Source organism: Prolixibacteraceae bacterium (genome assembly GCA_019720755.1).
GTDB lineage: Bacteria > Bacteroidota > Bacteroidia > Bacteroidales > Prolixibacteraceae > Halosquirtibacter > Halosquirtibacter laminarini.
In genome coordinates, this window is the sequence record CP081303.1 from 4,306,200 (window position 1) to 4,363,870 (window position 57,671).

Genomic DNA, 57,671 nt, shown 5'->3' on the forward strand with positions numbered 1-57,671 from the left:
TTAGTACTATATAATGAAATACAAAGAAGGCTGTCTAATTTAGGCAGCCTTTCTTTTTGTTTGTATATGAATAAAAAAAAGAGAGAGACCTATTTTATTTAAGTCTCTCTCTTTTTGCTGAGTCTAAAGAGTTTTAGTCTTTAACAATATCTGAATATGCTTTTGCATCTAAGAGTTCTTCAAGTTCAGTAGTATCTGCGATTTCAATTTTGATCATCCAACCTTCTTCAAAAGGGTCATTATTTACAAGTTCTGGAGCATCTTCAAGATTACCATTCACTTCAACTACTTTCCCTGTAATAGGCATAAATAGGTCAGAAACGGTCTTAACAGCTTCTACAGTACCAAAAACTTCTTCTTTATCTAGGTCTTCATCTTCAGTCTCAATTTCGACATATACAATTTCTCCTAGTTCCGATTGAGCAAAGTCCGTGATCCCAACAGTTGCGATATTTCCTTCAACCTTAACCCATTCGTGGTCTTTGGTATACTTTAGATTTTCTGGAATATTCATAGCTTTAATTTTAATCTTTTTGTAACTTCCCCCTAAGTTAGAATATTTTTTTTAATATGAATCTAGCGATCGTCAATGAGTGATAAAAAACATATAAATTTGACAGATGCGAAAATTAATGTTTAGTTGAAACTATTTTTATTGAGAATATGTTTAAAGAAGTAATTCAATCTATTGGAGATATTGATAGAGTGGCAAGAGAATTTTTAGAAGCACACTCTGATGAAACAGTTTTTGCTTTTTATGGAACGATGGGAGTTGGAAAAACTACATTTATAAAAGCACTGTGTGAAGTATTAGAAGTGGAGGACTATGTAACAAGTCCTACCTTTTCTTTAGTGAATGAGTACGCAAGTTCCAAAGGGAATATATTTCACTTTGATTTCTATCGGATAAAAAACATCCAAGAGGTGTATGATTTTGGATATGAAGAGTATTTCTATTCAGGGAAGATATGCCTTATAGAATGGCCTGAACTTATTGATCCTCTTCTTCCGACCAATACTGTAGTTGTTAAATTGGAAGAGCAAGAAGATGGGACCAGAATGATTACGACTCAAAAATTATAATGTATGAATAATCGAGATTTGTTAAGACTGGAATCTCTTACCCAGCAAAAGCTTTTGCCACAAGAGGAGCTTAAGCACCATATTTCAGGGAAGCAACAGTTAACTATTGGGATTATAGGATCTGATCCCAAAGAGGAAAATAGAATTTCTCTTACTCCTCAGGGTTGTGAACTTCTGATCAAAAATGGGAATGTTGTTCGTATGCTTACAAAAGCAGGTAAAGGAGCCAGTTTTGATGATGTCGATTACTCTGAGTATGGAGTGGATATATGTAGTTCTTTAGATGAGGTCTTTGAATGTCAAATACTCGTAAAGATGACCCCTCTAGATATTTCAGAGGTTCAATATCTTAAAAAAGGACAAATAATATTCTCTCCTTTACAATTGTTTCTACAATCGAAAGACCTTATTCAGAAACTTCAAAAGAAACGTGTTACTTGTATCTCATTCGAGTATCTTCAGAATGATTACAACGAGTATCCTATTGCTCAGATATTGTCTGAATTGTCTGGTATGCTTGCAATACAAGTTGCAACAAACTACCTTTCAAATGACTGCAAGGGTAGGGGTGTTTTTTTAGGAGGTATCACAGGTATTTCTCCTGCAGAGGTTGTCATTTTAGGAGCTAGTACTGCATCTGAATATGCTGCTAGAAGTGCTTCAGCAATGGGAGCTACGGTAAAAGTGTTTGATGATAGCGTCAATCGTCTTAGAGACATGAACACAAAGATTGGTGGCTATCTTTCTACCTCTATCTTTTACCCACAAGCTTTGGCTAAGGCTTTTAAAAGTGCAGATGTAGTTATTGGTGCACTTCCCAAGAATAGTCCTTTAGATCTTTTTATTCCTGAAGAGACAATGAGGATATTAAAGCAAGGAGCGGTAGTGATTGATTTAAATATGATGCAAGGAGGCTGTTTTGAGGGGTCAGAACTAAGAAGTATGCACAATCCATCCTATGTTAAGAATGGATTGGTTTACTATTGTGTTCGGGATATTACTACACGTGTTTCACGTTCAGCCTCTATTGCATTGAGTAATGTCTTGACTTCTGTATTACTTGGACTTTCAAATAGTCCGAGCATTGCAAATCACATTCGATACAACATAGGTTTTGCAGAAGGTGTTTATATCTATAATGGGGTGTTGACCAATCAAGATGTTGGCCAACATTTGGGATTAGATTATAAGGGTTTAGACCTTCTTTTTCCTCTCTTATAGACAAACAAATATCGATGTTGAAAGAGGTTTAATATTGATCGAAATATCAGGTCTAATCTCTTTTAACTGTAAGCTTTCAATGTCTAATTGAAAGGAGTGTTCATTAGAGATATTTAGAGGCAATATTTCTGTATGATTCGAAAATACTACGGTTAATTTATGAATATTCCATCTATTTTTTGAAGATATATTCATCGAGAAATTGACGATACCTGGAATGTAGTCTTCTGAAAAAGAGATCACTTCTTCTATGTTTTCTATTTCAGATAGGCGAAATTCAGATATCTCTTTTCTTATTTTTATTAGGTTTCTTAAATATGAAGAGAGGTTTTTTATCTCTCCTTTTTTATCACTCCACTTGATTTGATTGATAAAGTCAGGCGATTTATAACTGTTTTGAATGCCTTCTTTTGATCGAAGAAGTTCCACTCCACTATGCAAGAATGGGATTCCTTGTGAAAATAGGGTGATAGCCAACGCTAGTTTTACGCGAAGGATCTTTGAGCTATTTTGTTCTGATGGTGTTACGAGTGATAATTTATCATAGATGGTATAATCATCATGACATGAGAAATAATTGACTACTTGAGCTGCATTGTTAGCCCAGTTTTGTTGTGGGATCAGAGTGTTATTGATTTGTGTATGTTCTAGTCCTCCAATAATTGCTTTTTTGAGCGACTCTTCTTGATTTTGTAGGCCACTAATAAACCCTAGTGAATTTGAATTAAACTGATTGCCTTTTAGTGTATCACGAAATTCATCGGAAAAGCAAGCAATATTTTGGAGTTTACTTGTGTTTGCTTTTACCGCTCTTTGGTTCTCTTCGAGTACCGATTTATCAGCACTCCATCCTTCTCCATAAAGTAGTATTGAAGGGTTAATAGCCCTCAATTCTTCTTGAATAATATTCATTGTTTCAATGTCATAGATTCCCATTAAGTCAAATCTAAAGCCATCTATATGATAGTTCTCACACCAAAACTTTAATGAGTCAATGATGTATTTTCGAACCATCTCTTTTTCTGTTGCAAGTTCATTTCCACAACCACTTGCATTGGACAAGGTGCCATCGCTGTATTTTCGGAAATAGTATCCAGGATATAATTCTTCAAAATAGTTGTTTTTGATTAATCCTGTGTGATTGTATACGACATCTAAAACGACTCCAATACCTTTTTTGTGTAAGGCCAATACCATCTTCTTGAATTCGATCATACGTTTTAACCCATTTTCAGGTGCTGTACTGTAAGCCCCTTCAAGTGTATTAAAATTTAGTGGATCGTATCCCCAATTATATTTATCCTTTGGAAGTTTCTCATCGATAGAGACGAAATCAGCGACGGGAAGCAAATGAACATGGGTTATTCCTAGCTCTACGAGATGGTCAAGTCCTGTTGATTGTCCGTATGAATTTTGGGTATTTTGTTCCGTAAGACCGAGAAAAAGACCTGAGTTTTCAACCCCTGAATCGGGATGTATAGTGAAGTCTCTAATACTCATCTCGTAGAGAACAGCATCTGTATACCTCTTTAGTTTAACGTATGAATCGTTACCCCATCCATCTGGATATGTTTTATTAGAATCAAAGATATATCCTCTAATTCCATTGATACCCGTTGATTTCGCATAAATATCTGGAACTTGATTAAGCCATCCCTCTTCTCCTTCAACTTGGATTGTATAGTAAAGGTCATCTAAATCTTTATCTATTTCAGCATCCCATATTCCATTGCCTTTTGATTTTAATAATACTTCAAAAAGAAGGCTTCCTCCAGAGCCATTAGAATAAATTCTCCAAATGATCCTCTTCGCGTCGAGAGACCACAATTTAAGAGAGGTTTTCTCTTTTGTGTAGTGTATCCCTAGGTCTAAGTCTTGATTGATTTGCCTAGAGTCTAAATCAACTTTATGTGAGGTGTTATGTGTTGGTGTCATATGCTAAAGATAATAAGAAGAACTTAATGGTTTTGTTCGGGTGCAACAAAGTATATTATCTTTTTTAGTTATGCAATAGACTCTGTTATGTTCTGAAAAACAAAAAAGGTAGAAGAGTGGCTCTTCTACCTTTTGTATCTATTGTTAAATAGACCTATTTTTTAGACCAAGAATCTCTTAAACCAACCGTTTTGTTGAATACCATATTTTCAGCCGTTGAGTCTTTATCAACGTTGAAATATCCAAGGCGTTCAAATTGAAAATGATCTTCAACTTTAGCGTCTTTAACAAATGGTTCGATGTAGCACTTGTTCAAAACTTTTAAAGAATCTGGATTAAGAAAATCTAGATAGTTCTTGTCTTTATGTCCCGATGGTGATGGGTCGTTAAAAAGACGATCGTAGTCACGAACTTCTGCTTCAATATTCTCCGTCGTAGAAACCCAATGAAGTGTTCCTTTGACTTTTCTTCCATCAGGTGATGTTCCACCTTTGGAAGCAGGGTCATATGTACATCTTAGTTCGATTATCTCTCCATTTTCATCTTTGATAACTTCGTTACAAGTGATGAAATATGCATAACGCAGACGAACCTCTTTACCTACTGAAAGTCTGAAGAATTTTCTAGGAGCATTCTCCATAAAGTCTTCTTTTTCAATATAGATTTCACGAGTAAATGGAACTTTACGTTTCCCCATCGAAGGATCTTCTGGGTTATTTACAGCATCTAACTCTTCTACTTGATCTTCCGGGTAGTTCGTAATAACCACTTTTAATGGATTTACTACTCCCATAACACGTTGTGCTGTTTTATTAAGATCTTCCCTAACAGCATGCTCTAAAAGAGCTACGTCTGTAACGCCATTGGTTTTAGTAATACCAATTTTATCACAGAAGTTTCTAATAGATACTGGAGTATATCCGCGTCTCTTAAGCCCTGAAATAGTAGGCATCCTTGGATCATCCCATCCTGTTACATGACCATTCTCCACTAGTGCAAGAAGGTTACGCTTACTCATGATGGTATAACTAAGATTAAGACGAGAGAACTCTATTTGTTGAGGTCTGTATTCCCCTTCTTTTAATTGTTCAATGAACCAATCATAAAGAGGTCTGTGTACTTCGAATTCAAGTGTACAGATAGAATGAGTAATATTCTCCCAATAGTCTCCCTGTCCGTGTGCAAAATCATAAATAGGATAGATACACCATTTATCATCAGTTCTATGGTGGTGAACCTTCATGATTCGGTACAAAAGAGGGTCTCTCATGTGCATGTTTGGAGAGGCCATATCAATTTTTGCACGAAGAACACAGTCTCCTTCATCATACTCTCCTGCCTTCATTTTTTCGAACCCAGCGAGGTTTTCTTCTGGAGTAGTATTTCTGTATGGACTTTCTGTCCCAGGACGTGTTGGTGTACCTCTTTGTGCACTAATTGTTTCTTGGTTTTGGAAATCAACGTAAGCCAAGCCTTTATTAATTAATGCCACTGCGAAGTCATAAAGCTTGTCAAAATAGTCTGAGGTGTAGTACTCTCTATCGCCCCAATCAAAACCAAGCCATTTGATATCGTTCTTTATTGAATCGACATATTCAGTACTCTCTTTGGAAGGGTTTGTATCATCAAATCTTAAATTTGTAATACCTCCATATTTCTGGGCAGTACCAAAATTTAGACATATTGACTTTGCATGCCCAATGTGCAAATATCCGTTAGGCTCAGGAGGGAATCGTGTATGGATATTTAATTCTCCTTTTGCTTTTGCAATTTCTCCCTCTATGATTTGGTGGATGAAGTTAGTCGGAACTTTGGACTCTTCTGTCCCATTCGTTTTCTTCGTGTCTGTCATATTGTATCTCTTTATTTTGCAATGACTTGATATAGTTAATCAAAGTGTGCAAAAAGCTAATTTTAAAATAGAAAAGAGTGGAAAGAGAGGAGTAGTAATACAACATCTCTATCATATTACAAAAGTAAAATAGTTTCTTTAAACTCTTTCGATTTTTATTTATTAATTTGCATCAAAACATAGGTTTTAAGCAGATGTCATTATTTTGTATGGCATTTGAAAAAAAGAATATATAATGCAATACGGTGTAATTGAGATTGAAGATATGTATTTTCATGCATATCATGGACATTTTAAGGAAGAGCAAGTTGTTGGAAACAATTTTATCGTTTATGTCCGAATAGAAACTGATTGTTCTAAAGCTTCTGTTACAGATGACTTAGATGATGCTTTAAACTATCTTAAGGCGTATGAATTAATACAAGAGGAGATGATGATTCCATCTAAGTTATTAGAGCATGTAACGTCTCGTATATTGGATCGATTATATCGTGATTTTGAAGGCCAAGTTCATCATGCAAGAATTAAAGTGTCTAAGCTTAATCCTCCAATGGGTGGGCAGATTGGCTCTGTGAGTGTGACTCAAGAGAGATAATTAATATTTTTTAGTTTGAAGTGTTGTATGTAGTTTCTTTTTTATTACATTTGCAACCGCAAACGCAAATAAAGGTCGGTTGGCCGAGTGGCTAGGCAGTGGTCTGCAAAACCATCCACGGCGGTTCGAATCCGCCACTGACCTCAATTTTTATTAATGCGTTTGGGTCGGTTGGCCGAGTGGCTAGGCAGTGGTCTGCAAAACCATCCACGGCGGTTCGAATCCGCCACTGACCTCTAATCTCATCACTATATCTGTGATGGGATTTTTTTTTGGACATAATAGACGTTCTATATTATTATACATGTATTAGTTTAGTTTAACACATTTGTTTGAAATAAAATGAGTTATGAATTGTCTTATATATGAAAGATGATTCTATTATCCCTTTTTAGGATCATTAGTTTTATTAGAAATGCTTAATTAAAGATTGTACAATGAAAGCAATATTATGCTCAATTGTTGCTCTTTTTATCTGTGTTAATAAAAATGAGCCGACATATAGTCTAAGTGATGTTCAGACTTTAAAACAGATTGTCTTAGATAATGTATCCGTAAATGGAACAGAAGACAATGCTTTGTCCAAATTAGGTTGGACAAGTCCAAATATCATTCATTGGAAGAATATTATTTGGACGAGTACTATCCCTAAGCGGGTGGAAGGACTAAATCTATCTAGCATGCAATTAGAACGGGTTGATCTTCGTGGGTTGTTTGCATTGAAGCAGGTTGACTTGAGCAATAATCATTTGCAGCAGGTTCTTTTGCCTCCATTTCCTACCATGATTGACCTTAGTCACAACAGTCTAAAACAAATTGATATTCATGATCTGTATCTATTAAGCTCTTTAGATATAAGCTATAACCACTTAGACGAAATTATACTTCCTCAAAAGTCCCATCTTCAGTTGCTTGATGTTTCATTCAATTTTCTTTCTTCTTTAAATATGTCTAATCAGTCGAAATTGGAGACTTTTATGTTTGCTTCCAATAGACTTACAGAATTGGATCTAAGCAGTTGTTATGAAATTACAAGTATAAAAGGGAGGAACAACTTATTAAACAAAGTAATCATGCCCAAGATGCTAAAACACTCTTTTCCATCGATAGAATTGATGAATGATATAGATGGATGTGAGAATGAATTTCCATTATTAGAAGTGTCAGAATACCACTCTAAAGAGGTAAATCAGTTAACTTATATAGAGAATGCAAAAGAGACTGTAGAGCAAATAAATAAGATTTTAGGACCTGAATATACTTCTAAATCTCGAAAGGATAAAGTGTTTCATTTCTAAAGCGAAGGAATATTTTATTTAGAATTATCAAGTGGATAAACCTACAGTGTGCCATTCGACTTTAGAGCTCTAAAGAGAGTACTTTGAAATGATATTGGTTCGTCCTTCGCTTACGAATGAGAAACGGATCGCTTACGGTTTGGTTACCCATAGAGTAACCAAAGGGTATCTAAAGGGTAACTAAAGGGTAACGGAAGGGATAATGAAGTCAGTTCATGAACAATTTTAGGTGATGTGGTTAAGCAGGTGAAGTGATATTATTATTCTAATGACTCTATTCAGTGCCGACCTATTGATTTGCAGGACTCGAATATTCCCTAGAGAGGTTTTTTCTATTCTTGGTGCGATGAATATTGTATACGATTCTTCCAATAGCGATGTCTATGTAGATGAAAAAATGAGATCAAATAAAGAGGTATATTTATGCCAAACAAGAACGCCATGGTGATATTAATATCCTTATACATAAGTACTACTTTTTCAAAACATCTTTTTTAACTCACACGCCACCTTAAAATCGTGTAATAATGAAACGGTTCGTAAAATGATAGACGTATATTGGATTTGGTTTACAGTGAGCGTATAAAAAATAAAAAGAGGTTGCTCCTTTTATTTAAAATATGAGGCAATATAAGACGTTTTGATCAACTCAGGAGGAATGTTTCTACTGAAGTGTTTATGTCTAATGAGATCCTTTTAGAGTAGTGTGAACAAGCGTACTGAAGTAGCTCATCTCTATGCTATTTCACAAATATAGACACCTTGCCACTCTCCTTATATTTTGCCTGAACTACTTTGTACACGATTTAGTCTGCTGCTTCATTCAAATGAACAATCTATATCAAAGTTAATCTTTCAGTTTTATGGAGTATCTTTTGAATAGATAGTTTATAACTACTTGATTCATATGTGATATGTATACGATAAATATTATTGATATTAAGCAGAGGTTCCAATGAGACAAGTGCCATTCAATAATATTATCGACTGATTTCGGGAATAGAAAATTGACGAGTGTTGTCAGTGCAACAGCAGTAACGACATAGATACCCACGATTTGAATCCATGATACGAAGAGCTTTTTGTAGCTATGTTTTGTAGCTATTTTAGAGATAACTCTCTTTGTGAAGTTCTCTGGAATCACCATTTTATCTTTCGAACTACTTAAAGACTTTGCAATTAATTGGTCTAATTCATTGTCATAATGTTTCATACCTGTTCCTCCTTCAACTCTTTCCTATATTTTTTACTTACAATCTCTTTAATTCTTGTTCTTGCCCTATTTAGCATTGATTTAACCGACCCCAACGGTTTCTTTGTTATTTCAGATATCTCTTCGTAAGAGAACTCTTCGTTGTAGAATAGGTTTATTAAACATTGCGAATCATAGGGAAGTTTCTTAATAGCATCTTGTACCATCTGTTGTTTCTCTTCTTTGTACAAATTCGCAAGAATCTCTTCATTAGAAGGGGTTAAATTCTCATAAGAACTGAGATCTTCACTAGGGGATACCATAGGTCTCTTTTTTCTCTTATAATCAATACCGTGTCGCCATGTGATGGATGCTACCCAGGTAGAGATCTTTGACTCGTTTCTAAAACTATCTATCTTCTCGTATAGTTTGATAAAGACTTCTTGTGCAAGATCTTCAACCACTTCTTGGGTAAAGCCCATCTTATATAACATATGGAATACAAGTCTCTGGTATTTACGTACCAAAAACTCGAAAGCATGAGTGTTTCCTTTTTTAATCTGTTTTATAAGCGTTTTATCATCCATATGTTCTATAGGACGGCATTTGGTATTGTAAGGTTTCAAAATTAAAATTTATTTTTTTGAAACCTTACAATAAGCTTTGTCGTCAAATGGACAAACGAACATTAAAATTTATTATTATGGGTGTATTTATTCCTATCGCATTGTTTTACACAATTTATAAAATTGTTTTGGTAATAACGAGTGCGCGATTACAGACGAGAAGACTAAATATATTAAAGAGTGGCGAAGTGGATGTGAAAACATTAAATGAATTGCCGAACACTTTTACTAATTTATCCGATACATGTAGTGATTTAAAAACTGGATCAACAGAACGATGGAGTAGCCTGAAATGGGCCTTTGTTGCCATCTTTTCTGGTTTTGGATTTTTTATCATAGAGAAGATGTATGCCCAAAATGGAGAACCTTTACAATACTACAGTATAAGGAATGCTATTGGTCCCTTAGGGCTTGAGTTGTGCATGATTGGTTTGGGCTTTTTAACCTATTTTGTTGTGGTTTATTTTTTACAAAAAAGAGAAAAGTAATATTCTTCTTTAATAGAAAATCAGAAAAAGATACGGTGATTTCGGTATCTCTTTTTGTTTTTTTGACAAATGGAGTATCTATTTAATTTATACATAGAGTCGAATTGGATCTTTGATTGAGCTGTGTTTTATGATAAGTTGTATTTAAATACATGATAGATGTCATAGGAGATTGTTAATCTTTAGTTGTTGAACTTAAATGTGTTCTACATTGATGAAAAAATGGAATGACAGCTTACGATTTTAATAATATATCTATATATTTATAATGTTTAAAACTAAATAAACTGAAAAAACACAATGAAAAGAGATAGAAGACGCTTTATTAAAGAGCTCTCTGTAGGAGCTGGCGCTGTTGCTGCGATGCCTTTGGTTTCTTGTACTGCAACCAAAGAGACTGTAAAAGTGAATGACGATTCAACTGACGGCTTTGACGGTCATTTTAACATGAGTGGCTATGCGGCACCTAAGTTGGACACTGTTCGTATTGGTTTTGTTGGTATTGGCGACAGAGGAGCTGGAGCAGTGGAGCGAATGACACATATTGAAGGAGTAGAAATTGCTGCAATTTGTGATATTCGTCAGGGAGCTTTAGATGGAGCACAAAAGATAATTGCAAAAGCAGGACTTCCTAAAGCAAAAGAGTTTATCGGAGGAGATAGAGCTTTTGAAAAGTTATGTGATAGTAACTTGGTAGACCTTGTTTATATTGCGACACCATGGGAGTGGCACGTGCCAGTGGCTATTGCTGCAATGGAAGGAGACAAGCATGCTGCTGTTGAGGTATCTACTGCTCGTACCATGGAAGAGTGTTGGCAAATGGTTGAGACTTCTGAAAGAACCAAAAAACACTGCGTAATTCTTGAAAACTGTTGTTATGACTTCTTCGAAATGCTCACATTGAGTATGGCACAGAATGGCATATTCGGTGACCTGATTCATGGTGAGGGTGCATATATCCACGACCTAGACTATTGGTTGTTTAATAAGCCAAAAGACGAAAAGATGACAGATGGAGCATACACTCGTATGTGGAGAATGTATGAGAACCAACGTATGGCAAATGTTTATCCAACTCATGGTTTAGGACCAATTTGTCAGGCAATGAATGTGAATCGTGGAGACCGTATGGACTACCTTACTTCGATCATGTCTGATGATTTCACTTTAGAACAACGAATCAAAGAGAAGGCAAAAGAGGATCCTTTCTTCGAAAAATTCGTTGGTAAGAAGATGCGTGGAAATATGGATATACAATTGATACGTACTATTAAAGGACGAACGATTATGATTCAGCATGATGTCTCTTCTCCTCGTCCATATTCTCGTATTCATATGTTGAGTGGAACGAAATGTTTTGCACAGAAGTGGCCTAAACAGCATCTTGCTTTTGGTCACCATATCTTAGATAACAAAGAGTTTAAAGATATGGAAGAGAAGTATACTCCTGAGCTAATTCGTCGTGTAGGAGAGATGGCTAAAAAAGTTGGTGGTCATGGTGGAATGGACTTTGTGATGGACTGGAGATTGATTGACTGTTTACGTAATGGTCTACCAGTAGATATGGATGTGTATGATGCTGCTGCATGGAGTTGTTTGACACCTCTAAGCGAGTGGTCTATTGCGAATCGTTCTGCACCTATCGATATTCCTGACTTTACTAGAGGTGGATGGAAAACCAATAAACCTGTTGATTTGAGTATGTCAAAAGGTGGGGATACTGGGGTTCGTAACCTTAAAAATGCAGATGGAAAAGGACAATTAAGTGTAGAGTAATGATTCAGACTCTATCCTTCATTGGATAAAAAAATAAAAGGAGTCTCCTGCGATAGGGGACTCCTTTTTTAATATTTAAGTAGTAGGATGTTTGGATTAATCCAATTTAAGTACTGCTAAGAAAGCTTTCTGTGGTACTTCTACATTACCTACCTGTTTCATACGTTTTTTACCTTTCTTCTGTTTTTCAAGAAGTTTACGCTTACGAGAGATATCTCCACCATAACATTTTGCAGTAACATCTTTACGTACTGCTTTTACTGTTTCACGAGAGATAATCTTAGCTCCTACGGCAGCTTGAATAGCAATATCAAATTGTTGTCGAGGGATTAACTCTTTCAGTTTTTCGCATACACGACGCCCAAAAGTCTGCGCATTGTCGAAGTGAATAAGGGCAGAAAGTGCATCCACCATCTCTCCATTAAGAAGAATATCTAAACGAACTAATTTAGCTCTTTGATGTCCTGTTTGGTGATAGTCAAAAGAGGCATACCCTTTGGATATACTTTTTAGTTTGTCATAAAAATCAAAGACGATCTCACCTAAAGGCATACTGAATGTTAGTTCTACACGATCTGTCGTAAGATAGTTTTGATGTGAAAGAACTCCACGTTTTTCCATACATAGCGACATTACCTGTCCGATATAATCTGATTTTGTAATGATCTGTGCTTGAATTACTGGTTCTTCGATGTAATCGACAAGAGTTACTTCAGGCAAACCACTTGGATTATACACTTCGTACTCTTCTCCTTTGTGAGTGTGAACAATGTAGGAAACGTTAGGAACTGTTGTGATCACATTGATACTAAATTCTCGATCAAGTCGTTCTTGAATAATTTCCATATGAAGAAGTCCTAAGAATCCACAACGGAATCCGAAACCAAGGGCCGCCGATGATTCTGGCTCATAAGTAAGAGAAGCATCATTTAACTGAAGTTTCTCCATTGCTGCCCGAAGATCTTCATAGTCTTCACTGTCAATAGGATATACTCCGGCAAAAACCATTGGTTTAACCTCCTCGAAGCCATCAATAAGTCCTTCACAAGGGTTCTCTTTATGAGTGATAGTATCTCCCACTTTCACCTCTTTGGCTGTCTTGATACTACAGATAATATATCCTACATCTCCTGTTGATAGTTTTTTTGCTGGATCCATATTAAGGCGGAGAAAACCAATCTCTTCCGCTTTATACTCTCCTTGAGTAGCCATGAATTTGACCCAATCCCCTTTGTTCATCTCTCCATTAACCACTTTAAAATAAGCGATTACCCCTCTAAATGGGTTAAAAACAGAGTCAAAGATCAAACACTGGAGCGGAGCTTTAGGATCTCCCACAGGAGCAGGAACTTTATGGATAATGGTCTCTAAAAGAAAATCAACACCTTCTCCTGTTTTTCCAGAAGCACGTAAGATGTCTTCTCTACTACAACCGATAAGATCTATAATTTGATCCTCTACGACCTCAGGCATCGCATTTGGAAGATCCATTTTGTTCAAAACAGGGATGATTTCCAAATCATTCTCGATAGCAAGATATAGGTTCGATATAGTTTGAGCTTGTATTCCTTGGGTAGCATCCACGATAAGGAGTGCCCCTTCACAGGCAGCTATAGATCTCGAAACTTCGTATGAGAAGTCCACGTGGCCCGGAGTATCAATAAGGTTGAGGATATACTCTTCTCCCTTATATTGGTAATCCATTCGAATTGCATGACTTTTAATGGTAATACCACGCTCCTTCTCTAGGTCCATGTCATCCAAAACCTGCGCTTTCATCTCCCTTTCACTAATCGTTTGTGTTACTTGAAGTAAACGATCGGCGAGAGTGCTTTTCCCATGATCAATATGGGCAATAATACAAAAGTTACGAATATTCTTCATCGGTATAATCTATATCGAAATAGTGTTGGAATAAAGCTTACGATACTGTAATTGATCCAACTTATTGTTTGCTAAATATATGGATAGTTGTACATCATGTTGTGTTTTCCGATCCTAAGGATTTTATTTCAACAATAGATGTCCCCTCCAATTTGGCAAATATACCGAAATTTTACTAATTGTCCCCATTAAAATATTGGTGGTATGATAATTAATACCCATTACATTCTGAAATGAGCCCTAAGTCCTTATGAATATTTTTTGTTTGGTCTATCAAAGCGAAACTTTGGGTTCGAATAGGACTGAATATGTATAATACATGCAGGTAATTATTGATGAATATTAAAACATTAAAATCCCCTAAATATATATTTGGAAGTCAGTGAAGGATGGAGTACTTTAGAATATCCTACAAATGAGTTACTACTAGCATGCATCTGTTGATCCTTCTACAGATAATAATTATCGATTATTTTCAAAAAATAAAAATAGAGCTTGGTATCGATATGCCTTTTATTATTAGGTGTTGAAGCCATGTGTGAAGAGGGTAACTATCTAATATAACCTAAATAACTATGAAGTATGTAATTTTATTGTTCATGTTCATTAATACAGAATATGATTGTTTTTCTAAAGACAAATCCACTGTGTCACAGGAAGAAGTGGCTGTGATTCATGAGATTAATGATTGTGAAATTAGAGGAACAGGAGATTGTAAAGAGATGTTTTTAACATTAAAAGATTCCACTTTTACTGATTTCTTGGGTGATTCCACTTTGGCAACAGGATATGTGTCAATCCAGGTAGAACGGAGTATTCGGGCGATCGATTTCATTGACTTTGGAGAAAATGATATTTGTGCTAGTGCAGATGGTGAGCTTATTCATGGAAAAAGAGAGGGGGAGTGGAAAATTAGTCAATACCTAAACGAGAGTTATCCTTATGTAAGAAAGATGCGTTATGTAAATAACATATTAGATGGTGATTGTTATATATATGATACAAAAGACAAATTGATCGATACTTTGACCTTTAAGCAAGGTACGGGGGGGGTATCGGGATTATTATCCCGAAAGTGGTGTTTTGAAGGTTGAAGGGCATTTGTCTAAAGGGAAACGAGATGGTCGTTGGTCTTATTATAGTGAAAGTGGTGAGTTGCTTAAAGTGGACGTGTATCGTAAAGGCTTATCTCTAACAGGAATTTAATATGAAGCATATATTCGTCATAATCATTTTAGCCTTTCTACCCTTAGCGTTATCGGCACGAGATCATAGAGTGAAGAAGCAAAGAAATAAGAGTCTAGAGAAGATGAATCGGTCGTTACCTCGCCTTCATGTATTGGATTGTAATTTAAAAGAAATAAACAGAGATACTCCTCTGTTTCTAATTCATCAAGGTTTGTTTCTCAATTTGGATTCTACGATGTTGAACGCAGTGGTGTACATATATTTAACCAAAACGGATGAAAAGTCTACCGTTTATGGTTGGATTAGTGGGAAGGTAAAAGATGGAATGCGAGATGGTACTTGGATCAAAGAAGTATATACCATCAAGCGAAAACATGTCGTTGTACAGAAGTTGAACTATCGTAATGAACAATTGGATGGAGACTATTTTGTATATAATTTACAAGGGGATATTTTGAGAACAGACTATGGTGGTGATTTGCCAGTATCGGTGTATTACACCCTAAAGGGTAAATGGGTTTCTGAGAAGCAGTACTATGATGTGAAAAGAGGACAGAAAACGGGGAGTTTTGTTCGTGGTACTGGTTTTTATTTAGATTACTATTATGATACAGGTAAGCTTAAAGAGCGAGGGGCATTAAAGGATGGGAAGAAAGATGGACAATGGTACATTTTCGATCCGACAGGCAGGGCTCTAAGAGTTGATACTTATCATCATGGCTTTCGTCTGTATGATTAGATAGGTGCCCATGAAGTGAAAGACTTGTGCTAGTTTATTGCCACGTGTGTATTGAAGTGATGTTCGTATGAAGCGGTGATGTCGTTCTTGTATGAATAAATTGGTTTAGATCCAGCAGAGTTGGATGTCTGAATGTCAAATAGCTTTGGATTTGACGGATGGAGAAAGAAAAAATAGAACTGTCTTGCTGGTCGATTCCATATGTATTGATCCATAAAGATTGTTTCTTCTTGCTCAATTAGTTCATATAACATATATTTGATTTGTAGTCTAAACTAGAAATTATCAACCTGTGATGTTGATCTAATGAATAGAGCGGTTTCCCTTATAAAGATCGTTCTATACTGTTTAAAAGTAGCTCTTAAAGGATGTCTGTACATGATATATTGGTGTTTGTAATATATCAAAAAAAGCATGGACAATATATTTTCATACTACTTGAGCTCTTTGTATAGAAGCACATTATAAGTGAATGATTATAATTCTAAGCTCAATCGTTTTTACTACGAATATTTCTGTCTCTATGAAACAGATAATTGTCTCTATTGAAAGTTTCTGTAACAGCCCTAGTGTACAAGTATACATGTGTGTATATGTGGGATTTATATGGTTGAAAGTAACGGATATTTCGGTCGATATATCCGTTAGTATTAAAGGGGTGGTATCATACGAATAGAGAGTCAATTTAAGTTGACTAGTGGGATGGAAATACTAATCTAGAATAAAATAACGAGTAATGGCTGATCAGTACTTTTACAAAAAGTATAATTATAATCCCAACCGAAGGATTGAACCTGCTTTCAAGCATGGCAGTATAAAAGAATATATGCCTTTTCTTATCAGTGCATCAATTCGAGAAGCGATGTTAGAAAAAGAAAAGTTAGAATCAGGAAAGGAGGGGGAGAAGTTCTTGTATGCAGATGATGAATTTTTGGTGTATGATAGTCAATCAACAGAATTTGAGACAGGCATGTACTATTTTTGGTTGTTTGCGATTTTTCCAATATTTATATCTTTTGTTTATAAAATTATTTCTGGAACAATATCTTTTGCTGATTTTATATCAAATGATATTTCGATACTTATAGGTCTTTTAATACCAGCAGTCTATTTTCGAATAAAAAAGAAGATGAACAGCAAGCCTCAGATTGTCATATTTGACCGTCTTAATGGATTGGTTCAGGTTCCAACGAAGGGGTCTTTACCACCTCAATTATTTCGTTTTGAAGATTTGCATATAGTCGCTTATTTAGGGAGTAAATCTGCTGCTGCTCGTATCGTTAAAATTGAGACAAGTAGAACTATTGTACAACTTTTTAAAAGAAGTATAAACATCCCTTTTTATGATGTGATAGCAAGTCAATCTTGGAGTTTTTGTGTTTGGTATATGGATAAGAACCGTCCACTCCCATTGGGAACAGCCTTAGATCCTTATAGAGAGAAAGACTATCAACGTCGTTTGTCAGAAGGAATGCCAGAACCATTATACCCATCTTTTATTTCGACTCCAGAACATTTTGATAAAAACTTTCATCGTATGTATGAATTAAATAAGGACGTTACAGCAGAGGATAGGGTTTCATTGAACGATAGAAATCGAAAAAAAGATAATCCTTATCGCCATAAAAGGAACGATGGACCTCCTGCTTCTCACCCATCTAGTCATTCATATTATTGAGGAGTTGATTTTGGACCTATCTTGAGTTCAAGTGCCCCTTGTCATTCATCGCACCTCGTAAGACAACAGTTTATGTTATTGCTTAAGTTAGGATATTTATATTTCGTTGGTGGTAGTGTTGGGCTAATGGAGTAGAAGATAAAATGGATAAAGTAAATTTTTTATAAGAAGGGGAAGCTATTCGAAGATAAGGTTTTAATCCTCAAGTCTTTTTTTGTAAATTCGCATCTTATTCAATCAACGTAGTAACGATTTGTAGTAAAATGGATTATAATTTTCGCGAAATAGAACAGAAGTGGCAGAAGTATTGGGCTACTGAGAAGACCTATAAGGTTGATATCGATTCAAGTAAGCCAAAATACTATGTGCTAGACATGTTTCCTTACCCATCGGGAGCTGGATTGCATGTTGGACACCCGCTAGGGTATATTGCATCAGATATTTATAGCCGTTACAAGACCCTCAAAGGCTTTAATGTGCTGCACCCAATGGGGTATGATGCATATGGATTGCCAGCAGAGCAGTATGCTATCCAAACAGGACAGCATCCAGCAATCACTACAGAAAAAAACCTTGCAAGATATCGTGAGCAATTAGATAAAATAGGTTTCTCTTACGATTGGGATAGAGAGATTAAGACTTGTGATCCTAAATACTACAAGTGGACACAATGGGCTTTCATCCAGATGTTTGAGCACTATTTTGATGTTGTATCACAAAAAGCGCAACCAGTTAGTGAATTGGTAGCATATTTCGAGAAATTTGGTAGTGCGAATCATACTGCAGCAGAGAGCGAGGCTCTTGAGTTTACTGCAGCACAGTGGTCGGCATATAGCGAGAAAGAGCAATCTGATATCTTAATGAATTATCGATTGGCTTATCTTGCGGATACGATGGTGAATTGGTGTGCTGAGTTGGGTACTGTATTGGCCAATGATGAGGTGAAAGAAGGTCTTTCTGTTCGTGGAGGTTATCCAGTGGTTCAGAAAAAGATGAAGCAGTGGTCTTTGCGAGTGTCTGCTTATGCTCATCGTTTATTAGAAGGTCTAGAAAATATTGATTGGAGCGAATCGTTAACTGAGATTCAAAAGAACTGGATTGGTAGATCTGAAGGAGCTGAAGCTTTGTTCTCTGTGAAGGGAATAGATATAGATCTAGAAATTTTCACTACGCGCCCTGATACAATCTTTGGGGTTACTTTCATGGTGCTGGCTCCAGAAAGCGATTATGTGGCCCAGGTAACAACTGCTGATCAAAAAGATGCAGTCTCTAATTATATTGAGGAGACAAAAAAACGTACAGAGCGTGAGCGTATGACTGAAGTAAAACGCGTGAGTGGTGTATTTACAGGTTCATATGCAATTAATCCATTGACCAATCAAGAGATCCCTATCTATGTTTCAGACTATGTGTTGGCTGGATATGGTACGGGTGCTATCATGGCGGTTCCTGCTCATGATAGTCGTGACTTTGCCTTCGCAAAACATTTTGATCTTCCAATTGTACAAGTGGTTGCAAAGAAAGGCGAAGCTACAACAGATCCTTCTACATGGGAAGAGTCGTATGATTCAAAAGATGGTATCTTGATGAACTCTGGTGACTATACAGGAAAGCCGGTAAAAAATGCAATTCTTGAGATCATTGAGTGGATGGATACGAATAAGATTGGAAAACGAAAGATTAACTATCGATTACGTGATGCGATATTCTCTCGTCAAAGATATTGGGGTGAACCATTCCCAGTATGTTATAAAGATGGTATTCCAACCATGATCGATATGGACGAACTTCCATTACAACTTCCTGAGGTAGATAAATATCTGCCTACAGAAGATGGTGATCCTCCATTAGGACGAGCTAAAGGATGGGTTTCTAAAGATGGATATCCTATCGAATTGAATACAATGCCTGGTTTTGCTGGTTCTTCTGCATATTATCTACGTTATATGGATCCTCATAACGAGGATGCGTTGGTTTCAAAAGAGGCAGACGAATATTGGCAAGATGTCGATCTATATATTGGTGGAACAGAGCATGCAACAGGACACCTTATCTATTCACGTTTCTGGAATAAATTCTTGTTTGATATCGGAGACGTGGTGAAAGATGAGCCATTCCGTAAGCTTATTAATCAAGGAATGATCCAAGGACGATCTAATTTTGTGTACCGTATTAAAGGAACCAATAAGTATGCATCTTATGGATTAAAAGATTCTTATGATACAACTGAAATTCATGTAGATGTAAATATTGTTCATAACGACATTCTTGATCAGGAGGCATTTAAGAATTGGATGCCTGAGTTTGCTGATGCCGAGTTTGAATTAGAAGATGGAAAATATCGTTGTGGTTGGGCTGTTGAGAAGATGTCAAAATCGATGTACAATGTAGTGAACCCAGATGATATTGTTGCAGATTATGGTGCAGATACACTTCGTCTTTACGAGATGTTCTTAGGACCACTAGAAGCATCGAAACCATGGGATACGAATGGTATTGATGGGGTTCATAAGTTCTTAAGGAAAGTGTGGAGATTGTGTCATGATCAAAATAACGACTTTGTTATTAGTGAAGATCCTGCTACAGCAGAAGAGCTAAAGGTTCTGCATAAAACAATAAAGAAGATTGAGAACGATATTGAGAAATTTTCATTCAATACCTCGATCTCAGCTTTTATGATCTGTGTTAATGAGTTGACCTCTTTGAAGTGTAATAAGAGAGCCATTTTAGAGCCTTTCATCCAATTGTTGGCTCCATTTGCTCCCCATATCGCTGAAGAGTTGTGGTTTGCAATGGGCAATACAGCTTCGATCACTAAAAGTAGTTTCCCTCTATTTGATGAGAAGTTCTTAGTGGAAGATAGTTTTGAGTATCCTGTTTCATTTAATGGTAAGATGCGTTTCAAGATCGCACTGCCTGTGGATATGGATAAAGATAGTATCATTGAAGCTGCCATGTCTCATGAGTCTGCACAGAAGTGGATTGAAGGAAAACAGGTTGTGAAGACAATTGTCGTTCCTAATAAAATAATTAACATTGTGGTAAAATAACCCATAAGCATATTAATTTTGCAAAAACAGGTGTTTTGTCATAAAACACCTGTTTTTTTAGATCTATTTTCGCGGAAATTTTATTTTTTTGATAAAAGTCATAACATTGCAAGGCAATGTATTAGGTTGTAGTAGTGTCATTAAGCCTATAATTAGTGACATAGTGAGAGTTGTATTATATGATTTTATTATTGTGAAGATGGAGTTGACTCTTCTTCTTAATTAAACCCTAAAATGAAACAGAAGTTTGTTGGTGAGTTCAGATCATATTTGATCATGACCGTTGGATTGCTAATGTACTCTTTTGGTGTGACTGCCTTTTTAATCCCCTCTAAAATTATCGGGGGAGGCGTTACAGGAATAGCAACAGTAATCTATTTTGTGACAGGAGTAAAAACAGGTTATTCTTACTTCTTAATCAATAGTTTGTTGATCTTATTGGCTATACGTAGTCTTGGTGCCAGTTTTGGAGTAAAAACTATTTATGGTTTATCCATGATGTCGCTATTTTTAAGTGTGATGCAACAGCTCATTACTACCGCCATTGTGGACGATATTTTCCTAAATACCATCTTAGGAGGATTGTTGTGTGGTTTGGGTCTAGGAATCGTATTTAATGAAGGAGGCTCGAGTGGTGGTACCGATATCATTGCCATGGTGGTGAATAAATATCGGAATATAAGTCCAGGTAAGGTGATATTACTTTGTGATGTCGTGATCATAGGTTCCTCTTATTTTGTCTTTCATACACTTGATAAGATGGTATATGGTTATGTGTCTATGTGGGTTGTGTCTTATACGATTGATGCCTATTTAAATGGGGCAAAACAGTCTATTCAGATGTTTATATTTTCAGAGAAATATGAAGAACTTGCTGATTTTATCAACCATGAAACAAATCGAGGACTGACGGTTTTTGATGGGACAGGATGGTATACTAAAGAAAATGTCAAAATGATTATGACAGTTGTTCGTAAGAGAGAAGCCGCACCAATATTTAGAAAAATTAAAGAGATCGATCCGAATGCTTTTATCTCTCAAAATAGTGTGATGGGAGTATATGGAGATGGTTTTGATGTATTGAAATATTAACTATTTCTGTATAATTCCCCTGAAAATATAGAAAGGTAATTGCATCCAGTATTTTGGAAGCAATTACCTTTTTTTATTCCCCTTATTATAAATATCCTTATCAACTGGTCTTCTTTGAGGCAATACTATGTTTGTTTTTATATTGAACGGTTCTCAAAATAGAATTGTAATCTAATATGAATACCTATTGGTGTTTTCCTTTCTCATATGTTGTAGTAAAGCATTCTATAGTATAAAAATTGTACTACTATATCCCAAATCTTTTTAATTGTAGAGTATTGTAAATTAATTGATTATGTCTCACTATTGATCTGTGCGATATTTTTATTTCGCATTTTGTACATAAAATGATAAATAAAATGTCTGTTTTATCATTTGTCGTTGTCTATATATATATATAAAGAACCATGAAATAAGAGTATATGATTCTAGAGGAAACGATCATAAAGTATTGTAATGGGCAATGCACAAATGAAGAGAAAGAAGCGATTGAAGAAAGACTAGAAAGTGATTCTTCATTAAGAGAGCAAGTCTTTGAGATTAGAAAAATTATTGAGTTGGAAAGGGATATTGCAGAGTGTAGGTCTTATGATGTGGAAGGAGCTTTTCATAAGTTACCTATTAAACAGAAGAAAACAGATAGAGTTCTAATCCTCACAAGATCTATGCTTAAATATGCAGCAATGTTTATTTTACCTTTTGTTATGGGATTATTTGTAATGTATTATGCAAAAAATATAACATCTAGAGACGTCGGTTCGACTGAAATATATGCGCCTATTGGAGCACGTTTAAAGTATGAACTACCCGACAAGTCTACTGTATACTTAAATTCTGGAAGTCGATTATCGTTTTCCACAAACTTCAATCACGGAAAGAGAAAAGTAAAATTAAAAGGAGAAGGATATTTTGAGGTTACTGCCAATAAGAGATCACCATTTTATGTTGAAACGGAAGACGGTTCTAGTGTTTATGTTTATGGTACGAAGTTTAATGTGAGTGCCTATAGCGATGATAGCTTTGTTGAGACAGTGCTTGTGGAAGGTTGTGTAAATTATGAGTCTAAATCAGGTAAAACTATTGCAAAGCTTAAGCCTGGTCATCGATTAGTATACAATAAATTAAATCATAATGTAGATATTGAGAAAACCAATGTGGAAGAAAAGACAGGTTGGAGAAGAGGGAAGTTTATATTTAGAAATAAACCTTTAAGCGAAATAACAAAAATGCTGTCTCGATATTATAACATAGATATTTTGATAGATAGTAGCGTAAAGCAGGACTATCTTTTCAGAGCTACATTTAGGCAAGAGAATATCTATCAAATTTTAGATTATTTATCATTATCAGCTCCTATACAGTGGTTGAATATTGAATCAAAACCCATTGATTCTACTGATTTTCGAAAAAGAATTATTATCAAACATAAATAGAGTTAAGAGATTAATTAATAGACACAACTAACTGGAATACACTATTGTGATGTAAGTATTTACAACTTTAAAACTAACAAGAATATGAATATTAAAAGGCTTAAGTTAAGCTTTAAGGCTATTCTATTGCCAAAATCTTGGGTAATAAAACTCCAAAGAGATATGATTTTACTCTTTTTCTTAAGTGTATTTCATATGTCAGTTTATGCCTCAGCGTCACCAAAGGACGATATTACAATTCGTATGAATCTGGTGAGATTAGAATCTGTTATTGATTATATTGAATCATCTACTGATTATGCTTTTATTTTTCAACAAAGAGCAGTTGATCCGAATAAGATTGTTTCAATTAATGTAAAAGATGTTTCCATTGAGAAAGCAATGGATTTGCTGTTAGATCAAAGTTCTATAGATTATGTAATAACAGGGCATCAGATCATTTTAAAAAAATCAGCGAAAGGGGTCGTTAAAAAAGTTTTAAAAGGAACTGTGCTTGACAATCAAGGGGATCCTGTCATTGGCGCAGTTATTAGAGCAAAGGATAACCGTAGTGTTGGGACTGTTACTGATGTGGATGGGAATTTTACACTCAATATTGACACGAAATATAAGGTACTAAGCGTATCTTATATCGGGATGAAAAGTGTTGATATTACTCCAGTATACGGAACATTAATGAAAATCGTTCTAGAAGAGCAATCTGAGGCATTGGGTGAAGTGGTCGTTACGGCACTTGGTATTGAAAGAAAGGCAAAGAGTCTTACCTATTCTACCCAATCAATCAAAAATGATGAAGTTGTAAGAGCCAAGGATGTAAACTTCATCAATTCATTACAAGGAAAATCAGCAGGTTTAACCATTACTCCAAATGCTGGGGGTGCAGGAAGTGCATCTAAGATTCTACTAAGAGGGAATAGCTCAATTGAGGGAAACAATAGTCCATTAATTGTAGTGGATGGTATTCCAATGAGTAATACTGTCGATGGACAATTAGATGCTAAATCAGGTGGTTATAATATGGCATATGGGTCAACATCAGAAGGTGGAGATGCTATATCTAATATTAACCCTGAAGACATTGCCAATATAACAATATTGAAAGGTGCTAATGCTGCTGCGTTATATGGTAGTGGAGCTGCGAATGGAGTGATTATGATTAAGACAAAACAAGGACGAGAGGGAAAACTAAGAGTTAATTTTTCTTCTAACTCGACGTTCGAATCCCCTTTAAAGCTTCCTGACCTTCAAAATTCTTTTGGTGCTCCTGTGTATGATGGTCAATTGTCGGGAAGGTCATGGGGTAAAAAAATCACACAACAGACTGACGAAGAGAATGCAATTCAAAGTGTAAGTTCAAGCCCGAATAATAGAATTAAAGATTTCTTTAAGACAGGATATAACTTAACAAACTCTGTTTCCATTAGTGGAGGTACAAGTAAAGTTCAATCTTATTTTTCATTTTCAAACACTACTTCCCAAGGGATGGTTCCTAATAACAAGTTTTCTCGTAACAATTTTACAATTAGACAAACCTATAATTTCTTTGATGAGAAACTTACACTTAATTTATCTGGAAACTATATTTCTCAGAAAACAAGAAATCGTGTGAGTGGAGGAACTGTATATAATCCGTTGTATAATCTTTATTTGGCTCCGAGAAATCTAAATATGGATTATTACAAAAATACATATGAAAAGGAGGGAACTTGGGTAGCAAATCCAATAAAGATTATTCCTAAATATACTGGTGGAATTGGACGTACTGAATATTGGAAAACAGATCATATGTTGCATGGAAATCAACAAGAGTGGTTTCAAGGGAGAGGAGTTCCATCGGCAAATAATCCATATTGGCTCGTTAATAAAAATAAAGGTGTTGAAAAGAGGGATCGTATAATGGGTTCTATTGAACTTTCATATAAAATAAATGAGAAGTTAAATATACAGACAAGAGCAAGTTATGATAAGACAGTAAATGATAAGGATTTTAAAAAGAATGCAACTACAGTAGGTCCAACAGGTCAATTCACAGATAGGGGAAGTTATTCATGGTCAAATGATAATAGAAGTGAATTTTTTGGTGACTTATTGCTCAATTATGCTGATAAAATAGTTAATAATATTACTGTTCAATCAACTGTTGGAGGAAGTTTTAAGAAATCTAATGGAGACTCCTTTTGGATGTTGAATTCAGGTGCATCATCTAGTGCATATTATCAAAATGAGGATAATCTACCTACTTCAATTAATGTCTTCTATCCCAATGCATCTTATGCAACACAGAGAAGTTTTCGTTTAAGTAGTGATTGGTCAAGAGCCGTTCTTGCAACAATGCAGCTAGGGTTTTATGATGCACTGTTTATTGATTTTAGTTATCGAATTGATTGGTCAAGGGCATTTTCTCAATTCAAAACGAAAGGAGTGAAAGATTATTATGGTTATTATTCTTTAGGTGGAACTGTTGTTTTAAGTGACCTTATAAACCTAGGAAGATCCATCGATAGGTTCAAATTTAGATCATCTTACAGTGAGGTAGGTAACTCAATTCCTAATAGGTTATATAGTGAGCAACCTTATGATCCAGCAACAGGTCGGATTAAAGCTGCTACATACACAAATTTCGATCATCCATTACCAGAGACCGTGCGATCTTTTGAGACAGGTATTGATCTAGATATGTTTAGAAATAGATTGAGTGTAGACATAAGTCTTTATTCAGCAACTATGTTTAACCAATATCTTCCGATTACGAGTGCTATAGGTTCTATAAAGCCGATAAATACAGGAAAAGTTCGTAATCAAGGGATTGAACTTGATGTAAGTAGTATGCTACTTAAAAGTGGAAAATTTAGATGGAATATTGGTGCTAACTTTTCTTACAATGACAATGAAATACTAAAAACATATCAGGATAGAAAAGATATTCACGTTTCAATAGGAACGTCAGATAATATACGAGTTAAATTCTTAAAAGGAGGCTCTTATGGTGATATTTATAGTAAAGACTTTACACGTATGAGGATATTTGATGTTCAAAAATATGCAGAAAAAGGTATAACGGTAAAAGAAGGAGATATTAAATTAAATCCTGATGGCACACCATCGATGGATGCCAAAGGAGGACATAGAGTTTATTTAGGTAATATGAACTCAAAAATAAACATAGGCTTAAATAGTACTTTTATTTTTGGAGATGCTAGCCTTTATGTGTTGATTGATGGCCGTATTGGAGGAAAGGTTATCTCTTTTACCGAAGCATATTTAGATTCATATGGTGTATCTCAGCGATCTGCTGATGCAAGGCTTTCTGACAAATACATAACTCGCAAGAGTAAAGATCCAGTAACTAGACAGGAGGTTATTATTAAAGATCCTGCTGTTGTTATGCCTGATGGAAACTTGGCATCTGCTGAAAAGTATTATCAAACAATAGGTGATCAAATTTTCCCAACAGAGTATGTATATGATGCAACAAATTTTAGAATCAGAGAACTTTCTTTAGGATATACTTTTAGAGATATATTTGGTTCAGGGAATAACTTGAAAGCCTCTATTGTCGGGCGAAACTTATTGTTTTTGTACAATGATTGTCCTATCGATCCAGATACTTCTATATCTACTCAAAATGCCTTAGGAGGGGTAGATGTTTTTGGATTACCTCCTTCAAGATCCATTGGAATTAATTTAAAAATGACTTTCTAGTAGTTTTTTAATCATATAAAAAGAGATCAATGAATTGTTCTATTAAAATATTATTTCATTATATCATTGTATGTATTCTGCTTGGCTTTATATCATGTACCGATGAAGTTGGAGATGCTGAAATCGGAGTAATAAAAGGATCTTCTACTACTATTTCAGATGTCGATGTGGCACAAAACATGCTTTTAGAATCGATGTATCTAATTCATGATTCAAGGTCACATAAATATCAATATCAATTTAATCTACATATTGATAACTATGCAGGATATTTGTGTGTTGCAAATAGTTTGCAAGGTCGTCTTCCTTCTACCTATTTTATTAATCCAAATTTCGAATCTGGTCCCTTGACTAATCTTTTGTGGGTTACAAGACAAGTCGCACCAGTAATTAATTCAAGTGAAGAACTTGGCATTCCTGAATTAGGAGCTATTGCAAAGATTATATACAATTTCAGTGCATCTGAAGTGGTAGATATCCATGGACCAATCCCTTACTTTGCTTATAAGAATCTTCAAACTGACCCTCCATTGAAATATGATAAAGTTAGTGTTATCTATAAGGAGATGATTGAGGAATTAAAAGATGCTCAAAATAGATTAAAAGAGATAAAAACAAATATATCACCAGAAGCAATCTTACGTATAAAAAAATGTGATCGTATTTGTGATGGGGATGTAAATAATTGGATTCTTTTTGCAAACTCATTAAGACTTCGTCTAGCTATGCGGATGGTAAAAGTTGATCCTATTTTAGCACAAAAGGAAGCTGAATCAGCTTATGCTGATGGGGTTTTAGAATCTAGTAATCATCCCAATATATCCTTAGATAATGGTGGAGCACGCCATCCTCTATATACAATAAGTATAGATTGGGATGACAGTAGATTGAATGCGTCACTAGAAAATATTTTGAAGCGAACAGGAAGTCCATTATTAGAAAAGTGGTTTTCTCCAGCAGAGGATGGGTTAAGAGACAAAAATGGCAATATAGTAATTGATGTAGACTCACCTGAAATTTATTTAGGAATAAGATCAGGAACAGGAGTTCATATGAAAGAAAATAGAAGGGACACTTACTTGAAATTTAGTTCTGTGAATGGTGATAGCTTTAGTAATAAGGAGATTGATATATTTAAAGTAAGTGAATCACTATTTCTTTGTGCTGAGGGACGTCTAAGAGGATGGAATACAGGCTCATCTACGCCAAAATCTCTTTATGAAAAGGCAATAAAACGTAGTTTGAGAGATGAAGGGATCACAAGTAATAAATACCTTGGTCATAGATTTGATGATCAGTATGATATACCATATAAGGATCTATATAATTCGGATAATAATATTTCAAAAGGATTGACTTCTGTTGGGGTGAGATGGAATAGTTCTTATTCTAAGGAACAGCAGTTAGAGCAAATTATAACACAAAAATATATTGCAAATTTTCCTCTTTCGTTAGAATCTTGGTCTGAATATAGAAGAACAGGATATCCTCGTCTGATCTCAGTTATTTATGATGCAGGAGACAATTCAATTCCTACAGGAGAACATATTAGACGAATGACTTTCCAAGTCTCGGGGTCTGTGAGTATAGATGATGTTGTGAACAGTGCTATGCCTGCACTTATTGAGGAGGATAGTAGTGGTTTTGGTGATGATGTTCAAGGTGCTAGATTATGGTGGGATGTGAAGTCGAAAGGAAACTTCTAACTAAAAAAACATATGTTATACATGATTTTATTAAAGCAAAGTTGAAAACCAATTATTAACTAAATATTAGATTATGAGAATATTATGCGTTTTATTAATGGGCTTATTTCTTTGGAGTAATGTTTCCTTAGGACAGATGAAAAATGATGCTACAGAACCAATTTACAATTGGGATAAATTTGATGTGTGGGAAATGTTAGAGTTATTCTATCAAGTTCATCAAGATGGTAGAAAGTTTCCGTCAGACAAAGAGCTCGAACAGTATGGATTTGACATAGAATTTGTACGATGTCATGTAAAACCTAGAGAGGTTATAGTTGATCAAGCGACACAAGTAAATCCTTCAATTAATCCACACCGAAAATTGTGGATGAATATTCCAGGAGGAAACTCTAAAATAAATGGAGGATATCCATCAGAAGATTGGAATAATGATGTATATACTGGATGGAATTATACATATCTTTTTGGAAATTGGAATCACTCTTGGTTTCAATCTCCAGCGGCATTTGTTGGTGCAGCACATAAGCATGGAACAGATGCTTTGAGTGGGTTAATGTTTTTTGATTGGGGAGAAAACTCAACAGCAGTACTTGATAAGCTTTTAGCAAAAGAGAATGGAGTACATAAATATGCAGAGCCACTGATTAATCTTTTGATGTTTATTGGACAAGATGGAATTAATTTTAATGTTGAAGGAACAGAGCAAAACAGCGAAAGGTTTCAACTGTTTAATAAGAATTTATATGATATTGCAAAAGATCGTGGTTACACTCATTTTCATGTCGGTTTTTATAATAATTATTCAACATTGTCACGTCAACCAAATAATCTGTGGAGAGATGGTGGATGGGTTTCTGATGCTTTAATGTTAAATTATGGGATGTATAATTTAGAGGAATCAGTGAAACTTGCAAAAAGTTTGTCACCTCTTGCTGTAAATGGACTTTATCAAGGACTTTGGATTTCTGGACTAAGCCATTCATGGACAAAGTTTCAAACTGTTCCAGATATGAACATTTGTTGTTGGGGAGAACATTCTCAATGTCGTCTTTTTTCTTATGCTACTGGAAATTCATCTAAACAATTTCAAGAATGTTATCAAGAAAAGATTGAAAAATTTATGTCAGGAGGTAATCAAAATCCAGCAGATCTCCCAACAATTAAAAATAATGGTGTAAAGTTTGAGTCTAACGAATCCATGTCTCAATTTCATGGACTTGCTACTTTTATTGCTGAAAGATCATCAGTTCAAGGAAAACTACCATTTAAGACAAATTTTAATTTAGGTAATGGTTCCCAATTTCATTATAAAGGAAGAAGGAGTTATGGTAAGTGGTATAACATGGGAGCACAGGACATGATGCCTACCTATCGTTGGTTGGTCTATAGATCAAATACTACCACCGTAAGTAAACTTATTCATCCTAGTTTATCTCACGAAGATGCCTACATGGGGGGATCGATGTTAAAATTAACAGGAAGTGTTGATTCTGAAGGAACAGATGTCATTCTTTATCGAACTGATCTGGTTGTTCAAGAAGTTCCAAAGGCTGTTTTAGCCATAAAAATGCCTTATCTTCCTAAAGGGACTGCAACGAACCTATCTATAATAATAAAAACGGATAAAGGAGGTGAAAATTGGATTGAATACCCTATTGGTAAAACCACGGAGGAGCATTGGAATAAAATAGAACTTGATCTTAATGGAATTGGATTGAATGACATGATTAAACAGATTGGTTTACGAGTCAAAGGAGAAGAAAAATCCGAATATATGGTTTATGTTGGAGAAATTGGCATATATGATAGCTTTGCCAAGTCTGTAGCAATGCCAGAGAACTTCAAAGCTGAGGTAAAAAGAGAAACAACAGCATCGATGTCGATTAAATTAAATTGGGAGATGTCAAAAGTGTCTGGTTCAACACCAGTAAGAGAGGAATATGGATTACTTTACAATGACGATGTCAACGTGGATCACTTTGAAGTAATATATAAAAATGGTAAAAATGGTCGAGCAAAGGTAATAAGTAGTACCAACACTTGGTCGCAACTGATTCCTCACCTCATTTTTACTGAAGATGATTATGATAATGATATAATTGAAGCTCCTTTTATTGGTGTTCGTGCAGTTTCAAAAGATCTTAAATCATATTCAAAAATTAACTGGATAGAAATTCCACGTCAGGACTACTACGATCTTCCAGAAGAGAAGATAGATAGATATTGTACATCAACACTTGATCCAAACTCTCCTAAAGTTGAGAAAGCTAGATCCCAAAGATGGGTAAAGAGTATTAAAACAACAGGAGCAATTACTGATATTGTATACGAAACAAATCACCCTGTTGTAGATGGTTCAAACTATGTAAACTATACGGCATCTCCTATCGTAGCAAAACAAGGATCTTCATTCGTGTTGAATTTTGTTGGATTTGATTCAAAAGACGATGGTTTAAGATATTGTTTTGCAAATGCATATGTAGATTGGAATGATGATGGAGAATTTGTTCCAGGAAAGAAACCAGGAGAGGGAGAATTAGTTTTTCAACTAGGTAATGCAAATGCTGCCACCCCAGCATTAGAAGATCCTAGTGGTGTTGATATTACCTTTAATGTTCCAGAGAAGGCAGCACCTCGTGACTTGCGTTTGCGGATTGTATTCCAAGATGCTTGGTTCCCAAATTTTACTCCATGTGGTTTAACACATAAGGGTTTTACAATAGATCTAAAATTAAGAGTTACTGGAACAAATAAACCTGATATTAAGCTTGATGTTAGAGATCCGAGAGAGGTTGAAGAGCCTGAACATATGGATGGATATGTTTACACTGATATCAAGCCAAATTATAAACTTCAAGCCAACAGAGTTTCAAGTATGTATCCAAACCCATCAAGTAAAGATTTATTTTTTAAGTGTACGGACAGCGTGCTTATTTATGATTTGAGTGGAAAGCTTGTTCAATCGGTGTCTGGTGGAGTGGAGTATATTGATATCTCCTCACTTCCGAAAGGAGTTTATATGGTAAAGATTGAAAGAGATAATGTCATCAGAGTAGATAAATTGATTAAGAATTAAATATATTAATGGAGAGGCTTTATGGTTTCAAACGAAAGGTTTTTTGGTAAATAATCTCTCTATTATTGCTAGTTAGATAATGTAGTAAAGCGCATGTTGTTAGATGTAAAAAAAAACAATATGCGCTTTGCTTTTTATGAGACTATTATTTTAAGAATACTTGACTACCTCCCCAAAAAAGTATGATATTATTGTAAGTGTTTGACATTCATGATGTAATAAGTAAGTCTACATAATTACAGATAGTTTTTTTTCATGATTAAAATAGATGTTGTTTCTTTGAGACATGCGATATATAAAGTTAACACAGGATGCAGTTCTAAAACTAACTGCTCTATATGAACATTCAGACAACAAGGTGGAAAGAATGCGTTCACATTGCCTATTACTGTCCAATAGTCACTATTCTATGGTTGATATTTCAAGGATAATGGGAATATCTGTCATTACAGTATCACGTCTATTTGACAAGTGGTTAGAATATAATTTTGATGCACTTAGGATTAAACAAGGAAGAGGAGCAAAGTGTAAATTAGCTGGATTCGATGATATAATCAAAGATTTAGTAAAAACAAATAATCGTAATTTATCTTCTATACTTCATCATTTGAAAGAACATTATAATCTTACCATTTCAAAAGAGACTTTAATACGTTTTTTAAAAAGATCGGGTATGTATGGAAGCGAGTCCGGCGATCACTCAAGACAAAACGGAATGATATAGACTTCCAACTAAAGCAACATCAACTAACAGAATTGCGTAAGTGTGAGGATTCAGGATACTTAGATTTATATTTCGTTGATGAAAGTCACTTAAGTCTAACTCCCTATGTTCCATCTTAATTCCGCAACTTCTTCACTTTGAAGTTTAATTTTAAATAGATACGTGATATTTGCTGATTTTGTACGTACTCCTATTACCTTAAGGACTATTTGTTTATCAATTATTATAAAAAGAACAGACTTTCCCCTACCCATCTATGAGTCCCCCACGAGAACCCCTTTTATGGAATTATAGGATTATGCGTATTTTGGGACTTTTTAGTCTACAAAACAGAATCTGAATCTTAGTAACAATAACACTTTCTAATAAAGTCATTTTCGCAATAAAAAGATCACACAATTTACATTTAAGCATGTTTATGACCATCGAAATATTTAGTTCGGAATAGTATTTTACTATTCGAACAAAATTCACCCATAATGATCTAGCTACTGCCCACATTTGATGTTTTATCAATCCTCTATAGACAGTGTTTTTTCCATTACAATGAAAACCTAATTGAAAAATACTGTAACTACTCAGGTTCTTTTTGAGTCTAATAATCACACAAAAGTTCCAAACACGTTGTTTTAGTGATGATTGTTAATAATAATAGGCCGTATTGTTGATTACTTTCTGTTATAATTTTTTCTAATTTGTCAAGATCAATGAATCTTTGTAGTCATGAGAACAATTGATTGTTTAGAAGAAGAAAATAGAGCTTTAAAGAAGCAGGTTGAGTCCTTAAAGGAAGAGCTAGACAGAGTGATGTCACGAGTTCAAGCTTTGTCACAAGAGAATACTATGCTTCATGAAAAAGTAAAGGATCTAGAAGATAAACTATCGCGTAATCATAAAAACAGTAGTAATAGTAGTTTTCCACCTTCAAGAGATTTACATACAGTAAAGAAAAATCAATCACTTCGAAATAAATCCACTAGGAAACCCGGAGGTCAACCCAAACATAAAGGATCGACATTACAACAGAGTGATTTTCAAACAAGCATAGAGTCATATTATCCTCCATCGACGTGTCAGTGTGGTAATACATTAAATCAAGAAGACGCTAGCTTGTTATGCAAACGTCAGGTTTTTGACATACCACCTGTTCTTGAACAAATCTGCACGGAGCATCGTCTTTATGAAAATAGATGCAGTTGTGGTCAACTACACAAAGGTTCTATGCCCTCGAATATAAAAGCACCTGTCCAATACGGTTCTCATTTACGATCACTAATTGTAAGCTTGTATGTTGAACATTATATCCCTTTAAACCGTATTGGTTCACTAGTGGAAGAGATAACATCATTTAAAATTGGAGATGGGACTATTACTAATATTTTAAATAAAGCCCAAGAGGTGATGACTCCTTTATATGAATCACTTCGTGAATCGATATCCAAATCCAGTGTAGTTGGCTCAGACGAAACAGGTTGCAAGATCAATGGAGGCAAAGGATGGATGTGGGTATGGCAAAATCATGAGGTAACATTCATTACAGCCAATAAGTCTAGAGGGTATAAAGTTGTAGTAGAAAATTTTAAAAAAGGATTTATTAATGCGACCTTAGTCAGTGACTGTTATGCTTCGCAATTAAAAACTCCAGCCAAACATTATCAACTATGTTTAGCACATTTACAACGAGAATTAATCTACATTAAACAACAAACGAATAACAGTTGGGCAGAGGATATTTTGAATATATTCTATAAAGCCATGAAATTAAAGAGAGAATCAGCCAAGAACCAATATCCTTTAAAAGAAAAATCAATATTTAAAGAACAGCTTTTATTACTGTTGAAAAATGACGAGTATGACGATCAGCTAGATGAGATCAAGACATTACGGAGTCGATTAATTAAAAGGATTGATAGTGTGTTTACTTTCTTAGAGTATTACGAAGTTCCTTTTGACAACAATGCATCCGAAAGGTCAATACGTAATATTAAAATAAAACAAAAAGTATCTGCAGGTTATCGAACAGAAGAAGGAGCCCAAAGGTATGCCATGTTACGCTCTATTGTTGATACACTTAAAAAACAAGGAAAGAGTGTCGTGAGAATGATTGCTCATTGGTTATCTCAAAACCATCTTAAGGTCAGTTGGCAATAAAATAATTTACACATTATATATTTTCTGAACCTCCATTCTTTAGCGAATGGAGGCTAAACTATAAATGAAGCTGAGTAGTTACGAAAATGAAGGTGACTATATTCTACAAGTAAAAGGTAATCAGAAGAAAACTAAAGAGGAACTTGATATTCAGTTTAATACAGATATTGTTTGTGATTCTAGTATAACAGAAGACTTTGGTCATGGAAGAATTGAAACTCGTATTTGTGATGTAATAAATGACTTTGAAGATGCTCCAGTGTTGACCAAATGGAGAGGTATTCATAGTTTAATTAGAATAACAACCCAGACATTAGAATCTTCAACAAATAAAGAACGAAGTGATGTGAGGTATTACATATCCTCTTTAGATACAACAGCTGAGAGGTTTAATAAACTTATACGTTCACATTGGGCAATCGAAAATAATCTTCATTGGACACTCGATGTAAGCTTCAATGAAGATAAACAGCAGCGAAAAAAAGATCATGCAGCTGAAAATATGAATATGCTTTGTAAAATGGCTCTTAATATCTTAAAGTTGGATACGGAGAACAAAAAAACATTGAAATGGAAGAAAAATAGAGCCATATATGTCGATGAATATAGAGAAAAGCTTATCGCTCGTTCACAGACTTATTAATTCTATCTAATATCCAACAAGTTATAAATGCAATTTCCCTGGATAAATACTGTTTTCAATATTTCATTATATAGAGAAGTAGAATGATCGAATAGTAATCTTTAAAGTTTTTTTTAAGGTGATCTGTCACAAACTTCTTTCTTCTTTCAACAGTCTTCTCAGATACACCTATCTCTTGTGCAATCTCTTTGTTTTTTTTCTTCTGAATTCTACTCATTTCAAAAACCTTTCTGTATGATTCTGGAAGTTTTTCTAAAGCATCTTTGAGCATCTGTTCTAATTCAGAAATACTTATTAAGTCTTCGCTTGAATTTGCATATAACTGACTGTTTTCTAGTATTTGTTGCTCAAAATGTTCTGTTCTGGAGGCCCTTTTTAAATAGTTTAAACATCCATTACGTGCCGAAGTTAAGAGGTATGATCTAATAGAGGTTGTGATGTTGATATATTTTCTTTGTTCCCAAATAGAAGTGAATACTCCTTGTACGATGTCTTCACAAGTCTCTTTGTCTTTTATAAAGCGTTTACAATACAAACATAGAACTGGGTAGAATTCTGAAAATAGAACTTTAAATGATTCCATATCATCCTTTACCGAAATATTATGGAATAGATTATCTGTTTTAATGGGTTGATTTATCATAGGTTAACTTGTTCTCAGAAGTAAATATTCATGGAATTTTTACTCGTTGTGTGATACTTTTATTTCGATAATCAGTCATGTATTATGATATGTTAAAAATAAATAATGATTGCGAATAAAAAAAATAATCTTTGAATATAGTCAATTGTTGAGGTTATAATATATGTCTTAAAAGATATCGATATTGCTTTCATTTACTCCCTCTTCTGGTCTCAATAAAGGATGTGTTTGAGTTTTTTTTAATCTCTGTTGTAGCAAATTATCAATTAGTGATACTAACATTCAATGAAAGATAAAAATAGAAAGAGATGAAGAAAATTTTAGCAATAATATTTATTGTTTTAGGTGGGATGACCTCTTATGGTCAGAGTGATATTTTTATTGGGCAAAACTTTCGCAAGGCGTACGAACAAGGTACTCGTTCGAAGGATGGTGTTCCCGGAGAAAAATATTGGCAAAATATTGTTGATTACGATATTGATGTTAAAATCGAACCGACGACTAGATTGTTAACAGGAGCTGAGACTATCGTATTTACTAATAATAGTCCAGATGAATTGAATACGATTGTTGTTCGGTTGTATCAAAATGCATTTAAACCAGGTGCTGCTCGCCTACAATCATTGTCAGTAGAGGGAATGAATGAGGGTGTGAATATTGCAGCGTGTACTGTTGATGGAAAGGAAATTGATTTAGATGATGACGAATCTTTTCGTATAGATGGAACCAATCTCTATATTAAGCTTATGAAACCTTTGGTTTCGAAAGAGAAGTTGGATATTACGTTTGAATGGGAACAAAAGATTGCAAACTCTGAGGTCCGCACAGGTTTCTTTGATGAGACTTCATGTTTTGTTGGATATTGGTATCCACAAATTGCTGTATATGATGATATATTTGGTTGGGATCGTCTTCAATACACTTTTGAGTCTGAGGCCTATAATAACTTAGCAAACTATACGGTTGATATTACTGCACCTGATAATTTTATTGTGTGGGGTACAGGAACACTTGAGAATGCCGAAGATGTTTTACCAACTGATATTTATGAAAAATATAAGAAGTCAAAGACATCCGATAAGGTGGTTCATATTGTTCGAAAGAAGGACTTTTCAAAGCTTAAGATGAAGTCTTCTAAGTGGGTGTTTAAAGCTTCTAATGTAACTGATTTTGCTTTTGCTTTTAGTGATCACCACTTATGGGATGCATCATCTGTTGAGATAAGCGGGAGAAGGGTGTTGCTTAACAATGCTTATATCAAAGATAAAAATCGAATATATGGTGATGGGGTTGAGGTATTGCAAAAAGCTATGAAATACTTTTCTGAAGAGATGCCAGGGGTACCTTATCCTTATCCGACTTATTCAAGCTTCTTAGGATTATCAGATTTAGGTGGCATGGAGTTTCCTATGATTACCAATATTGGTTCAATCAATACTGGAGTTCTAATGCATGAATTATTCCACTCTTATTTTCCAATGTATGTTCGGACCAATGAACGTCGTTATGCATGGATGGATGAAGGATTTGCTATTTTTACGAATTCTCATCTGTTAAAAGATGAGTTTCCACGAGTGTTTAAGATGAATGGAGGAGGTAACTCTGTTGCATCAAGATTCAAGAATGGGATGAAAGGAGTATGTTTTGATATAAAGACTTGCCCCGGTTTTGTGCCTTGTTATGGTGTTTATGATCACGATATATTTAATTCTGTTGATTTTCAGAACTACCTTTTGCCTGGATATGTGAATGATCTACTTTGTGAGTATTTAGGGAGAGAAAAATTTAGAGAGATTTACAAAAGATATGTTGAGATTTGGGCCTACAAATCCCCTACTCCTTACGACTACTTTTACTGTATTGAGAAACTTGCAGGGGAAGATCTTGGTTGGTTGTGGAAACCTTGGTTTTTTGAGATTGGCTCAGCTGATTTAGCGATAGATTCTTTTGAAAAAGGAATCTTAACGGTTCGAAAAGTTGGTTCAAGACCGTTAGGCGTTTCGGTCACTGCTCACTATGTTGAAGGGAGTGATCTTGCACCTTTTTATGTTGCTCATAATATTTCCGTATGGAAAAATAATCAAGATGTTCTGAAACTTAATATACCTAATGCGGATAAGGTCTCTTCAATTGAACTGAATAGAGATATGCCGGACTATTATGTTAAAAACAACTACTACCCTTCGGTGAAGGATAGGTATCGTGATATTGATATCTCTTCGATTGTAGGGAACTACCGAATTAAATTATTTGGAATTGATGCTAATATCACTGAAAAAGAGAACAAACTATTCATTGAAGTAAAAGCAAAAAAGGTAAAGAATTATCTAATCCCTATGGATAAAGATCATTTTGTGACTGAAGACAATTTTATAAAGATGGCTTTGAATAGAAAAGATGGTGTAATTCGTAGTGTGACACTTACTGTTAATGGCCACAATATTAAAGCAGTAAGGCAATAGTATAGACTGCTTTTGCAGAGGTGAAAATTGCAAATTTGATTATTTTAGATTGTCTTTAGGTTTTTAGATCATTGACCTAAAGGCAATTTTTTTTACTTTCTGATAATGGAGTTTTCTTTCGATAAGAAACGACCAAATGAATTCCATTTTTAACGATTGTTTCTTGATACCAGAGACTAGATAAAGAAGTATAATACTTATCACTTACCCTTATCTTTAGAGTGTTAAACAATTGTATTTGTTTAGTTAAAACATGATTATTAAACAATGAAATAAATTGTAATATGTTCATGTTGAATGTGTTGGGTCTTTTGCTGTTTTATTGGTTAAAATTGCAAAAGTGATTTGGTATCATTACCTTCGGCATTAAGAAAACGAAATGATATAATGAAGCAAAATAAAAAACGAGTATTAATAGCATTGGTTGCTATTGTCGTTGTCTCTATCACTTGGTATTTTTATAGTAATCCGAACTTTACAGAGTATGACATTCCTTCAGATACATCTGTTTCTGATAGCATACCTGACGTAGCTCCCGAACCAATTTTAAAGTATGGACTTCCTGTAGATTCATTCGAGATTACAACCTCACTGGTGAAAAAGAATGAATTCCTTTCTGATATCCTTTTAAAATATGGTATCAGTTACAACATGATTGATAGATTGGCTAGAGAATCAAAGCCAATTTTTGATGTTCGAAAAATGAAAAGGGGAAATAGTTTCTCTATCTTTAGCAGTAAGGACAGCCTTCGACAGACAGATTACTTTATCTATGAGATTGACAATACCGACTATGTTGTTTATGATTTTAGGGATTCTCTTAAGATAACAAGAGGTCAGAAGAAGATAGAGAGAGTAATGAAGCATCGCAAAGGAGTAATCACTTCTTCTTTGTGGAATGCAATGGTGGATAATAATATCAACGTACAATTATCTATTCCTTTGTCTGATATATTTGCTTGGACTATTGACTTCTTTGGTATTCAGAAAGGGGATACTTTTAATGTTATGTATGACGAACTATATGTGGATGGCGAGTCTATAGGTATTGGTCATATTTATGCTGCTGATTTTACGCATCGTGGAGAGGAGTATGATGCATATCGTTTTGAGCAGGATAGCACAATTACCTACTTTGACCATGAAGGGAAAAGTCTAAAGAAAGCCTTTTTAAAAGCACCATTAAAATACTCTAGAATAAGTTCTAGATTCTCGTATAGTCGTTTACATCCTGTTTTAAGATATCGTCGACCTCACCTTGGGATTGACTATGCCGCTCCTACTGGAACTCCAGTACACTCTATCGGTGATGGAGTAATTATTAAGAAAGGATATCAAAGACGTGGAGGTGGAAGATATCTGAAGATTAAACATAACTCTGTTTATACTACTACTTATATGCATTTACATGGCTTTGCTAAAGGCATGAGTGTTGGAAAGCGTGTGAAGCAAGGTCAATTGATTGGATATGTAGGTTCAACTGGATTGGCTACTGGTCCTCATCTAGATTTCCGTGTTTTTAGAAATGGTAAAGCAATGGATCCATTGAAACTAAAAGCACCACCTGTCGCTCCAGTAAAACCAGAAAACAGGGTTCGTTTTGAATCGGATGTGGATAGTTTGAAAAATCTATTGATCGAACCGATCGTATTGTCAGAAACATTGAATGTCAGTAGTTCTAACGATACAATAAAAACAGAAATTTCAACAAAGTAGTTCTTCTTATTAAAGACATATCAAATACTACTAGATACAAAGAAGAGAGCACTATATATCCATATAGTGCTCTCTTCTTTTTTGGGGGTAACCTCTTCATTACTCATTTCTCTTCCCCTAACTATTGTTGATATGATTAGTATGATATCAAATTTAGCATGGGATAAGATCTCGTGTATTTGAAAAGTTAGATCTCCATGGATTAACCTCTAGTCCTACTATTGCAAAACTTCGTAATAGGTTCTTCTTAATGAATGATCTTTAGCTAAAATGAATCGCTTCATCCCTTTATGTTGTCTTTCTCTTCAGTAAAAGAGCCTGTTTTCATTCTTACTTTGCCTACCGTTGCGATAGGGTTTGCTTACCCTTTGGTTACCCCTAGAGTAACTAAAGGGTATCCAAAGGGTATCTGAATCTGCTTTTATTATATCTATTGTTACATGTGAGATCCAACTACTTTAGGGAAAGAACGGATTCAATTATTTGAGGATAGAAATGGTGTTCAAGATGATGAATCTTTTGTTGTAAACTTTCTGGAGTTTCGTTTTTATCCAAAAGAATCTCTTTTTGAAGTAGAATTTCCCCTTTGTCATACTGTTCATTTACTCGATGGATGGTGATACCACTAATTTTCTCGTTATTTTGGATGACTGCTTCATGTACATGAGAGCCATACATTCCTTTTCCTCCGTATTTTGGTAGAAGAGATGGATGTATATTGATTATAGAAAAGGAGTTTACAAGTGAAGGAGGGATCATCACAAGGAATCCAGCAAGAACAATTAGGTCAATTTTTCGATTTTTTAGAAGAGCTATAATATGTTCTGTGTCGTTAAAGTCCTTCCTGTTTACTACAATAGATTCTATTTGTTCGTCCTTCGCAATATACAGCACACCTGCATCTGTGTTGTTGCTTAGAATAATGCGAACATGAACCTCTTTGCTCTGTTTGAAGTGTTTAATTATGTTCTTTGTATTCGTTCCTTTGCCGGATGCGAATATGGCTATCTGTTTCATATGTAGTTTGTTGAGTAGTTTTGTATAATAGACTTTTAGACTCATATTTTCGAAAAAAGACAGGAAAGTCTCTGTTTGAACTCCGAATTGCTAGAATTAAGATAAAAAGCTTTGAAATTAAAACCGATTCTTTATTACTTTGTATCGTAGAAAATATTTCATTCAAATTTAATCATTTAAAATTTACAGTTATGTCTGACTATTCAGCAAAAGTAAAAGAAATTATCGTAGAAAAATTGGGTGTTGACGAAAGCGAAGTAACACTAGAGGCTTCATTCACAAATGATCTAGGAGCTGACTCATTGGATACTGTTGAGTTGATCATGGAATTCGAAAAAGAATTCGATATCGAGATTGCAGACGATCAAGCTGAGAAGATTGGTACTGTAGGTGAGGCTATTTCTCACATCGAAGAAGCTAAAAAATAATTTTACCTATATAAAAGGATTTCTTCCGGTATGGAATTGAAACGAGTTGTAGTCACAGGACTAGGAACAATCAACCCCCTCGGAAAAAACGTTGAAGAGTACTGGGAAGGTCTTAAAAATGGGGTCAGCGGAGCTGGTCCCATTACCAGATTTGACTCTTCAAAGTTTAAAACTCATTTTGCATGCGAGATCAAAGATTATAATCCACAGGATTATTTGGATCGCAAAGAGGTTCGTAAACATGATTTATATGCACAGTTTGCATATGTGGCTGCGGATCAGGCAATTGAGCATTGTGGTGTTGATTTAGAAAAATTAGATAGAGATAGAGCTGGAATTATATGGGGTGCTGGTATTGGAGGGTTAGATACTTTCTATAATGAAGTAACTGCTTTCAATTCAAGGCCAGAGTCTCCAAAGTTTTCTCCATTCTTTATCCCAAAGATGATTGCAAATATTGCTTGTGGTAATATTTCAATCAAATATGGTTTTAGAGGACCAAACTTGACAACAGTGACAGCTTGTGCTTCTTCGTCTCATGCGATTTATGATGCTGCAAACCTAATTAGATTAGGAAAAGCGGATCTACTTATTGCAGGAGGATCAGAGGCAGCTATTAACAAAGCTGGTATTGGTGGATTTAATGCAATGAGAGCAATCTCAACACGTAACGATGATCCTAAAACAGCCTCTCGTCCTTTCGATAAGGATCGTGATGGGTTTGTGATGGGTGAAGGTGGTGCAGCCCTTATTCTTGAAGAGTATGAGCATGCAGTTGCACGTGGTGCAAAAATCTATGCTGAAGTTGCAGGAGTTGGAATGAGTGCAGATGCTTACCATATGACAGCGCCAGATCCAAATGGAGCAGGTGCGGCCTTGTGTATGCGTTTAGCATTAGAAGATGCAGGTATGAGTGTCGATGAGATTGATTATATCAACGTTCATGGTACTTCTACAGGTCTAGGAGATATTGCTGAGCCAAAAGCAATTAAGGAAGTATTTGGTGATAGGATCTATGATGTGAGCATTAGCTCTACCAAGTCAATGACAGGTCACCTATTAGGAGCAGCCGGATCGGTTGAAGCGATTGCAGGTATTTTGGCAATGCAGAATAATATTGTTCCTCCAACAATTAATCATTTTGAGTTAGATCCAGAATTGGATTCAAAAATTGATTTTACATTCAATGAGGCGAAAGAGCGTGAAGTAAATGCATTCTTGAGCAATACATTTGGATTTGGAGGTCACAATGCGACTTTAATATTCAAAAAAATGAATTAACAGTGATCAAAACGTTAATACATAGGGTAAAACTCTTTTCTTCTCCTAGAAAAGAGTTTTACTTGTTTTTGAAATCTGTGTTAGGAGTTACTCCAGGGAAACTTCTATTTTATGATATTGCTTTCATTCATAAATCGGCATCTACAACAGATCTACGAGGGTGCCCTGTAAATAATGAGCGTCTTGAATATCTTGGTGATGCTATACTAGGAGCTGTTGTTGCAGATTACTTGTTCAAAAGGTTTCCAAATAAAGATGAGGGTTTTTTAACCCAGATGAGATCTAAGTTAGTGAATCGCTCATTTTTAACGAAACTTACATTCCAAACAGGTTTAGACCGATACGTTGAATCTACAACCAATTCGAAGAATGAGACAAGTCATATTTATGGAGATGCTTTTGAAGCGCTTATTGGTGCTTTATATCTTGATAAAGGATATGAAGTGACGCAAAGAGTGATCGTTCAAAGTATTATTCGAAAATATGTAAATATCAATGAAGTACAGGAGGTTAATACAAATTTCAAAAGTCAATTGATAGAGTGGGGACAAAAAAATAAAGTCTCAGTAACTTTTGATACCTATGAGGAGTCTCGTCAACAGTCCAACTTGCCTCCATTTATCGCAGTAGTAAAGATAGATGGGCAAAAACGTGGAAATGGGAGAGGGTATTCGAAAAAAGAAGCACAGCAGAATGCTGCTAAGAGTGCTTTTGAGAAAATGGACATATAAAAAATACAAAAAGGCGGGAGTTCCCGCCTTTTTAACCAAAACCTAAATTCACCTTGTGAAAAACTTAGTTAACCCCAAAAATTAAAACCTATTAACCATGTTTTCGGCTGCAAATCTATATTAAATGTTTTAAAACACAAACCATCTATTGGTTTTTTTTTACATTAGTCTCTGAAAATATGTAAAATAGAATGATTCTTTCTTTGTTTTTTTCATATTTTGGCATTTTAAAGTTAAATCATGTTTCAAATCTTAATCATGAAAAATTTAACATGTATCTTTAACATGTCATGAATAAAAGATTTGTTTACATATTAGGCGGTGTTATGGCATTGGTTGTCGTACTACTTATTTTAGTGCAGTACATGTCTATACGCCGAAATGTAGAGTTAAAAGAGGGCTATTTTCACAATCTAGTGAATAGTACTCTTGTGAACGTTGTTCGTCGATTAGAGATCGATGAATTTAAGAAGGGGTTGACTGAGCAGACCGTAGAGTCTTATATTGTGCTCAGAGACTCTTCACGTATCTTTATTACTGATACCATAACTTATGATGAGGATATTTCGGAAGAAGAGATTGGTAAGGATATTGGTAAGCTGACTTTTAGTAATGAAGGATCTAGTTTAAGTTTCAATCAGAGAGTTCAGCTTCAGAATCGACCGATTCTAGAACGAATAGATTCCACTATATTACGTTCGATTATTTATCAAGAGCTTCACAAGAATGGTATTAACCTTAGGTTTTTGTGTGCCATAAAGACATGTTATACGAGCTACCGTAGTTATGTATGGAAAGATCCTGGTTATGACAGTCAAGGGTATGATGAGGAGACGATGATGTTGTTTCCACAAGATATTCATCCTAAGGCATATGTTTTGGCAATCTATTTTCCTGATAAGATAGATTATATCGGACAACAGGTTGGTATGTTTGTATTACCTTCTTTTCTGTTGACTTCGATAATTATTTTGGTTTTTATTTTAACCCTCAATATAATTTTGCGTCAGAAAAAGATTTCACAAATAAAAAATGATTTTGTGAATAATATGACGCATGAGTTAAAAACTCCAATCTCAACCATCTCTTTAGCGTCCCAGATGTTAAAAGATTCAAGTGTTACGCATTCTCAGAAGTCCGTGTCACATATTTCTAGAGTGATATATGACGAAAGTAAGCGATTAAGCCATCAAGTAGAGAAGGTTTTGCAGATGGCAGTTTTTAATGAAGGTAAATTAAAGTTAATTTTTAATGAACTAAAAGTTAATGATATTGTTTATCAAGTAACAGAGAATTTTGGAGTTCGTTTTACTAAAGAAAGTGGGTCATTAGATGTTGACTTACGAGCTGATCGCGATAGAGTAAAGGCCGATGAGGTTCATTTTTCAAATGTTATCTTTAATTTATTGGATAATGCTTGTAAATATAGTGGTGAAATTCCACGAATTGAAGTAAAAACTTATAACGAGGACGATCATATCGTAGTTGAGATCAAAGATTATGGCATAGGAATTGCTAAAGAACATTTAAAGCAGATCTTTGATCGATTTTATAGAGTTCCGACAGGTAACGTACATGATGTAAAAGGTTTTGGCCTAGGATTAAGTTATGTTCACAAAGTAATTGAACAACACCAAGGTGTAATTCAAGTAGAAAGTGTACTGGGGAAGGGAACAGTGTTTAAGATTTATCTACCGGCAAAAAAATAGAATATGATTATGGAACAAAAGACACGCATTCTACTAGCAGAAGATGACGAGAATTTAGGTCTATTGCTTAAAGAGTATCTTGTGGCGAAAGGTTACGATACAGATTTATTTGAAGATGGAGAAGCTGCTTATCATGGTTTTATGAAGAGTAAGTATAGTTTATGCATTTTCGATGTGATGATGCCAAAGAAAGATGGGTTTTCTTTAGCAAAGGATATTCGAATGGTAAATGCAGACATTCCAATTATCTTCTTAACGGCAAAGAATCTAAAAGAGGATGTTTTAGAAGGGTTTAAAATTGGTGCGGATGATTATATGACCAAACCGTTTAGTATGGAAGAACTAATTTTCCGTATTGAAGCAATATTGCGTCGTATCTCTCAAGAGAACCAAGAGTCTGCTCAAACAGTATTTAAATTGGGAAATTTAAGTTTTGATTCTCGTAAGCAGACTTTGACAAATCAGTTGAATGATGATATTACTAAATTGACTACAAAAGAGTCGGATTTGTTACGTCTTCTTTGTGTTAATGCTAATAAAGTTCTTGAAAGAAATTTTGCATTGAAAACGATATGGGTTGATGACAACTATTTCAATGCAAGAAGCATGGATGTTTATATCACGAAACTGCGAAAGCATTTAAAACAAGAACCAAGCGTTGAGATTATCAACGTTCATGGTAAAGGATATAAGTTGATCGTATAATTTTAAAAAAAGAGCTCTAAAAAAGAGCTCTTTTTTTTGCTCTTTATAATCTGATTTTACTCTTTGTCTTCTCTTTTATTCATTATAGGATTCCATCCTTGCGCTTCCAAAGGGATAAATTTACCCATGCCCGCAGTCACGAGGTTTGCTCCTTCTTCTTTCTCTGTAATATGTCCTAGAACTGAGATCATCGGGTTGTTTTTAATCTTATCGTACTCCTTGATGTCGATTGTGAAGAGAAGTTCATAGTCTTCACCTCCATTTAATGCTGCCACAATAGGGTTCATGTTCATCTCTTGTGCCAGGTCTTGAGTGTTTGGATGATAAGGAATCTTATCCTCGTATACGCGACATCCAACGCCTGACTGTTCACAAAGGTGTAGCACTTCAGAAGACAAACCATCAGAGATATCGATCATTGCAGTAGGGCATACATCGTTGTCTTTGAAAAGTTGAATAACATCTTTTCTTGGTTCTGGTTTTAATTGTCTTTCAAGAAGATAGTCGTACTCTTTAAACTCTGGTTGCATCTTTGGGTTTACTTTGTATACCTCATTTTCTCTTTCAAGAAGTTGAAGTCCCATATATGCGCCACCAAGATCTCCAGAAACACAAAGAAGATTGCTTGGTTTTGCTCCATTTCTATAAACCACTTTTTCTTCGTCTACTTCCCCTATCGCAGTAATGGAAATGGTTAGTCCTGTAAGAGAAGATGTAGTGTCACCACCAACAAGATCAACACCATATCTTTGACAAGCTAGATGTATTCCTTGATATAGTTGTTCAATTGCTTCTAATGAAAATTTAGAGGATAGAGCAAGAGAAACGGTCACCTGTTTTGGGGTGGCATTCATTGCATAAACATCTGATAAATTCACTGCAATAGCTTTGTATCCTAGATGTTTTAAAGGAACATACATTAAATTGAAATGAATCCCTTCAGTCAGCATATCAGTGGTAACAACAACTCTTTTGTTTGGGTAATTCAATACCGCACAGTCGTCGCCAACCCCTTTGATAGTACTCTCGTTTTGTAACGCTATTTTGTTGGTTAAATGCTTAATAAGACCAAACTCTCCAAGGTCGGATAGCTCCGTTTTTTGATTACTCATGAGGTTCACAGTTTTTTAAGACCTATTGGTATGATTTATAACTTTTCTACTGCAAAAATAGGATTTGTTTGTTATCTTTGCAATTAATATTAAACGAGTCTGAATAACTCAGTTAACGTTATAATAGCCTGCGAGAGAGAGGTGGTTTGCTGAGGTGTTGATTCAGAACATTACAAATCTTCTTTATTGTATTTTTAAGGAGAGATAATAATAAGAGGAATCAAGATGGGAGATCAAGATAAGTTACTTAACGAAGTCACACAGAGAGAATATCAGTATGGCTTTGTCTCAGATATTGATACGGAGACGATCACAAAAGGTCTTAATGAAGACGTTATTCGCCTTATCTCTTCAAAGAAGAAGGAGCCGAAGTTTATGTTGGATTATAGGCTGAAAGCCTACAGATATTGGCTGAAGATGGAAATGCCCAAATGGGCTCACCTTAATATACCAGAGATAGATTTTCAAGAAATAATCTATTATGCAGCTCCAAAAAGCACACCCAAATATGAGAGTCTAGATGAAGTTGACCCTGAATTATTAGCTACTTTTGATAAGCTGGGAATACCACTTCAAGAGCAGAAACAACTTACAGGTATTGCAGTAGATGCTGTGATCGATAGTGTTTCTGTGAAAACTACTTTTAAAGAGACTCTTTCCGAGAAAGGGATTATTTTTTGTTCGTTTAGTGAAGCGGTACAAGAACATCCAGATCTTATACAAAAATATTTAGGGAAAGCAGTCCCTTATACCGATAACTATTTCTCTGCACTAAATTCTGCAGTATTTAGTGATGGTTCGTTCTGTTATATTCCTAAGGGGGTAAGATGTCCAATGGAACTATCTACGTACTTTAGAATTAATGCCTCTAATACAGGTCAGTTCGAGAGGACTTTAATTGTTGCTGAGGATGATTCTTATGTGTCATACCTAGAGGGGTGTACTGCTCCACAAAGAGACGAGAACCAGTTGCACGCTGCTGTTGTTGAGATTATATTAGAAAAAGGAGCAGAGGTAAAGTATAGTACTGTTCAGAACTGGTATCCTGGAGACAAGGATGGCAAAGGAGGTATCTATAACTTTGTTACGAAAAGAGGTATTTGTCGTGGAGATCGTTCCAAGCTTCTTTGGAATCAGGTAGAGACAGGATCAGCTGTTACATGGAAGTACCCTAGTTGTGTTCTTATTGGAGACGATACTGTGGCTGAATTTAATTCAGTGGCACTAACCAATAACTACCAACAGGCTGATACAGGAACCAAAATGATTCATATCGGTAAAAACTCAAAGAGTACTATTGTATCAAAAGGGATTTCTGCTGGAAAATCAAGCAATGCATATCGTGGTTTGGTAAAAGTTGGGAAGAATGCCAACAATGCTAGAAACTTCTCACAGTGTGATTCGCTTCTTTTGGGAAACCAATGTGGAGCTCATACATTCCCATATGTTGAAGTTGCTAATAATACTGCAGTGGTTGAACATGAAGCTACTACTTCTAAGATTGGTGAAGATCAGATATTTTATTGTAATCAACGAGGGATATCTACTGAAGATGCCATTGGTATGATCGTAAATGGTTATGCTAAAGAGGTTATCAATAAACTTCCAATGGAGTTTGCTGTGGAAGCACAAAGACTCCTTGAAATCAGTTTAGAAGGTAGTGTAGGGTAAAGAAAGTGTAGAAGTAAAAAAGAGAAAAGAAAAAAGTTATGCTAAAAATAAAAGACCTTCAAGCTTCGGTAGAAGGAAAACAGATTTTAAATGGACTAAATCTTGAGGTAAAACCAGGAGAAGTACATGCTATTATGGGACCTAACGGTGCTGGTAAATCTACTTTGGCCAATGTTTTGTCTGGAAATGATAAATATGATATTATCGGTGGTTCTGTTGAATTTGATGGAAAATCATTAATAGATCTATCCCCAGAAGATCGTTCTAGAGAGGGATTGTTTTTGAGTTTCCAGTACCCCGTAGAGATTCCTGGTGTAAGTATGGTTAATTTCTTAAAGACCGCTGTAAACGAACATCGTAAGTATAAAAATCTACCTCCATTGAAAGCTGGAGACTTTTTGAAGATGATGCGTGAAAAGAAAGATCTTGTGCATATCGACTCAACTCTTACAAACCGTTCAGTAAATGAAGGTTTCTCAGGAGGAGAGAAGAAAAAGAATGAGATTTTTCAGATGGCAATGCTTCAACCTAAACTATCTATTCTAGATGAGACTGATTCTGGTTTGGATATTGATGCACTTCGTGTGGTTGCAAATGGTGTGAATGCGTTGAAAACAAAAGATAATGCAACGATTGTTGTAACTCACTATCAGCGATTATTAGACTATATTGTTCCTGATTATGTACATATTTTGTATAAGGGACGTATTGTGAAGACTGCTGGAAAAGAGTTGGCACTTGAGTTAGAAGAAAAAGGATACGATTGGATTAAAGAAGAGATGGGAGAGTAAGCCTTATGAGCGACAACAAAGCTTTAAATACTGCAACATCTCTACTTCATGATCTGTATCAGAAGAAGAGTGATGCAATTGCAAAAAGTTCTTCTGATTTGATGAATATACACAGAGAAAAAGCATTAGAGGCTTTTCTATCTCAAGGTGTACCATCAAAAAAGGTTGAGAACTATAAATATACTAGTCTTACTGAAGTTTTTGAAAAGACTTGGGAAGTCGTAACTTCTCCAGAAGAGGCTATAGTGAATATTGAGGAGGTATTTCAATGTGATGTGCCTGACCTTGAGACATATAATATTTTAGCTGTAAATGGCTGGTATTATACACACAACCAGCATGAAGGATTGCCTGAAGGGGTAACTGTTTGTAGCATGAAAGATGCTGTGAAGAACCATACAGATAAAGTTTTAGAGGTATTAGGAAAATATACGGATAGTTCTAAAGATCCAGTATTGGCATTGAATACGATGTTTGCACAGGATGGTATCTTTATTCACGTCGACAAGGGAGTCGTATTGGAGCGACCACTTCAAGTGATTAATTTACTTTCGTCAAAAGAAGATCGTCTTTGCTCACAGCGTAATGTGGTCATTCTTGAACCAAATAGTCAGATAAAAGTGGCTGTTTGTGACCATACATTGACTTCCAATTCATTTGTTTTCAGTAATATGACAGAGGTGTTGGTCAAAGAGAATGCTTCTATGGATATGTATAATGTTCAGAATCAGAGTGACCAAACAGTGAATCTGTGTGGCATTAACATTGAGCAGCATAAGAATAGTAATGTATTGACTCATGCGGTGGTGCTTCATGGAGGATTGGTTCGTAATAATCTTACAATCAACCTTAATGGTGAGAATGCGAATGCAAGTATGTATGGTATCTCAGTAGCAGACCAACATCAACATATTGATAATTTTACTACGATCTATCATAGTAAACCGTACTGTAATAGCAAACAGGTTTACAAAAATGTGATGTCTGGAGAGTCAGAAGGTGTATTTACGGGGTGTATTAATGTGATGCCTTATGCTGAAAAAACAGCTGCTTTCCAACAGAACAATAGTTTGCTTTTGACAGATACAGCTAAGATGAATAGTAAGCCACAGCTTATTATTGATAATGATGATGTAAAGTGTAGCCATGGTGCTACAGTTGGTCAAATTGATGAAGAGGCATTGTTCTATCTTCGTTCACGTGGTATTGTAGAAGATGAAGCTCGTTTGATGATGATCTTTGCCTTTGCCCATGATGTGTTGACAAACTTACGTATCGATGCATTGAGAGATCGTATTGATCAATTGCTTGAACGTCGTCTACGCGGAGAGGAATCTCCTTGTGATTCGTGTGCTATTGATTGTAACTCTTAATTTTACTTAGTAGAATTGTTGAGATTACACTTTTACGACATTCTTGGCCTATTTTTTTAGGTTTAATTATAATATAGAAAGGTATCTCATACGTTTTATGAATGTATTGGGATGCCTTTTTTAATAAGCTTTATATTATGAGTTTTGATGTTCAAGAATTTAGAAGTCATTTCCCTATCTTGGATCAACAGATCTACCCTAAGAAAGATCTAGTTTATTTTGATAATGCAGCAACTACCCAGAAACCTTGTTGCGTTTTGGATGCTGTTGAACGATATATGATGAAGGTGAATGGTAATATTCATCGAGGAACACATAAGATGGCTGCGGAGGCAACTGTTGCTTATGAAGCGGTCAGAGATCAAGTCACTAAGATATTGAACGCATCTTGTCGTGAAGAGGTTGTTTTTACGAAAGGAACGACTGAATCTATCAATTTGGTTTCCTATTCATTAGGTGAGATATGGATTAATGAGGGAGATGAAATACTCGTTTCTGAACTTGAACATCATGCAAATATTGTTCCTTGGCAGATGTTGTGTCAAAGAAAAGGGGCTGTTCTAAAAGTCATTCCTTTTAATGAGAAAGGGGAATTGAAATTGGATGTGTTCGAGAACTTGCTTTCTGATAAAACAAAGATCGTGGCAGTTAATCATGCATCAAATGTTTTGGGTACAATAAATCCTATCGAATATATTATTGGTAAAGCACATGAGTACGGAGCTTATGTACTAATTGATGGGGCACAAGGTGTTGGACACTGTGAAGTAGATGTACAAAAGCTAGATTGTGATTTTTATGTCTTTTCTGGTCATAAATATTATGGACCTACTGGAACAGGTGCTTTGTATGGGAAGAAAGAGATTTTAGAACGTATGCCTCCATTTATGACAGGAGGGGAGATGATTGAAACGGTCACTTTCAAAGAGACTACGTTTAATGTTCTTCCATATAAATTTGAGCCTGGAACACCGAATTATACTGATGTGATAGGTTTGGGAGCTGCTCTTAATTTTGTTGATTCTTATGGAAAGAGTAATCTAGTTGCCTGGGAATTGGAGTTGTTTCAATACGCTATGGTGAAGTTAAAAAACATTGAAGGAATACGCTTTTTTGGTACATCTGATAATAAAGTAGGAATTATCTCCTTTGCAATTGATGGTGTGCACCATTTCGATTTAGGGACTCTGTTAGACCAATTAGGATTTGCTGTTCGAACTGGCCGTTTGTGTGCTGACCCAATTATGGATCATTTCGATGTACAAGGGGTTACTCGTGCATCTTTAGCCCCATATAACACCAAAGAAGAGGTGGATCGTTTCTATGAAGCACTGTTACGCATTCAACAGATGTTTGTATAGTTCATAATGCCCAATACTTTTTATAATTTTGTGATATAGATTATTCAAATAGGTTATAAGAGATATACAATAATGAAAACAATAAGCGAAGTACAAGACGAGATAATAGAGGAGTTTTCTTTGTTCGATGATTGGATGGATAAATATGCCAATCTTATTGAGATGGGAAACGAATTGGAGGATATTGATCCAAAGTATAAGGTGGACAATTATCTTATCAAGGGGTGTCAAAGTCGAGTATGGCTCTATCCTACTTTTGAAGAGGGAAGAATACATTTTGATGGTGAGAGTGATGCAATAATAGTGAAAGGCTTGGTGTCGCTTTTATTGAAAGTTTATGAAAATAGAACCCCTAAAGAAATTTTAAATTCTGAGTTATATTTTATTGAAAAGATTGGTTTAACCCAACATCTTTCACCAACTCGTTCTAATGGTCTTTTGTCTATGGTTAAACAGATGAGGCTGTATGCAATGGCTTATGATAGAAAGATGAATGTTTAAAAATGAAGTTATGGATAAAAGAATAGATGAGATTATAGATAATCTAAAGGAGGTATATGATCCAGAGATTCCAGTGAATGTGTATGATCTTGGTATGATATACAGTGTGGATGTGAAAGATGATGTTGCAATTGTTGTGATGACACTTACTGCACCCAACTGCCCTGCTGCCGATATGATTTTAGAAGATGTGAAATATTCATCAGAGAAAGCAGAGGGAATTAAAGAGGCGAAAGTAGAACTTACCTTTGAGCCAGCATGGGATAAATCAATGATGTCTGAAGAGGCTCGTTTGGAATTAGGATTTATGTAAAAAAAAGTGTTCGGTTAACTTTTTGGAAATCAGGGATGGTTGTAAAAAGTTTGATTTTTTTGTCTTCAAAATTTTGAAGTTAATCCAAAACATATTTTATTTGCATCGTCTTAAAGAAATAAGGCGAACATGATTGACCCATGGTGTAATTGGCAACACATCTGATTTTGGTTCAGAAGAGTCCAGGTTCGAGCCCTGGTGGGTCAACTGTCTAGTGTATATACAAGCTTCCAATTTGTTGTATGCTAGATGAACGAGGCTGTTGGAGAAATCCGACAGCCTTTTTTATTTCTGTATGGTTTGTTGAGTGCAAGTCTCAGTATGTGCCGAGTTGATAGGAAAGATTGGTGATTGGCAAGGGGGTTGGAGGGAACTCCAAATCTAAAGGAGGCCATTAGCAAAATTGAAGTACTATCTCACAGAAATATGATATAAGGCCAACTAATGATAGGGCAATCGAGATAATGACAGAGAATGTCCAAAATTAAACTGTAGCTATTAGAATAAATTAGTCAAAGAATATTTATCACTAGAGATCTCACGTCCTGTTGCAACCGCGACAAACTGAACGGTAACAATTGTTTATGATCAGTGCGAAGTCAACAAATATGATCGCTTTTATTAGGATTACCCTCCAACGTTTGAAAAGAGCTCAACAAAAGAACCTGTTTTTATCAACAATGCATGCTAAATAAGCCTCTTCTGAGCTTTATACTATTGATACTTCTTAAAATAACCTGAGAAGTTACGAATACTCTCTTTTTTATTTATAAGGGATACTACTATTAAATTCTGTATTTTTACAGATGTAATAAGTCAAAATAGAACTATGAGTACTCCAGCCTCTATTCAGAAAGAAAAAATAGAGTTAACAAATTCCATCTATTCCTACTTACTTTATTCTGAAGATCGTTGTCCAGAGAAGGTGATGATATTTGTTCATGGATTAGGTGTCTATACGAATCTTTATAGAGATTGGCTTGATCAATTTGTGGAGAATGGATACGCTATTTATTGCTTTGACTTGCCAGGTCATGGATTGTCTCTAGGCATGCGTGGAGATATTGGGTCTTATGAGTCATTATTTTTATTAATAGATCGTTTGTTCGAACTGTCAAAGAGGAGATACGTTTCGATCCCGGTGGTTCTTTATGGTCATAGTCTTGGTGGAAATATCGTTTTATCATATTTGAAGCAAAAGAAAAATAGTGTGGTTGCAGCAACAGTAGTTACTGGACCATGGCTTCAATTGAATGGACGTTTTTATTGTTTGGCATCGTACATTAGTTCTTTTTTAAATAAAAGGGGATTACATTTGATTGTTCCAAGAAAGATCAAACTACTAGAAGACCTCAAAAGAAATAATCCCGATCCTTATCTGCATTATAATATCTCCACCGATACTTTCTATCAAGCTCAAGCTTATGGGAAAGACTTATTACAAAAAAACTCTTTAGATGATCAGATATTAATTGTTCATGGATTATTAGATAGAGTGACTTCGGCGGATCTTAGTAGAAAGTTGGCTTTATTTAATTCAAATACTACATTTAAAGGTTTTGATAAAACGGCGCATCATCTCCTCTACTCTGAGGAATGTGCTACAATTTTTAAATATATTAATCACTGGATAGATGAGTCAATTTAAAGATTTTAGAACCACTATAGACCCTATTGAAGCCCCCAAAGAGCTACGTTATGGGGATAGAATAATGATGTTGGGGTCTTGCTTCACAAATAACATAGGAGATCGTTTAAAGAGAGTTAAATTCGATACAATGGTTAATCCTTTAGGAATTCTATACAACCCAAGCTCTTTGGCTTCTGCTTTAGAACGCATTGTGGATGGTAGAACTTTAGAAGAAGAGGATATCGAATGGTTTGGGAATAGTTATGGAAGTTTTGAGTTTCATAGTGATTTTAATAGAGTTTCGAAGCAGGAGTGTTTGGATCTAATTAATCGAACAATTGTAGAAGCGCATGAGTATATAAAGAAGTGTCAACACCTGTTTATAACCTTTGGTACTTCTTATATATATGAAAGGAAATCAACAGGTTCTATTGTTGGAAACTGTCATAAACAACCCGAAAAAGAGTTTAAACGGTTTAGGTTATCCCCAAGTGAAGTGGTTATGAATTGGGCCGACATACTTAAAAGAGTATGGGCGGTTAATCCAAATATTCAGGTTACTTTCACAGTGAGTCCAATTCGACATCTGAGAGATGGAGCTGTGGGGAACCAACGGAGTAAATCAGTCCTTTTATTGTCCATCGATCGTCTGATTGAAGGTTATAGCAAGAAAAATATTGGTTATTATCCTGCATATGAGATCATGATGGATGATTTAAGAGATTATCGTTTTTATGCCAAAGATATGGTTCACCCTTCTGACTTGGCAGTTGATTATATTTGGGATCATTTCTTAAAATGTCATATAACAGAGGAAACGCGTGTTCTTATGCAGAAGATTAACAAAATAGTAATGTCTGCATCTCATCGACCTATAAATCCCAATGGAAATGAGTATAAAGTGTTTGTATCCAGACTTTTGAGTAGAATTGAGGAGTTGTCTTCCATATATCCGGAGATTGATTTTTCTGATATTATTCATCAATTTAATTAAAAAAAAACTGAATAATTTCATCTTTATAGATAGTTAGTTTAACTTTATGAGAATAACAAAGTGCTTTTTTTATAAAAAGAGTGCACTAACCACCACACTAAAATCTTATAAGTATGAACTATCTTAAGTTTGATAAGTATCAACTTGTTAATCTAGAACACTCTTTGTCAAAGGAGATTCTAAGAACGAACAAGTCAGGTACTTACTCTTGCACAACTCTTACAGGTTGTAATACAAGAAAGTATCATGGATTGTTTGTTTGCCAGCTAGATGAACTAGATGGAAATAAACATGTCCTGTTATCATCATTAGATACAACGATTATTCAGCATGGAGAAGAATTTAATCTAGGAATTCATAAATATCCAGGTGGATTTTATGAGCCGAAAGGACATAAATATATTCGCGATTTTTCTATTGATACAATACCTAAGACTACTTATAGAGTTGGAGGAGTTGTGCTTTCGATGGAGCGTCTGTTAATAGAGAATACAGATCAACTGATTGTAAAGTATACACTTGAGGATGCACATTCGGATACGACGCTACGTTTCCGACCTTTCTTGGCATTTCGATGTGTACACGATCTCTCCAAAGAGAATCTTTATGCAGAAAAACGACATGGAAATACAGTCCAGGGGACAACACATAAGTTGTATGAAAGTTATCCCGAACTCTTTCTTCAACTGTCAAAAAAGAATGAGTTTATAGAGATCCCTGATTGGTACAAAAATATTGAGTATACCAAAGAGAAAGAGAGAGGTTATGACTATCATGAAGACCTTTTTGTTCCTGGATACTTTGAGGTACCTATTCAAAAAGGAGAAAGTGTCTATTTTTCATGTTCTCTTGAAGAGATGGCTTATCCTGAAAATATAGAGACTCTTTTTAGGAAAGAACTACATAAACGAAAAAAACGAGACTCTTTTCACTCGTACCTGACCAATGCTTCAAACCAGTTTCTTGTAAAGAGAAAGAATAGGATGGACCTTAGCGCAGGATATCCATGGTATGATGGAGTCGTGACCCAAACTTTCGTATCTATTCCTGGTATGTTGGAAAATGATACGACTGTATCTGTTATTGAAAATATTCTTGATACTCAGGTAAAGAAATTATCTAAAGGATTATTCCCTAAATATTGGGGAGTTGGTAGATATATTTATGATACCATGGATGCTTCAATGTATTTCTTTGTTGCCTTACAAAAACTCGAGAAAGTTACTGACGATCCTGCTCGTATTTGGAAGAAATATGGTAAATATATGTTGGAGATAATTCGTGCTTTCAGAGAAGGTACACTTCATGATATTAAAATGCATTCTAATGGATTGATCTCAGGAGGTGATGGTTCAGTGCCTCTTACTTGGATGGATGCAATGGTTCAAGGAGCTCCAGTAACACCAAGAAATGGATTTCCTGTAGAGGTGAATGCAATGTGGTACAATGCAATTAGATATACCCAATATCTTTCAAAACTGGCTGATGAATCTTCTGTATATAAGGAACTAGAACTGTTGTCTCCGTTGGTTAAGAGATCATTTAGAGATATGTTTTGGAGTGAAGAGAAAGGGTATCTTGCTGATAATATTTCATTGGATGGAACAAAAGACTGGTCTGTTCGACCCAATATGTTGATTGCAGTTTCATTGGATTGTAGCCCGGTCACAAGAGAGGTGGAGAAGAAAGTTCTTAGCTGCGTTAAGAAAGAGTTGCTCACCCCAAAAGGTATTCGTTCACTTAGCCCTAAAGATAGTCGTTATAAGGGAGACTCTAAAGGAACTCAAGATAAACGGTCATTGGCAATGCATCAAGGAAATGCTCACCCTTGGCTTGTTGCTCTATTTGTTAAGTCATATTTAAGAGTCCATAAGAAAGGTGGGATATCTTTCTGCAAATCGATTCTTAATGAGTATCAGAAAGAATTAAATCAACACTGTGTTGGTTCTATATCTGAAGTTTATAGTGGAAACCCTCCTTATGAACCATCAGGGGCTATATCTCAAGCTTGGTCTGTTAACTCACTACTACTAGCTGCAAAAGAGATAAGAGAAGTGGAATATAAATATGAAGTTACATCTGTTTAAAAGATATTTAT

44 protein-coding genes and 3 tRNA genes (1 of these 47 only partly in view) are annotated in these 57,671 nt (G+C 35.2%); 38 read left to right on the forward strand and 9 right to left on the reverse strand.

The features are described 5' to 3' along the window. Positions 1 to 133: 133 nt before the first annotated feature. The gene (gcvH, locus tag K4L44_17120; GenBank protein QZE14211.1) at positions 134 to 514 is read right to left on the reverse strand and encodes a glycine cleavage system protein GcvH; all 381 of its coding nucleotides are present in this window, start codon (positions 512 to 514) and stop codon (positions 134 to 136) included. Between the two features lie 149 nt (positions 515 to 663). On the opposite strand from gcvH, the gene tsaE reads away from it, so the two are divergent. Together tsaE and K4L44_17130 are read left to right on the forward strand one after the other, a co-directional pair. Beyond that, complete coding sequence (tsaE, locus tag K4L44_17125) at positions 664 to 1,083, forward strand: tRNA (adenosine(37)-N6)-threonylcarbamoyltransferase complex ATPase subunit type 1 TsaE (protein ID QZE14212.1); 420 nt, start codon at positions 664 to 666, stop codon at positions 1,081 to 1,083. Positions 1,084 to 1,086: 3 nt separating this feature from the next. Next, positions 1,087 to 2,304, forward strand: a complete 1,218-nt coding sequence (locus tag K4L44_17130) for an alanine dehydrogenase (protein QZE14213.1) — start codon at positions 1,087 to 1,089, stop codon at positions 2,302 to 2,304. Here the strand turns inward: K4L44_17130 and pulA are convergent. Then, complete coding sequence (gene pulA / locus K4L44_17135; GenBank protein ID QZE14214.1) at positions 2,299 to 4,239, reverse strand: type I pullulanase; 1,941 nt, start codon at positions 4,237 to 4,239, stop codon at positions 2,299 to 2,301. The two genes, K4L44_17130 and pulA, sit on opposite strands and share 6 nt — an antisense overlap. A 154-nt stretch (positions 4,240 to 4,393) precedes the next feature. Beyond that, on the reverse strand, positions 4,394 to 6,091 hold the full coding sequence (locus K4L44_17140) for a glutamine--tRNA ligase/YqeY domain fusion protein (GenBank protein ID QZE14215.1): 1,698 nt from the start codon (positions 6,089 to 6,091) through the stop codon (positions 4,394 to 4,396). Between the two features lie 235 nt (positions 6,092 to 6,326). Between K4L44_17140 and folB the strand changes: the two genes are divergently transcribed. The 4 genes from folB (at position 6,327) to K4L44_17160 (ending at position 7,984) form a co-directional block, all read left to right on the forward strand. Further along, the gene (gene folB / locus K4L44_17145) at positions 6,327 to 6,686 is read left to right on the forward strand and encodes a dihydroneopterin aldolase (GenBank protein ID QZE14216.1); all 360 of its coding nucleotides are present in this window, start codon (positions 6,327 to 6,329) and stop codon (positions 6,684 to 6,686) included. 73 nt (positions 6,687 to 6,759) lie between these two features. Then, positions 6,760 to 6,830 (forward strand) — tRNA-Cys (locus K4L44_17150). 21 nt (positions 6,831 to 6,851) lie between these two features. Continuing rightward, positions 6,852 to 6,922 (forward strand) — tRNA-Cys (locus K4L44_17155). 201 nt (positions 6,923 to 7,123) lie between these two features. Continuing rightward, positions 7,124 to 7,984, forward strand: a complete 861-nt coding sequence (locus K4L44_17160; GenBank protein ID QZE14217.1) for a hypothetical protein — start codon at positions 7,124 to 7,126, stop codon at positions 7,982 to 7,984. 847 nt (positions 7,985 to 8,831) lie between these two features. On the opposite strand, the gene K4L44_17165 is transcribed toward K4L44_17160, so the two are convergent. Beyond that, the gene (locus tag K4L44_17165; protein ID QZE14218.1) at positions 8,832 to 9,197 is read right to left on the reverse strand and encodes a hypothetical protein; all 366 of its coding nucleotides are present in this window, start codon (positions 9,195 to 9,197) and stop codon (positions 8,832 to 8,834) included. After that, positions 9,194 to 9,802 (reverse strand): sigma-70 family RNA polymerase sigma factor, encoded by a 609-nt coding sequence (locus K4L44_17170; protein ID QZE14219.1) that lies wholly within the window; start codon positions 9,800 to 9,802, stop codon positions 9,194 to 9,196. Before K4L44_17170 ends, K4L44_17165 begins: the two co-directional genes overlap by 4 nt. Positions 9,803 to 9,879: 77 nt before the next feature. Here K4L44_17170 and K4L44_17175 point away from each other — a divergent pair, with 77 nt between their 5' ends. After that, positions 9,880 to 10,290, forward strand: coding sequence for a hypothetical protein (locus K4L44_17175; protein QZE14220.1), 411 nt, complete (start codon positions 9,880 to 9,882; stop codon positions 10,288 to 10,290). Between the two features lie 300 nt (positions 10,291 to 10,590). After that, on the forward strand, positions 10,591 to 12,066 hold the full coding sequence (locus K4L44_17180; protein ID QZE14221.1) for a Gfo/Idh/MocA family oxidoreductase: 1,476 nt from the start codon (positions 10,591 to 10,593) through the stop codon (positions 12,064 to 12,066). Between the two features lie 96 nt (positions 12,067 to 12,162). Here the strand turns inward: K4L44_17180 and lepA are convergent, their stop codons facing one another. Next, positions 12,163 to 13,950, reverse strand: a complete 1,788-nt coding sequence (gene lepA, locus K4L44_17185) for a translation elongation factor 4 (GenBank protein ID QZE14222.1) — start codon at positions 13,948 to 13,950, stop codon at positions 12,163 to 12,165. Positions 13,951 to 14,525: 575 nt separating this feature from the next. Between lepA and K4L44_17190 the strand changes: the two genes are divergently transcribed. From K4L44_17190 to K4L44_17245, 12 genes are all read left to right on the forward strand, one after another. Next, positions 14,526 to 15,044 (forward strand): hypothetical protein, encoded by a 519-nt coding sequence (locus tag K4L44_17190; GenBank protein QZE14223.1) that lies wholly within the window; start codon positions 14,526 to 14,528, stop codon positions 15,042 to 15,044. A 113-nt stretch (positions 15,045 to 15,157) separates the two neighbouring features. Beyond that, a complete protein-coding gene (locus tag K4L44_17195) occupies positions 15,158 to 15,877 on the forward strand; it encodes a hypothetical protein (protein QZE14224.1) in 720 nt (239 codons plus the stop codon). A 736-nt stretch (positions 15,878 to 16,613) separates the two neighbouring features. Continuing rightward, positions 16,614 to 17,555: a hypothetical protein gene (locus K4L44_17200; protein ID QZE14225.1), complete on the forward strand. Its 942-nt coding sequence runs from the start codon at positions 16,614 to 16,616 to the stop codon at positions 17,553 to 17,555. Between the two features lie 263 nt (positions 17,556 to 17,818). Continuing rightward, positions 17,819 to 20,605: a leucine--tRNA ligase gene (gene leuS, locus K4L44_17205; protein ID QZE14226.1), complete on the forward strand. Its 2,787-nt coding sequence runs from the start codon at positions 17,819 to 17,821 to the stop codon at positions 20,603 to 20,605. 234 nt (positions 20,606 to 20,839) lie between these two features. Then, a complete protein-coding gene (locus K4L44_17210) occupies positions 20,840 to 21,697 on the forward strand; it encodes a YitT family protein (GenBank protein QZE14227.1) in 858 nt (285 codons plus the stop codon). 422 nt (positions 21,698 to 22,119) lie between these two features. Then, on the forward strand, positions 22,120 to 23,130 hold the full coding sequence (locus tag K4L44_17215) for a DUF4974 domain-containing protein (GenBank protein ID QZE14228.1): 1,011 nt from the start codon (positions 22,120 to 22,122) through the stop codon (positions 23,128 to 23,130). Positions 23,131 to 23,214: 84 nt separating this feature from the next. Further along, complete coding sequence (locus tag K4L44_17220; GenBank protein QZE14229.1) at positions 23,215 to 26,832, forward strand: SusC/RagA family TonB-linked outer membrane protein; 3,618 nt, start codon at positions 23,215 to 23,217, stop codon at positions 26,830 to 26,832. A 29-nt stretch (positions 26,833 to 26,861) separates the two neighbouring features. Next, positions 26,862 to 28,538, forward strand: coding sequence for a SusD/RagB family nutrient-binding outer membrane lipoprotein (locus K4L44_17225; protein ID QZE14230.1), 1,677 nt, complete (start codon positions 26,862 to 26,864; stop codon positions 28,536 to 28,538). Between the two features lie 73 nt (positions 28,539 to 28,611). Further along, complete coding sequence (locus tag K4L44_17230; protein QZE14231.1) at positions 28,612 to 31,617, forward strand: T9SS type A sorting domain-containing protein; 3,006 nt, start codon at positions 28,612 to 28,614, stop codon at positions 31,615 to 31,617. A gap of 286 nt (positions 31,618 to 31,903) precedes the next feature. Continuing rightward, positions 31,904 to 32,341, forward strand: a complete 438-nt coding sequence (locus K4L44_17235) for a hypothetical protein (protein QZE14232.1) — start codon at positions 31,904 to 31,906, stop codon at positions 32,339 to 32,341. Positions 32,342 to 33,064: 723 nt separating this feature from the next. Further along, positions 33,065 to 34,492: an IS66 family transposase gene (locus tag K4L44_17240; protein ID QZE14233.1), complete on the forward strand. Its 1,428-nt coding sequence runs from the start codon at positions 33,065 to 33,067 to the stop codon at positions 34,490 to 34,492. A 64-nt stretch (positions 34,493 to 34,556) separates the two neighbouring features. Further along, positions 34,557 to 35,135 (forward strand): ISAs1 family transposase, encoded by a 579-nt coding sequence (locus tag K4L44_17245; GenBank protein ID QZE14234.1) that lies wholly within the window; start codon positions 34,557 to 34,559, stop codon positions 35,133 to 35,135. Positions 35,136 to 35,190: 55 nt separating this feature from the next. On the opposite strand, the gene K4L44_17250 is transcribed toward K4L44_17245, so the two are convergent. Continuing rightward, on the reverse strand, positions 35,191 to 35,778 hold the full coding sequence (locus K4L44_17250) for an RNA polymerase sigma-70 factor (protein QZE14235.1): 588 nt from the start codon (positions 35,776 to 35,778) through the stop codon (positions 35,191 to 35,193). Between the two features lie 308 nt (positions 35,779 to 36,086). Between K4L44_17250 and K4L44_17255 the strand changes: the two genes are divergently transcribed. Next, complete coding sequence (locus K4L44_17255) at positions 36,087 to 38,240, forward strand: M1 family metallopeptidase (protein QZE14236.1); 2,154 nt, start codon at positions 36,087 to 36,089, stop codon at positions 38,238 to 38,240. A 387-nt stretch (positions 38,241 to 38,627) separates the two neighbouring features. Beyond that, positions 38,628 to 39,956 (forward strand): peptidoglycan DD-metalloendopeptidase family protein, encoded by a 1,329-nt coding sequence (locus K4L44_17260; GenBank protein QZE14237.1) that lies wholly within the window; start codon positions 38,628 to 38,630, stop codon positions 39,954 to 39,956. 453 nt (positions 39,957 to 40,409) lie between these two features. Here the strand turns inward: K4L44_17260 and purN are convergent, their stop codons facing one another. Next, positions 40,410 to 40,973, reverse strand: a complete 564-nt coding sequence (purN, locus tag K4L44_17265) for a phosphoribosylglycinamide formyltransferase (protein QZE14238.1) — start codon at positions 40,971 to 40,973, stop codon at positions 40,410 to 40,412. A gap of 191 nt (positions 40,974 to 41,164) precedes the next feature. Between purN and K4L44_17270 the strand changes: the two genes are divergently transcribed. From K4L44_17270 to K4L44_17290, 5 genes are all read left to right on the forward strand, one after another. Further along, entirely contained in the window at positions 41,165 to 41,401 is a 237-nt protein-coding gene (locus K4L44_17270) for an acyl carrier protein (GenBank protein QZE14239.1), read from the forward strand. A gap of 30 nt (positions 41,402 to 41,431) precedes the next feature. After that, the gene (gene fabF, locus K4L44_17275; protein ID QZE14240.1) at positions 41,432 to 42,682 is read left to right on the forward strand and encodes a beta-ketoacyl-ACP synthase II; all 1,251 of its coding nucleotides are present in this window, start codon (positions 41,432 to 41,434) and stop codon (positions 42,680 to 42,682) included. Between the two features lie 77 nt (positions 42,683 to 42,759). Beyond that, the gene (rnc, locus tag K4L44_17280) at positions 42,760 to 43,413 is read left to right on the forward strand and encodes a ribonuclease III (protein ID QZE16029.1); all 654 of its coding nucleotides are present in this window, start codon (positions 42,760 to 42,762) and stop codon (positions 43,411 to 43,413) included. Positions 43,414 to 43,703: 290 nt separating this feature from the next. Next, on the forward strand, positions 43,704 to 45,122 hold the full coding sequence (locus K4L44_17285) for a HAMP domain-containing histidine kinase (protein ID QZE14241.1): 1,419 nt from the start codon (positions 43,704 to 43,706) through the stop codon (positions 45,120 to 45,122). Positions 45,123 to 45,131: 9 nt separating this feature from the next. Continuing rightward, entirely contained in the window at positions 45,132 to 45,827 is a 696-nt protein-coding gene (locus K4L44_17290; GenBank protein ID QZE14242.1) for a response regulator transcription factor, read from the forward strand. A gap of 56 nt (positions 45,828 to 45,883) precedes the next feature. Here K4L44_17290 and thiL read toward each other — a convergent pair whose 3' ends face one another. After that, positions 45,884 to 46,939 (reverse strand): thiamine-phosphate kinase, encoded by a 1,056-nt coding sequence (gene thiL, locus K4L44_17295; GenBank protein QZE14243.1) that lies wholly within the window; start codon positions 46,937 to 46,939, stop codon positions 45,884 to 45,886. A gap of 225 nt (positions 46,940 to 47,164) precedes the next feature. On the opposite strand from thiL, the gene sufB reads away from it, so the two are divergent. From sufB to K4L44_17350, 11 genes are all read left to right on the forward strand, one after another. Further along, positions 47,165 to 48,610 carry a Fe-S cluster assembly protein SufB gene (gene sufB / locus K4L44_17300; GenBank protein ID QZE14244.1) on the forward strand — a complete coding sequence of 482 codons (1,446 nt, stop codon included), beginning with the start codon at positions 47,165 to 47,167 and terminating at the stop codon, positions 48,608 to 48,610. Positions 48,611 to 48,648: 38 nt separating this feature from the next. Then, positions 48,649 to 49,401, forward strand: a complete 753-nt coding sequence (sufC, locus tag K4L44_17305; GenBank protein ID QZE14245.1) for a Fe-S cluster assembly ATPase SufC — start codon at positions 48,649 to 48,651, stop codon at positions 49,399 to 49,401. Positions 49,402 to 49,406: 5 nt separating this feature from the next. After that, positions 49,407 to 50,774, forward strand: a complete 1,368-nt coding sequence (gene sufD / locus K4L44_17310) for a Fe-S cluster assembly protein SufD (protein ID QZE14246.1) — start codon at positions 49,407 to 49,409, stop codon at positions 50,772 to 50,774. A 137-nt stretch (positions 50,775 to 50,911) separates the two neighbouring features. Then, complete coding sequence (locus K4L44_17315; protein ID QZE14247.1) at positions 50,912 to 52,135, forward strand: SufS family cysteine desulfurase; 1,224 nt, start codon at positions 50,912 to 50,914, stop codon at positions 52,133 to 52,135. A 72-nt stretch (positions 52,136 to 52,207) separates the two neighbouring features. Next, positions 52,208 to 52,636, forward strand: coding sequence for a SufE family protein (locus K4L44_17320; GenBank protein QZE14248.1), 429 nt, complete (start codon positions 52,208 to 52,210; stop codon positions 52,634 to 52,636). Positions 52,637 to 52,646: 10 nt separating this feature from the next. After that, on the forward strand, positions 52,647 to 52,949 hold the full coding sequence (locus K4L44_17325) for an iron-sulfur cluster assembly protein (protein QZE14249.1): 303 nt from the start codon (positions 52,647 to 52,649) through the stop codon (positions 52,947 to 52,949). Positions 52,950 to 53,083: 134 nt separating this feature from the next. After that, positions 53,084 to 53,156, forward strand: a tRNA-Gln gene (locus K4L44_17330). Between the two features lie 622 nt (positions 53,157 to 53,778). After that, the gene (locus K4L44_17335) at positions 53,779 to 54,597 is read left to right on the forward strand and encodes a lysophospholipase (GenBank protein ID QZE14250.1); all 819 of its coding nucleotides are present in this window, start codon (positions 53,779 to 53,781) and stop codon (positions 54,595 to 54,597) included. After that, positions 54,584 to 55,573 carry a GSCFA domain-containing protein gene (locus tag K4L44_17340; protein QZE14251.1) on the forward strand — a complete coding sequence of 330 codons (990 nt, stop codon included), beginning with the start codon at positions 54,584 to 54,586 and terminating at the stop codon, positions 55,571 to 55,573. Before K4L44_17335 ends, K4L44_17340 begins: the two co-directional genes overlap by 14 nt. Before the next feature lie 113 nt (positions 55,574 to 55,686). After that, positions 55,687 to 57,660 (forward strand): amylo-alpha-1,6-glucosidase, encoded by a 1,974-nt coding sequence (locus tag K4L44_17345; GenBank protein QZE14252.1) that lies wholly within the window; start codon positions 55,687 to 55,689, stop codon positions 57,658 to 57,660. A gap of 9 nt (positions 57,661 to 57,669) precedes the next feature. Continuing rightward, positions 57,670 to 57,671: a 2-nt sliver of a glycosyltransferase family 4 protein gene (locus tag K4L44_17350; GenBank protein QZE14253.1), read on the forward strand. The gene runs 1,297 nt beyond the window's last position; only 2 of the gene's 1,299 nt are visible here; the start codon is cut by the window's right edge — 2 of its three bases fall inside, at positions 57,670 to 57,671; its stop codon lies off the right edge, out of view.

Bases quoted from the DNA above. Each gene is read 5' to 3' on its own strand.
- tsaE (QZE14212.1), top strand. From the start codon at position 664: ATGTTTAAAGAAGTAATTCAATCTATTGGAGATATTGATAGAGTGGCA.
- K4L44_17255 (QZE14236.1), top strand. From the start codon at position 36,087: ATGAAGAAAATTTTAGCAATAATATTTATTGTTTTAGGTGGGATGACC.
- purN (QZE14238.1), bottom strand. From the start codon at position 40,973: ATGAAACAGATAGCCATATTCGCATCCGGCAAAGGAACGAATACAAAG.
- K4L44_17260 (QZE14237.1), top strand. From the start codon at position 38,628: ATGAAGCAAAATAAAAAACGAGTATTAATAGCATTGGTTGCTATTGTC.
- K4L44_17345 (QZE14252.1), top strand. From the start codon at position 55,687: ATGAACTATCTTAAGTTTGATAAGTATCAACTTGTTAATCTAGAACAC.
- K4L44_17270 (QZE14239.1), top strand. From the start codon at position 41,165: ATGTCTGACTATTCAGCAAAAGTAAAAGAAATTATCGTAGAAAAATTG.
- gcvH (QZE14211.1), bottom strand. From the start codon at position 514: ATGAATATTCCAGAAAATCTAAAGTATACCAAAGACCACGAATGGGTT.
- leuS (QZE14226.1), top strand. From the start codon at position 17,819: ATGGATTATAATTTTCGCGAAATAGAACAGAAGTGGCAGAAGTATTGG.
- K4L44_17230 (QZE14231.1), top strand. From the start codon at position 28,612: ATGAGAATATTATGCGTTTTATTAATGGGCTTATTTCTTTGGAGTAAT.
- K4L44_17220 (QZE14229.1), top strand. From the start codon at position 23,215: ATGAATATTAAAAGGCTTAAGTTAAGCTTTAAGGCTATTCTATTGCCA.
- K4L44_17315 (QZE14247.1), top strand. From the start codon at position 50,912: ATGAGTTTTGATGTTCAAGAATTTAGAAGTCATTTCCCTATCTTGGAT.
- K4L44_17320 (QZE14248.1), top strand. From the start codon at position 52,208: ATGAAAACAATAAGCGAAGTACAAGACGAGATAATAGAGGAGTTTTCT.
- K4L44_17250 (QZE14235.1), bottom strand. From the start codon at position 35,778: ATGATAAATCAACCCATTAAAACAGATAATCTATTCCATAATATTTCG.
- folB (QZE14216.1), top strand. From the start codon at position 6,327: ATGCAATACGGTGTAATTGAGATTGAAGATATGTATTTTCATGCATAT.
- K4L44_17290 (QZE14242.1), top strand. From the start codon at position 45,132: ATGGAACAAAAGACACGCATTCTACTAGCAGAAGATGACGAGAATTTA.
- sufB (QZE14244.1), top strand. From the start codon at position 47,165: ATGGGAGATCAAGATAAGTTACTTAACGAAGTCACACAGAGAGAATAT.
- thiL (QZE14243.1), bottom strand. From the start codon at position 46,939: ATGAGTAATCAAAAAACGGAGCTATCCGACCTTGGAGAGTTTGGTCTT.
- K4L44_17160 (QZE14217.1), top strand. From the start codon at position 7,124: ATGAAAGCAATATTATGCTCAATTGTTGCTCTTTTTATCTGTGTTAAT.
- K4L44_17180 (QZE14221.1), top strand. From the start codon at position 10,591: ATGAAAAGAGATAGAAGACGCTTTATTAAAGAGCTCTCTGTAGGAGCT.
- lepA (QZE14222.1), bottom strand. From the start codon at position 13,950: ATGAAGAATATTCGTAACTTTTGTATTATTGCCCATATTGATCATGGG.
- K4L44_17285 (QZE14241.1), top strand. From the start codon at position 43,704: ATGAATAAAAGATTTGTTTACATATTAGGCGGTGTTATGGCATTGGTT.
- K4L44_17215 (QZE14228.1), top strand. From the start codon at position 22,120: ATGATTCTAGAGGAAACGATCATAAAGTATTGTAATGGGCAATGCACA.
- K4L44_17140 (QZE14215.1), bottom strand. From the start codon at position 6,091: ATGACAGACACGAAGAAAACGAATGGGACAGAAGAGTCCAAAGTTCCG.
- K4L44_17130 (QZE14213.1), top strand. From the start codon at position 1,087: ATGAATAATCGAGATTTGTTAAGACTGGAATCTCTTACCCAGCAAAAG.
- K4L44_17335 (QZE14250.1), top strand. From the start codon at position 53,779: ATGAGTACTCCAGCCTCTATTCAGAAAGAAAAAATAGAGTTAACAAAT.
- pulA (QZE14214.1), bottom strand. From the start codon at position 4,239: ATGACACCAACACATAACACCTCACATAAAGTTGATTTAGACTCTAGG.
- sufC (QZE14245.1), top strand. From the start codon at position 48,649: ATGCTAAAAATAAAAGACCTTCAAGCTTCGGTAGAAGGAAAACAGATT.
- K4L44_17340 (QZE14251.1), top strand. From the start codon at position 54,584: ATGAGTCAATTTAAAGATTTTAGAACCACTATAGACCCTATTGAAGCC.
- K4L44_17175 (QZE14220.1), top strand. From the start codon at position 9,880: ATGGGTGTATTTATTCCTATCGCATTGTTTTACACAATTTATAAAATT.
- K4L44_17225 (QZE14230.1), top strand. From the start codon at position 26,862: ATGAATTGTTCTATTAAAATATTATTTCATTATATCATTGTATGTATT.
- fabF (QZE14240.1), top strand. From the start codon at position 41,432: ATGGAATTGAAACGAGTTGTAGTCACAGGACTAGGAACAATCAACCCC.
- K4L44_17240 (QZE14233.1), top strand. From the start codon at position 33,065: ATGAGAACAATTGATTGTTTAGAAGAAGAAAATAGAGCTTTAAAGAAG.
- K4L44_17325 (QZE14249.1), top strand. From the start codon at position 52,647: ATGGATAAAAGAATAGATGAGATTATAGATAATCTAAAGGAGGTATAT.
- K4L44_17210 (QZE14227.1), top strand. From the start codon at position 20,840: ATGAAACAGAAGTTTGTTGGTGAGTTCAGATCATATTTGATCATGACC.
- K4L44_17200 (QZE14225.1), top strand. From the start codon at position 16,614: ATGGCTGATCAGTACTTTTACAAAAAGTATAATTATAATCCCAACCGA.
- sufD (QZE14246.1), top strand. From the start codon at position 49,407: ATGAGCGACAACAAAGCTTTAAATACTGCAACATCTCTACTTCATGAT.
- K4L44_17235 (QZE14232.1), top strand. From the start codon at position 31,904: ATGCGATATATAAAGTTAACACAGGATGCAGTTCTAAAACTAACTGCT.
- K4L44_17190 (QZE14223.1), top strand. From the start codon at position 14,526: ATGAAGTATGTAATTTTATTGTTCATGTTCATTAATACAGAATATGAT.
- K4L44_17165 (QZE14218.1), bottom strand. From the start codon at position 9,197: ATGAAACATTATGACAATGAATTAGACCAATTAATTGCAAAGTCTTTA.
- K4L44_17195 (QZE14224.1), top strand. From the start codon at position 15,158: ATGAAGCATATATTCGTCATAATCATTTTAGCCTTTCTACCCTTAGCG.
- K4L44_17245 (QZE14234.1), top strand. From the start codon at position 34,557: ATGAAGCTGAGTAGTTACGAAAATGAAGGTGACTATATTCTACAAGTA.